Raw genomic sequence first — 54111 nt, 5'->3', positions numbered from 1 at the left:
CCGTTTGTCCTGGATGGCGCGGTTGAACTCAATCTTCCCACCTTTCCCGGTGAGGGCCATGAAGTCTACACTACCACCGTACTGGTCAGCACCCCAAGCCAGGTCCAACAGGAAGGTTTCCAGGAACTCGTAGGTGAGGAAGGAATAGGGACGGATGTTGGAGGCTGAAATCTGTTGACGGAGGCCAGCACCCTGGCTCACATAACGGCCATTGGCCCCCTGCACAGTCTCCACACCCGAAGCTGCACCACCGTCTTTGGAGTGGGTGGCATACATCAACAGGCGCTCCTTCTCACGCTCCCAGGCCACCATGTGGGCCCATTCGGCCACCTTGGTCCAGTACTTGGAAGATTCCCCGTTGGGAGCCTTCACCTCAATCACCATGACATCGGTGGCGACACTACGGGTAAAGCCGTAGGTCTGACGAAGGATGGTGAGCTGGTTGACCATCTGCATCCCGGCCTCGAAAGCCGTGGTACCCCCGCGCATGGAGCCTTCTTCCTGGGTGTTGTAGTCCTTGTTGAACTGGGCCCCCAGGGAAATCTGGGAAGGGGCAATGAAGCGGATGGTGGGGTCTACAATCTGGCAGACCAGGACCGTGGCAATCCCGTCCTTGTAGGGCTGCTCCTGTACACGGATTTGGGTACCGTTGTCCGAGTTCAGGACATCCCCCTGCACGAAGTAGGAGTCATTCACGTACACCCGGAAGGTGCTGTGGTTCAGGCCCGGCTGGTTGGAGTTGGCGGTGGCATCCGGAGAGGTCAGGACCACATCCGAGATACGCTCCCGCATACCCATCAGGTCCCACTTCCATTCCCGGTTTTCAATCTCGCGGGTGTTGGACATACCCCCCAGCATGGAGAGGATGGACTTGCTCTGTTTTTGCAGGGCAAAGGTGACCATCTTAGAGGTCTCGTCCGGCTGGGTCAGGTAAGCATTTGACAGGTGTTGGCTGTCGGTAAGCTGTTCCATCCGCAGGTCACGGAGTTTACGGACAACCAAGGGGCTGTCAACTACATTATTCATAGGGTATAGGGATAATTTGGAATAGGGATAAGGGGATAGACTGACCCCTGAATAACCCAGGGGAATAATGGTATAATCCTAATGTTTAGTTGGTTGGAGTGGGCTTGGCTCAGGGCATTCCTTCTTGGGGAATTGGGTCAGGGGAATGGGAAAGAATGGACCTGACCATGTCCACTTCCGGTAGGGTGTTGAGGTATCCCTGTTTGTACTTCAGGAATTTCTCCCGTTGACCCTCTAAGATTTCAGTGACTTCCCTCAGATAATCCAAGGTGTAGTCCAGTAAGTATTCCTCACCGGAAAGGGCGTTGGGGTCATAGGACCTGTTAGCCTGGTATTCCCTCAATTTCTCAAGCCTGTTTCCCAGGTAGGAGCACTCGGGAATGGGACGGATGTAGTGTTCCATCCTTAGTTACCCCAGGGCATTCCCTTGGTGGGAATCTTGTTGGTGTTGGCGGTGGTGACGGTATTCACGGTCTGTCCACCCCCTGTCCGGTCTCCCTTGTTGAAGGCCTTGAGGGAAGCCTGTAATTTGTTGGCCTTGGTGGTCTCCCCTTTCTTGGCTACTACCTCAGTAGGGTCCAGTCCCAGGAAGTCCAGCAATACCCCACTCAGGGCCTTGGTCTTGTCCTTCTGATTGAGCTGGTACTGGGTTTCCCCTTTGGGACCCACAGGCTTGGTCAGGTGGGCAAACAACCCTTTCTTGAGCTGAGGGGTGAGGGGAATCCCGGCCAGGACCTCGGTGCTGTCAATGTCCTTCTGGAGGGTGGTGAGGTAATTCTTGGACTGTTCCTTGGCTTCCTCTTCCTGTTTCAGGACTTGGGCCTTGAAGTCCTCCACCGTCTTGGCTTCCTTGGCCAGCAGGAATTCCTGGGCATCCTTGGCTTCCTCTTCCAGGGCACCGTTGGCTTCCAGTCGGGTAAGTTTCTTGGTAATCTGGGCCTCGGTAAACCCCTGGGCCTGGTATTGACGGGTGAGGAGTTCCTTCTGGGTGTCCTCATCTTCCAGGTCTACATTCTCGTAGGAGAAGGTGGTCTGTTGAAGCCATTCACTGTTGGTGCCCCCACCCTTGATGAAGGCAAGGTAGGCCAGGTGTTCATTGTCGGGAAGGCCGTAGGTGGCCTCAAACTGGGCTTTGATGGTGTCCTGGATTACTTCCTGGAAACCCTCGGGGGAATCCTCGTACTCCTTCTCAGGGTCGGCAACCAGGATACCATCTTCAATAAACCCTTCAGCCACCCCCAGGTAAGAGAACACTTCTGGAGTACCCTCCTTAGTAGGGTCTGGGACTTCCTCCGGTGCCTCCGGCGTTTCCACCTCTGGGTTCTCCGGTGAGCCTGTATCCCCACCTTCCACGGGTTCCGCTTCATCGTAGGGAATACTGTCTACTAGTTCCTGGTCTTTGGGGTCTGGGTCGGCCACCAAAGGCTTGCCATCAACCCCCGTATTGGGAGTCATCTCCCCGAATAAGGTATTCATGCTGTTGGGATAGGATAGAGTGTAATTCCCAACAAAGGTGGTGGTATGTGTAGGACTTAAACAAGTCTGAATGGTACTTTTAGGTGAAGGGGAAGTAGGGGCTTGCTTACCTTCCTAGAGGGCTGTGAGCCGGGGACCGGTGGGAACCGGGGTTAGCTTACGGCGGGGGAGTTTGGAGCTGTACATCATCCCTTTTCCATTGGGGGTGCTGATGCGCCCATTGGGGTAGATGTTTCGGCCATCGGGCAGCTTTCTCCCTTTAATCCCCGACCTGGTGGTGAACTCCGGGTAGTCACCCAAGCCATCCTCGTAGACCTCATCCGTAGTGTCATACCCGTAAGCCTTATCTAGAGCATCTGTCAGGTCTACCGACTGGGTGTATTTCTTGGTCACGGGAATTGTGGACTTAGTTGGGGAGGATGCCGGGGAACTTCCCTGCCGGGTTTTGGCAATGTCCCCACCGGGAAGCCCGTTCACCACTTCCTTGGAAACCTTCCGGACAATAGCCTTGGGGGTTGACTTCCCCTGGAATTGGTTAAAGGCCTTCTGGGTCTCACTTCCCCAAGCCCCATCCACCTTCAGGTTAGCCCCCATACTGTTCAACTTCCGTTGGTAGGCAGCCACCGCCTCTGTGCCCCCCTTCACCAGTTCACCCCCAGAGGAAGTAGGAGAGAGGGATGGCATCTTGTAAGATGGAGAAGGGTTTTCTGCCAACACCTGGTCCATTTCCCCATCACTGGGAATAGGAGTAGGCTTGACGGTGGGTTCAGGGGTTTCCCCTTGGTAGGCGGAGGTGGAAGTCTTCAGCTTTCGCTTGGTGGGAGGGTTGGGGTTGGGCATGACAGATTGGGTTCCCTGGGAATAGGTGGGACGTTGGCGTTTGGGGTCCTGGCCCACCCCGTACCGGACGGGGGTAACCTGGGTGGTGTTGTAGTCCGGGAGATGTTCATACCCCGGGACCGTGCTTTGGCGGGTGCTGACCCGGTGGCCCACACTGGCAGGGGGCGGGTTGGGGACCAAGGGAATAGGGGAAAGGATTTGGGGGAGGGGAACAGGGGTAGACTGCACCCCGGTTTTCCTTGGGGAAAGTTTGCCCACCCGGGGAACCGGGGAATGGAAAGTGGGCAGGGGAAGAGCCAAGGGGGAGAACCCGGCCTTGTCCCTTAGGTAGGAGTCCCCACCCAGCCGGGTGTAGTAGCCCTCACTGGTATTCCCCAAACCCCGGCGCTTCCACTTGGTGGGAAGGTCCTCCATTACTTCCCGGGAGAAGGCTTGGGTTTGAGCTTCACCAACTTGACCTGGGTTTCCCGGTCCTTGGCATTTTCCTGGGTTTGGTGGGCCAGGGTGGAGGCATGGAGCTGGAGCTGTAACTTCCTCTCCGCTTCCTTATTCCGGTTGTCCTGGGCCAGTTTTGCCTTCTCCGTGGCCTGTTTGGTGGCCAGGTCCTTGGCTTTGAGGGCTAGTTCCTTTTCCTTGGTCTGTTTGTCTACCTTCTGGGAAGTGAGGTCCAATTTCTTGTTGTGGTCCTGCTGGTCCTGTTCCCGGGTGAACTGGGCATGTTTCAGGTTAACTTCCGCTGATTTCTGGGCCACCTTCTCCGCTTCCAGGTCCAGCTTCCGCATGGTGGCCTGGTGTTGGAGACCGGTCTTCTGGAGGTCGGCACTGGCCTTCTGGTTTTGGGCCACTAGGGAAGCATTGTGGGCACTCATCTTCAGGGCCAGCTCTGCCTGTTGGATGGGGTCAGCTATTCCATCCCCATCCACATCACTGGGACCGTCCTTGCCCTTGAGGGAAGAGATGGTGGCCACCTGAATCTTGTTCTGCCTATCCAACTCCTTCTGTTGGTTCTCATTATTCCAGGTCATCTGGAGGGTTTGTTGGCGTATCCCTTCCAATTCCTTGGCCTGGTCCGAGGCTGCTTTCTGGGAAGCCTGCTGGTTTTCCTGCATGGTCTGTTCCCCTACCTTCATGGCAGCCACCATTTGTTCCGGGGACTTGGCCTTGATGGCTTCCGCAATACTGGACATGGGGAGGAGTCCCTTCTGGGCAGCGGCCATGAAGTACTGTTTGACTTCCTGGAGTTCGGACCAGTCCTTGGAAGAGTTGGAGAGGAAGACCCCGTAGTGGGAATCAGGGAAGGTTTCCCCGTCCACGTTGAGGACATTGTACACCTCGTCCACCACCAAGGGGAGGGTAGTCCCATCCTTGTAGGCTTCTTTGGCCACTTCCACCAACATGGTGAGCACTTCCCCCTTAACCAGGTTGTGGTTATAGAACCAGGGCTCGGTGACCATGGCGGAGTTGTTTACCGCCTGGGTAACCCCGGTGGCAGACTCACTGGCCTTCACATCCCCTTCCCGTTGACGAGAGACCCCGGTCAGGGCATCAATCCGGGCCTCAATCTGGGCCAGTACACCAAGGAGGGCATTAATCCATCCCCCGTTGTTGGAGAGGTTGATTTCCTGCATCATGTTCCCCCCAGCATTCCCTAGAGGTCTACCATTGGGACCCTCGGCCATGGAATTGTAGAACTGAATGCCCACCGTTTCCCCGTAGTAGAGGAACTGGTTCATGGACATGGCATTGGGTCCCGTGGTGGGGAGCATGGCCACGTCATAGAGCATTCTAGAGCCCTTGTATTTGGCAATTTCCATCTCCAACTTCCACCAGGTAATCATGTAGGAGAACTGGTCCTCCTTCACCAGGTCCACAATGGAGGTGGCCTTACTATTCCGGTTGTTGTGGATGAAGCCCACCCAGGGCAGGTAGCCCATCTGGAATTCCAGGGGCCGTACATCCACCACGGTATCCCTTCCTATGCGGGTACCCGTCCAAATTTCTTCCTGCCATTCCCATTCCACGGTAGCCCCCGTGAGGGCCATGGATTTAGGAATAGTGAAGGAGTCATCCACGGTGGTCTTCTGCCATTCCCCGGTGGTCGGGTCAGGATAGGAGAAGAACCCTACCTTCTTCCAACTCCTCCAGCAGCAGGTCTGCACCATCACCCCGTTGTGGGGCCTCAGGGCATTCACCGTGGGGGAATAGAGGTCCACAAACAGGGCCTGGGAATTGAAGCCATTGAAGTATTGGGACAGGGAGCCATCATCCAGATTATCCAGCTCCCCATCACTGAGGAATTCTTGGTATAGGTCCATCACCTGGGTAGGGTAGAGCCACCGCTCCTCCACTCCCCACTCGGCCTTGTGGGTCCATTGTAGGTCCTCACTGTAGGGGAAGCGGAAGTTGAGGGGGTTGGTTACCCGTAGGTCAGGGTCTCCCTTTACAATACCCACATACCCATATTCCTCAGAGGTAATAAGAGCATCAGTAAACATCTGGTTAAACTTCTGGGGAAGTTGTTTGGCCTTAATGAGGTACTCCAAAATCTGATTAGCTGTCACCTCTCTGGGGTCCAGGTATTCAGATTTCATGTACTTCTCAATGGCCTTGGGAATCTTGACACCCTGTTGAGCCAACTCTTCTTCACTTCCTGTTCCCCCAGCTTGGATATTCTGGTACATGGCTGTGAAGTATTCCCCCACCAGTCTCCGCTTTTCCTCAGCCCGGGCCGTCATCACCCCACCCCCCATACCTCGCGCCATCCAGTTGAAGGGCCTCATCATTTCTTCAGCGGTTAGCCGGTCAATCTTGGGCCCAATCAGGTTCTTCATCACCAACTGAGCCGGGTTACCCCCAAACTCACCCCCTAATCCGAGGGAATCGGTGACATACTCAAACTGGGCCGGGTCAATGATGGAGTTCTTCAGGTTGTAGTTCACCTGCTTCTCCTGCTTGGAATTCCGCCCGTTGGCCATTTCCTGGTACCCCTGGGAAGTGAAGTACATCACACAGTCCTTTTTCCACTGCTCGGTCTTCTGGGCACTGGTCAGCTTCTGCCGGGGGCGGGTGAACCCGTTGGTGGTGGAGGTAGAAGGGAAGGGACTAGCGGCCATTGGGAGGTAGGAAGGTGTGCTGGGGCTTCCTCATCTGGGGAGATGGGGAACGGGGAGAATACCCGGAAGTGTGGTTGGTGAAGAACTTCCTCCCGGCAAATACACTGGGGGCCTGTTCTTTCTGGGGAGTGAGTTCTACTGTTTCCAGTTGGACTGACTGGGTAACGGCACAGCAAAAGGCGATTACCCGGTCAAAGTTACCATCATCGTTGTAGGCTATCAGCTCCTTGAGCAGGCCCTCACTGTAGATGTACTGAAGTTGTAGCTTACCCTGCCCATTGACCTGTTTCCTGAGGAAGTCATCCCCGTGTTGGAGGAGTTCATTCTTGACCTTCTTGTTCCCCACGTACACCCCGTAGGAAGAGTTGGAGTCCTTAACCCGGTTACTGATAACCCCCGGGGTGAAGGCTAGAAGGTGGAGCTTGTGCCTATTCTCCAGGAATCCCTTGAACTGGTTGACGTTGGACTCATACAAGCACTCATGGGAGTTGTAGTACTCAATCAGGTTCATGCAGTTGGTGTAGAACTCCGTGGTTCCACTGTCCGGCCTACCTGTGTACTCAGCCACAATCCGGTCATACCCTCCATTCTCCAGACACCCCCGCTCGATGACAAACAGGGAACCAATGGAGATGGAGTTCAGGGCCTCTTCCTTCTCATAGGGGTCTAGTCCGGAGGCATAGTGGCCATAGCTCAGGCCCGGCTTGGGGTGTTCCCAAATGTGGGTAGCTCCCTCGGTTTCCACATCCCGGGACTTCTGGTTGTCATTGTCCCCCCTTCGGATGGGGTACCCCGGCATCCGGAGTTCACCGGTAAGGTCTGGTTTGAAGGTCAGTTTCCCCTCCCCATCTCGGACAATCCACCCCAGTTTTCCCTTCACATGGGACTCGGTGGAAGTCTGGACCAACCCCAGTTGTTCCTTGAGCTGGGCAATAGGGAATTTATTGGAGTTGGTGATGAGGAATACCTCAGAAGGAACCAGGGGACGGTTTTCCAATTCCTTGGAATAGGCTGTGGTATCCTTGCCATTCTTCAGCCTTTCCCTTTCCCGTAAACACTTGGCAATGGACTTGGCCTCATCAATCAGGCCGGTTTCCTTGTCCAGGAACTCGTTGTCAGCCTTGTAGAAGGGAAGGAAAAAGCCCTGGGATTTGGGGGAATTCTCGTACTCATCCTGGAAGACCACACAGTTGTACTGCTCGGGGTCATAGAACACGGCCTGGACCTGTTCCGTGGCCCCACCAGTCATGTCCCCACCCGTACCCATCATGTAGATGGTACCAATGAGGACCCCGGACTCGGACATACAGTCCTTTAGGGCCCCCAGACTTTCCAATAGGTTACCAAAGAAGCCCACTTCCTCCAGGAAAGCCCTGCCTGGACGGGAGCCGTTACCTGCTAGAGGGTTGTCATTGAAGGACCGGTGGAGAATCTGGCTACCAGACCCTTTCCACTCTGTCATCCCGGCCTTTTTGGACTTATACCGGGAGATGGCTGCTTCCCCGGGTTCAAAACTCCCGGTGTACTTCTTGGAAAAAGGAGGTGGAGTTACCCTTCCCTCACTGCTCTCGTACTTCCCGGGTAGGTATTTAAGCCCTTCCTGGACCTTGTTGAGCAGGGCCTTGGAGTAGAAGGTGTCAATGGCTCCCACCAAGGTCTCCGAGGCCTGGATTTCCCCATTCCGCTGGTCCTGAAAGTAGGCATCATAGTCTGTGTACCCATCAAATAACCAGTTGTGGGCTATCAGGCAGGAAGCACGGTAAGACTTCCCGGTACCCCGGCTCTGAAGGTCTACAAAGTTGAGGTTGGTGTTGAGGTACAGGGGTTTTCCCAGCCCCTTGTCCCGGGTCATTCTCAAGTACTTCCTAGCAGGGATGTACTTCTTCAGGGACCCGTCTTTCCGGGTGCAGGAAGGCCTGATGACCTCATGGAGGGTATCCCCGTCCTTGAAGTCCCTTACCGCCCGGTGGCAGGTGTATTCCTCGTCTTCCTCAAACCCCGAAAACCCAATGGCCTCGGTGTAGTGGTACATCATTTCCCATTCCACCACCCGGAAGAAGGGCTTGAGAATCTTCTTGGCCTTGGAGTACACGCTCACGGCCACCTTGATGTGCCAGAAGTTGAGGTAGAAGTAGAGTTGGGGAGGGCACCAGACCCCATTTACCCAAACCCCTTCAATACACTTCCGCTTTTCCGTCTTCCAGAAGTCGATGTAGCCCTTACTTCCCGGGCGGAGGGAGGGTATGGTAGAGAGTACCCAGTCTTTACGTTGGAGTGTGTGCATAAAAGCCCACCCGGGGAATAGTCCCAGGTGGGGTGTAGTGTGTGTCCCAGTCTAGTGGGTGGTTAGATGTCTCCCCGTTCGGTGGCAGACTCTTCCTGGTCACCCCAGGTAGTACCTCCTTCACTTTCCTGACTGAGCTTGGTCAGCAGGGTCTTGTAGGTGGTGTTAATGCTGGCTGTTCCCGCCAAGGCCTTGTCTAGTTTGTCCCAGTTGGTGACATCGTAGGGGGTATCCCGCAGGAATCCTTCCCGCTCATTGAGTTTGGCCTCAAACATGGCCAGTTGCCTTTCCATGGGGGTCAGGCAGATGTCCTGGAACCGGGGAATAAGGGTATCCAATACCTTCCCCTGTTTCTTAACAAACCCGGAATCCTCCATGTAGTCCTCACTGACAATGGAATAGGACCCGTCTTTCCCATCCTTGGGGAGTTTGGACAGGGAAGAGGTGGGATGGTAGCACAGGGCCACAAACCACATCACCTTACTGGATTCCTCCTTCTTCCCCTTGTCCTTAGTGTACAGGGATTTGAATGGTTCCACGGCTTTAAACTCCGGGTACAGGGACCAGAAGTTCTGCTCAATGTCCAGGGAATTGATGTCAATCCTCATACCCACCAGCTCTGTTCATTCAACTTCACGGTATAGTCCTCAGACTTCACCACGTAGGACATGGGGGACTTCCCACCGTATCTTCCCCAGCTTTCCCAACCGTCATTAATTTCCCCACAGGAGAAGTTGTCCAGCACTGAGGTATGGATTAGTGGACCCAGGGAATAGTGACGGAGGTACCACTTCCCACCCCGGAGTTTACGGTAGAGCTGGAGGGAAGCCAGGAAGGTGTTGTCGAGGTTAGGGAAGGTCATTGGTAGGTAGGTCAGGGATGGGTTGATAGTGGGTGAGTTTATGCTTTCTGAGGTCTAAGGGGTACTCTGAGTGCTCGAAGTACCACTTCCCCTCACCCTCATCAAAGGCAGCCACCACAGCCCGGTTATAGCCCTTAATGGCCACCAGGTACCAGTCATCTTCCGGTGGGTGTTTGGGGTCCCACTTAATCCAGTTGTCCATTCCCTTGGAGTTTGGCAGCCATGAACTTGGTGGGCTTGATGGGGGGTAGGGTTATTCCCATCTTCTGGGCCCTCATGGGTTTCACCCGCCATACCCCCACATGGGGCCACCGAAAGGCTTGGTATTCCCCGGCTTCCATCAGGGTAGCCACGTAGGAAGACAGGGAGCGGGTGACCTTTTCCACCTGGGAAGTAGAGAACCCAAGGGCTTGGGCAGTGGAATGGATGAGGGTTTCCTGGGTAGTCACTAGTTGAGGTGTAGGTCAGGGAATTGGGTGGGCTGGGAGTCTTCCCCTTGGAGGTATTTATTCCCTGCGCTCACCAGTTGGAAGATGGATAGGGCTTCCCCTTCCACCTTAATCAGGGGTTTCCCGTCCACTTGGAAGAAAAGGGTATGGATTTCCCCTTCTTGGGAATGGTCCAGGGTGATGGTGAAGTCTTCCACTAGCGTTTGAGGAGTAAGACTACTTCCACTCCCATGGTCAGGATGAGGGTGGTGTGGGGTTTGGTATAGGGCAGGGAATCATACACTATTCCGTTGAAGGCCTTGTTGTAGACTTCCCCGAGGGTGATGTGGTATTCGTCTGGGTCCAAGGGAATGATGAGAGTGGGAACAGAGAGGTCCAGCTGGTCATATCCCCAAGTAAAGGCTTCCGCTTGGTCTTCTATTTCCCGGAATGTCATGGACTATTGTTGGTGAAAGGTGACCTTGAATTCCTTCTCGGGAAGTAGTTGGGGAGCCAGGGCCTCATAGCCGGGGTGTTGGACCAGTATCTGGGACTTCCTCAGGTCGGTGAGTAGGTTGGTGAACTGGGCAGAGGACATCTTGAGCCTTTCCCGGTAACCTTTCCGCTCCTTCACACTCCACAGGACTTCCCAGAGGGTGGCTTCATCCAGGACCTTCTCCTTTAGCTCCAGGTACCGGACAATGACTTCCACCACCAGCTCCTTGGACCTGTCTCCAATTCCCAACACCCCTTGGAAGAGGGTCAGCCATTTAGAGGCCAGCTCTTTGGGTGAGGAATAGGGTAAGGTGAAGGTCATATACTTACACCAGTGGCACTTTCACTGGCCAAACTCTGCTGGAAGGTGTTATGACCTGGGGTCAAGGTTATTCGACGTTGGGGGTATTGGTCTAGAATACTGGGCTGTTGGATAGCACTCCTGATTCCCGACATGGGTACTGTAGGGGTTGTCACTTCCTTCAAGGTCTTCTTTAGGAATTCTACCTGGGTACTGTCCAAGGTCTCTTTACCTTCCAGGTAACCCTTCAGGAATGGGATGAGGTCTGTGGTAGTCATTGGGTTAGGATTGTTGGGTGACCTCAATGGTCATGGTGTGAGGGGCAGGGTTTGAGCCTCCGAAGTAGGGTTTGAGGGAATAGGAGGGACCTTCAACCTCAGGGAATAGGAGGGATTGGGAAGTGAGGTATCCACCACCTTCCAGACACAGTCCTACTTCCATGTGACCTTCCTCAATGGCTAGTTCCAGCTCATAGGTCATGTCCAGATACAGCTCCTCTGGGGTTCCATTGGGTTGAAGGAGGGTTTCCACTGTTCTTACCCCTTGGGAATAGGTGTAGAGGCACAGCTCAATCCTTGGTTCTTCCTTGGTTCCCGAGGCCCGCCACCCCACCCGTACAGAGTTCTTGTGGTGGGCAGGTTCCCAGGAGGAAGGCTTGTACCAGGGTTTGCCGGGAACCTTCCAGGGGAGCCAGCCTATGGACCACCCACAGAGCTTATTCCAGTCCTTTTCTACATTCCACCCCTCACTTGGCTCATACCAGGCGCTCTGGCTAAAGTTCACAGTGTAGGTCCTTGAGGCTGGGGATGCCTTACCGAACCCGGGCAGGTGGAGTCCCTTTGGGGAAAAGGACCCTTTGTTGATGGTGTATTTCATGGTGTAAGGAAGGCTGGGGTCGAACCAGCACCCCAAGGGTGATAAGACCTTGGTACACATTTCCCATCTGGAATTATCAGGCCCCAGTGGTGTGTGTCGAGGGGGAACACCCCTCCGCTCTCCCGGTGAGCTTTATCCTCAGGTATTTACAGGCCACTCAGGACCAACAGGATTCCTTCCACCATCCACATCCGGGAATACCAGAAGGACCAGAGGGAAGTCAGGAAGGGTACCATTACTTCCGAAGGGCTTTCCGCTCCTTGTTGAAGTAGGTACCCCCTACATTAAAGGCTTGGACCACCAGGCACACCCCAGCAGTGGCCAGGTATTGGTCCCGGTCTTCCGTGGTGAAGGCCAGAATCAGGCTGAGTACCAGGCCCAGATTAAGGAGCCAGAACAGGACTTTGTTGGCGGTGTCCCCTTGGAGCTGGGACCAGAAGGTTTGGTTGGTATTAGACATGGTTGGGAAGTTGAATGAGGAGGTGGTAGTACTGTTTGGCCAGTTTCTTCTTGACCTTGTTTTTGGCCCCTATTCCCTCCGAGAAGCTGGTGAGGTAGTCCAGACTGTCCAGAGCTTCCTTGGTGGCTTGGATGGCCCGGAGGAGTTCTTCTGGGGTCATAGGGAAAGCAGGAAGGTGTGATAATGGGTCTTGAGGTCAGTGAATTCCTTGTGGGTCCAGAAGGGGTGGGTGGTGTTGAGGGTGTCCCCGTCAAAGGGTTGGGGAATTTCCAGGGCCAGGTGCAGGAGTCGGGCCTTGGTTTCCTTCCCTTCCCATTCAGCCTTGGTGGACATACAGTAGACCTCTACTAACTCCAGGTCAGTGGGCTCATTCTCTTCCAGTTCCTCTTCCTTAACATGGTCAGGGGTAGCCTTTTTAGGCTCTGTGGTGGACGCAAACCCCAGGGGAATGTCAGGTATTGGGTTGGTCTGTGAGGATTCCATAGAGGTGAAGTCTTCGGTAGGGGATGCCTTCCCTTTCGTCAATGGTTAGGGTCTGGATGAGGGGCAGGATGGGTTCCAGTAGGGTGTATTCCTGGGAATAGAGGTAGGTGGGGTAACCCCGGAAGAAGAAGTGGACCTCTTCCCCTACATCCTCGAAGGCCTGGGTCAGGAATTCCTTCTCAGCAGTGGGAAGTTTCCACCCCTGTTCTTCTTCCCAGTAGGGTTCAGGAAGGATGACATGAGGACCTTGAACCAGGACTTCCTCCGTTTCCGTGTCCCCCGTGAAGGAATAGTTGAGGGTATCCCGGTAGTTGATGGCCCCGTAGTCTCTCACCACCCAGTTCTGTTGACGCAGGAGGGAAGGGAAGTAGAGGGAAGACTTGAACCCGTAGAGGGCTGGACCTTGGAAGGTGGGAAGTTGGTCAGTTGGACTCATTTGATGGGACTGGGAGTAGGGTGGGCAACCATGTGGTCAAACCAGACCTTTGTCTCCTTAATCCGGTCCATCAGGACTTCCACCGTGGGGTACACGTCAGTGGTAGCATCCCTTAGTTTTCCATTACTGTCTTTGAGTTGGGCCCGCCAACCATCGGAATAGCAGGTGAGGACAATAGTCATGACTACTAATCCAGGATTACCCAGTCTGTGGCCAATAGGTCACTCTGGTAAGGTTGAGCTGGGGCTACTCCACCATCTTTCAGGTAGGCCATAATAACCGTAAAGTCTTGGGCCTTACCTTCAGGGAAGCTGACTGAGCAAGCATCCATTCTCCAGTACCCACCCCAAATTTGTCGGGTTACTTTCTTCCCTGTCTTCAGGGCAGCCAGTGCATGTCCAAAGTCAATACCTTGGGAAGTGAATCCAGTTATCATGTGGTTGGTGGGTTAGCTCTTACTTGGAGTTTGAAGGATTGGTGTTGGGTGGCTTGTTCTAATTGGGCACACCGGATAAGGTGTTTGTCCAGCTTGGTTTGGGAAGGCTTGAACTTATTCCCGTGGAAGGTGATAATGAGCTTGTCCATTACTTCCAGTTGTGGAATTCAGCCTTGGTCAACTTTTTGTGGAGACCAAACTTGTTGAAGTACTGGACTAGGGCTCCATGTTCTGGGCCATCTTCCAGGGTGTAGGAACTGTGTTCTTCAGCCTTCTTAAGGAGCTTCCGAATGGTGACTACTAGGTCGTCCTTGAAGAGGGTATTGTACTCTTCCCAGGTGATGTCTTTCATGGGACTAGGAAGGGTTGGTAGATATGGCTTCCAATTCCTCGGGTTCCATGTTGATGACCCCGGTGATGAAGCCCATGGTGAGGAAGAACAGGAGTTGGCGGTAGGCAAATACCCGGGCCTCGGTCAGTCCTTTGGTGGGAAGTACCTCAATGGTCTGTTGCCAGAGCTTCTTGTACCCCAACTTCACAGGTTCCCCGTTCAAGACCTTGTCATCTCGGTAATGAGCACCGGGAAGGTCAGGGTAGGTGGTCATCACGGACAGGGTCAGGACATCTGAGGGTTTCTTGCCACCTGCCACCAGTTTCTGGTTGTGTTGGACCTCATCCACCCCAAAGTCCCACTCATACCCGTAGACCTTCTGGTATTCCTCACTGACCCTCTTGCAGACCAGCTTGAGTTCTTCCTGAAGGAGGTTGGCGGTGTGTTTATCCTTCATGGGTTAGTGCTGCCAGGTATAACACCCACCCAACTCTAGGAAGGTGAGTCGGACTTTGGCCCAGTAGGTGGTACCAGTGAGGTCCTTATGTTGGGAAGCACAATAGTCTTGGGCCTGCTTCCACTTCCAGGAATAACCTTTGGTGTTCAAGCCCCGACTGTAAATCCATTTAAGGAATTGGTCAAAGGTTTGAGCCACTTTCATGGAAAAGGGAAGGGTTCCTTGGTACGATTTGATGGGTGACATGGGACTAGTTGTTGATTTGGAAGGCCAGGCACCGGGTGTGGTGAATCACGGCATAGACTACTCCCTTGGTCACGGGAATGGGAAGAGGGAGTAGGGTCCAGGGGGCTACCGCTTGGATACCTTCCTGACGGGTGGCACCCTTGACCATGTCCACTTGAGGAAGTAGTCCCATCCCTGTCTTCACTTCCCCAATGTTGGGGTTGGCCTTGACAATGGGGATGTACTTCTCCGCCACCTTGGCCTTCTGGGAATTGATGGTGGTCTGGTCCAGGGTAATTCCGCTGGTGGTCTTCTCTTCCGTCACAGGAAGCAGGACAATGTGGTAGTCGGAGGCTGGGATAATGGTCTCCAGGTTCTCAATCTCGGCCTGGATAATTTCGGGGGTGATGGTTACCATCTGTTGTCGGGTAGGTGGGAAGGTTAGTAGTTGGACTTCTGGTTGACTTGGGCCTTCTCTTTCATCTGGGCCCCATTGAAGTAGTGACCTGTGCCAATGCTTCCCCGTAGGACTTCCTCAATAATGGTAACCTGTTCATTCAGGGTACTGAGATGGTTATTGATGGTGTAAATACTGTCCACCAACCCGTTGGAATTTACCAGGTCTGAGTAGGCATCTGCAATAGTGGGTGGGACTGGGGCTGGACCTACCAAGTTTTGGAGGTTTTGGAAGATGTTACTTAGGTTGAGCTGGATGGTGTTCACCTTCTGACCAATGTATTCCAACCCTTGGAGGGCTGGTGGCATGGGGGATTCTACGGGGCTGAGGTTATTCATGGGTTGTTGGGGAATAGGGAAGGTTAGTAGCCTAGGTTAAGGTCTTGGGCTTGTTTGGCTAGGAAGTCCAGTGGGTTCTCGGGAAGAGGTTTCTGGAAGTGGTGTTGGAGGAGGAGTTCTACCTCATTCTTCAGGTAGGGGACCTCATACTCGGTGGCAATGGGGTCTACCTCTGTCTCTGAGAGGGGTTTGTGGTGTTCCAGGGTTAGGGTCCTACAGGTCTTCCCGGTCAACTTCTCTACCAGGTATGCATAGATGGACAACTGGAGGGCATAATGCCAGTAGTTGGAATCCATCAGGTGATTCACGGGGAAGAACATCATCTTGTACTCCCGGATGGGGTCCCCAATGCCCATATTGGAGAGGGCTGTGGGAATTTCCCGGCAGTAAGACTGGAGCTTCATCTCCGCATTGGTCTTCAGGTCCCGGATGTCAAACCAATCCTCATCCAACCACACCTTGTCAATCTGTCCAGCTATTCCCCAGTAGGGGTCATACACCAGGAGTTCGGTGAGCCACAACCCCGTGGGAAGAAGAGAATAGTCCTGGGAGTAGTTGTAGCCTTCCCGGTTGGAAGTGGTCTGTCCGGTCTGGGCTAGTACCTCCAGCTCTTTCTTCAGGTGGAAGGCACTCCCCCTAGTACAGGCCCGTTGGGTGTTGGCTTCCCACTTGTCAATCCAGTACTGGGGTTTAATCCATTCCGGGGACCAGTTGGGGTCCGTGACCATCTTGGACATCTTCCGGGCATAAGCCGTGGCCACCTTCTTGGCATTGAAGTGTTCGTGGTACTTCCCAATCAGGGTAGTGACGGACAGGTACCGGTGGCCATCTTGGGAAGTGTAGGAGTGGTCCTCTTCCCGGAAGGTGACAGTGGGTTGTTGGGTCACGGGCTCTTGGAATAGTCCACAAAGTTAACCCCAAGAATCCAATTATTGTTACATTCCCTATTGGAATAATCCTAGTTGAGGGGAGGGGATTCAAACCCCTGGTAAGGTTGCCCCTACACCACCTTTCCAAGATGGCCCGATAAGTCTCTCTGGCACCCCTCAAAGTACTTCCCCTGTTGGCGCAAGGGAAGTGGTTGCTGTTTCCTCCCCATCCCAGTATGATTGAAGTCCCTGGGTATTCCTCACATTCCCGGTCAAAAACAACCCCTAGGTGGGGCGAGGGTTACCGGGAAGGAGTATGGGAAGGCTTCTCTGACCCACAGCCGGGGGACAGGTTCGCAGGACACCCCTCTATAAACTGTGTAGTCTTTCCCACTGTCTACCAAACCAATTCTGTGAGCGGGAGATGGGGCTCGAACCCACAAACATCCACCTTGGAAGGGTGGCATTCTACCAGTTGAATTACTCCCGCCAATGGGGAAGGTGTCCAGGCTTATGAGCGTACTTCCCTGGGTGAGCAGGGTTTGGGTGTTTCGGGGTCCCTCTACGTCTGGAAGTACTACAGACCCTTATTCCTTGGGCACCTTCCTTGAAATGTTCCCCTGGTGCCCTGGTCTATGGGAAGGGTGGGGAAGAATGGGTCAAAGGTACAGGGGAATATTGGAATAATCCAAGTGGTTACCGGGAAAAGTTTGGGAAGTGGGAGTGGGGAAGGGCTGGAATGGGGTCCAGTGGCCACTACTGTTCATGGCTTACCCTACCATTTCCTTCCATCTGGTGGCCAACAACTGGGAATATCGGACTGGGTCCATTCCATAGGTCCCAAGAGCCCAGAAGTCATTACACTCCACAATCAGAGTCTCTCCCGACCTGGTTACCCCCCACATCCAGGGAATAACATACAGGGGAAGTGGTGTAGGACTCCATCATCCATTCCACTATTTCCTTGTCAGGTAACAGGAAGGGGTCCCCGAGGTAGTGTCTCATGGTCTCAATTCCCTTCCTGCGGCTCACAAACACCCGGTACTCACTTTGGAAGTCCACCACTGGGGAAATCAGGATGGGAGTCTCTGGGGGACAGTCAAAGAGGAAGAGTTTGGAGGACTGGGAAGTGATAACTCCCCCGGTGAATAGTTTGCAAGTGTCCCTGGGTTTGAGGAAGATAGGAAGTCTGGTGTCCTGTTGGAATTCCCCAAGAGTGGACTCCTCAATGGTCCTTCCTGCAAACCACTCCAATTCCTTGGGAATGTTGAGGGGAGGTGGGACTGACTTCCCGTGGAGGGTGAAGATGTCCTGGAGGGCTTGGACAGAGCTAACTATGGGCCAGTTAGGGTGTAGGACTATTCCCTCATATTCCCCTGTTTGGAAGAAGTGGATGTCATAGTCCTGAGACAGTCACTGGTAGCCCATCCAAGCTGCCTGACAGTGTTCCCAGGGGAATAGACCCCCTTCCTGTTGGATGTAAACCTTGTGTTTCATGGTGTAAAGGTACCCATAATTTTAGGATTTTTTGGGGAAAGTTGCCTACCAAATTTTATAATTTTCTGAGGGTCTGTGAGTTAACAGCACCCGTACTCTCGACCCCCGTCCTTGACCTTGGCCTGACCCACCCCACCCCTCAACCCTGAGGGACGATTACCCTACTCTCCCCTCCCTGACTTTCCCTTGCCTGTTTGGTGAAGCACCACCAACCCATTCATTCCCAACCATTTCCCAACAACCCAACCCTCATTCCCATGAAGACCTTTGTTAAAGTATCCAACCGCAGTGAAGTGAAGACCAGTGCCAATGTCCTGAACAAGGATGGTCAGCCTGCTAAGTACGTAACCCTCACCCTCCAGAAGGACACTGTCCGGATTGAGAAGCACCCCTTGACGGGTGGTGACCTGATTGTGTATGGCCTGCCTACCCAGGTTACGGAGAACCAGTGGTTGGAGCCCTGTGTGACCTCCAATGGGACGGAACTCCGCCGTGGGTTGATTGCCGATGCCCTCCCCAACATGCATGTGGAAGGTGACATCCTCCGTCTGGGTGCTGCTGATGGCATTGACCCTTACACCGGTAGTGTGGGCTCCCAGTATGAGTCCAAGACCTACACCACCACAAACCAGCTTTTCCTGGGTGACCTGGACCAGGACTCCAACGAGTTCCAGGAGCGGGTGGACAAGGCCGTGGCCCGGTTTAATGCCCAGATGGTGGCCCAAGGACGGGTTGCTGTCCAAGTAGAGGCCTAGTCCTCGCCCCAAGCCTGTTCCCCGAGTACAGGCCCCTAGTTGCCCATTGCTCCCTTCCTTCCCCTGGTGCTTCAGGTGGTTGGGGGGGAGTGGTGGTTTAGTGCAGTCCCATTTCCCTCACTTCCAACAACTTCAGCCATGTATACCCAACCCCGTTCCAGTGCTCCCAAGTCCCTGTATGAGGCCCCTAAACACACCGTGAAGACCCAGGCCAAGACCCTGTTCACCTTCATCAACGGGTTACTCACCCCCATCAAGGAGGTGCCTTCCTACGACTTCCGCTAGGAATAGTCCTACCTTTCCCACTTCACCAATCACTTCCCCTGTCATGTCTGACCGTCAACTCCAAGTCCAAGCCCTGAATGCCACAGACCCGGTTATCTACAACTGGGAGTTCCTGGCCTGTCTGGACACCGATACCATCCATGATATGTGGGTGATTGCCTGTAAGTAGCCCCCAAGCCCCTTCCATCACGGGAGGGGCACACGGGAAGTTGACCTTGTGACTCAACCCAGATTCCTACAAGTGTGGGAATGATTCAACCAACCCATTGGAATAGTTCACATGGTTATAGGAATAGTCCTACTCCTGTTGTATCTTTAGGGTATGGAACAGTTTAAAAGAGTTAAGAGTGTGTTCACCAACACCATAGACCGTGAGACAGGGGAATTACTGGACAGTGACGAGGTCCACATTGATGTCCCCATAAAGACCCGGGAGGAGTTCTTTGTGACCTATGCCAAACACTTCCAGGCCATTCTCAACCTGGAGGGAACCCAGATGAAGGTCCTGTTGTGGTGCTCCATGAATGCCCGGTTGGACACCAATGAGATAGTCATCAACCGGGCCATCAAACAGCGGATAGTGGACTTCACCGGCCTCAAGGAGAAGTCGGTGTCCAATGCTCTGACCGAGCTAGTGAAGGCCCAGTACATGAAGAGGACTTCCCTGGGGGTGTATGCCATCAACCCCGAGGCCACATGGAAGGGAACCCTGTCCAACCGCCCCAAACAAGTGAAGGTATTCCTGACCTACAATGTGCAGGAAGACTAGGATTATTCCCCTGTATTGGGGCATTCGTTCCCCCTAAAAGGAATAGTGTTCCCCGTGGGTTTAGGTTAAAGTCCTGACCCACTGAACACTTCTCCAAAATCCCTCTATCTATCCTAGGACTATATCCAGGGTAGGGGAACCAACAACTCACCTTTATTCCCTTGGAAGAGTACCAACCCACTTGGAATTGTCCAATAGTGGGGTACATTTGGGCCAACCTACCTAGGAATGGGTTAAGTGGGGGAGTAGGAGGGTGTGGCTATCCCCTAAGCCTGCCTACTGACCTTTGTCTAACAGAGCACTTTCCCAATCTTCCCTAAACATAGCTAACCATGGAAACCTTGACCATACCCAACCCAGACAAAGGGACCTTTGGTGGGCCCTGTAACCGGACACCCTGTGACCATCCCACGGCCACCTGGTATAACCACTCCACCCGGAAGTATTACTGCCAGGGGTGTGCGGAACTCATCAACTGGCCCGGGGGAAGGAGTGATGCCCTAAGACTGTTTGGACACCTAACCTGTACAGTGGGACAACCCACCAACCTCTAACCTTCCACACCCAACCAACCCATACCATGGCCTTAATCCTCACCACCAACCACGGAACCATCCAGTTCAATCTTCCCTTCACCCTGACCAACAGCAAAGACTTTGGGAATGCTGTCAAGGAACTCATTAGTGTACAAGCTGATGGACAGGAGCTGGAATACATCAAACAGGCCTTCACTAACCTTCCCATGCGGGTGGGCAGTCCCCAAACCCCCGGTGGACTGGTGGTGACCTGGTACGGGGAATTGGCTAAGTTCATCGTGTCCAACCTCTAACCCATCACTTCCCAACCCATGACCAACAACCAACGTCACCAACTAAGTGGGGAATATGCCACTGAGAGAAGCACCAAAGGAACAGGACATGAGGCGGGGAGTGGAGCCTACAGGTCTTACCACAACAACTCCTACATTTCCTGGGAAGCTGGGTGGGATACCCTACAAGACCTCATCACCGACCACCTCAAATCCCTTCCCCTGGACCAGATGAGTGGGAAGCAGGTAGAGGAGAGCCTGTGGAATGAATTCCTACACATCCAATAACCCACTTCCCATGCACACTATAAGCCCCATTGAGGCCAACCTCTTATTAGCTCAGGAATTCTCCACCCAGTGTGTTTCCCGGTTGAATACAGCCAACACCCAAAATGAGTCCTGGGATGAACCCCTACTCCGTTACCAGCTCAAGCCCATCATGGAGAAGGCTCAGGAGTTGAAGGACCTTATCTACAAGTACCGAGAAAAGTATGGAGATGCTTTGGAAGACTACTACAAACCTCAACCCACTTCCCATGACCTCACAACAGCTTACAGACCTGGCCCACGCTAACCTCAAGGAATTCAACGACGAGAACTTCACCACCCGAGGGACAGGGTATGACACAATACACATGCTGGCCTTCCACAAACAGGGAATACGGGAAGGGATTGAGATGGTACTTAAGTTTACTCAACATGGGTGGGATATGGAGAAGTATGGACCTCTTAACAGACCCCTGTTTGAAGAATTTGGTCACCTTCTACCACAACCGACTTCCCTGTAGTCCAACCAACCCCTAAACCCCAATACCATGTCCCAGACCAACCCTGAAATTGTTAAGGCCATTCACCAAGTAGTGGACCTTGGGAAGACATTGGAACACATCCACCTAATGGGACTCCAGGCCCACGACTACTCCAACTTGGAAGTATTGGTAGGAGAGTTGACTTCTATACTAGACAATGTGGGCTTGGCCAAGTACTGGGTAGAATTCCACAACAATGTCGGACAGTTCACTCCTATTCCCGAAGACCCTCAACCAACACTTCAGGAATAGTCCAATAAGTCGTTGGAATAGTACAGGTTATGCCCTATCTTTGGGTATGGCTTACTACTTCCCTGAACCCGCCTTCAGCCCCTGTTTGGGGGACTTTACCCACCTCACTATTCCCGAGCTGGGGGACTACCTACAGGATGCCCTGAAAACACGTCAGGCCCCCTTAGTGGAGGCCCTACAGCGGGAAGTGAAGAAGAGAGGGGTGAGTATTCCTAAGAAGGTGATACCCCGGAAGAGTGGAAGGGACTATAGGAATAATACCATAAGAGTCTCATACTTAGTGTGATAACTATTCCCTGTTAAACCATATTCTAGGACAAGGGACCTAACTAAGACATTGAGGGTGGTAGTTATGGGGGAGGATTGGTAATCAAGGAGTTAGCCCGAGTCTCCGTTAGTGCTACCCGCCGGTCGCACCAAGGAGGGACACACTAAGGGCTTACTAACCTCATCCCCGGTCCGCGCTACCGTAAAGGTAAGCATTGGAGTAATACCATCCAAACCATTCATCGAATAGTACCACAAATACTTCCACAGGTGGGCTGGGAATAGTTCTACAAACCCCATTGGTTTTAGGATTATTTGTGGACTACCTTTACCAGACAGTTGCTTAACCCTTCAAATAGTACCATGAATAAGCCCCGAACCAACCAGGAGAGGTTTGCCCAAATACTGCTGGCCACAGCTTCAGAACCAGACTCAGATGTAGTACTTCCTCCAACTAAGTGGTGGGGTACTGAAATCAAAGCTCTGGACCCAGTAACGGGAGAACTAAAGACCTATTGTGGGCCCAATGTACCGGGGTTCTTCCGCCAAATGGCCGAGCAGTATTGTCAAAAGAATGGACTGGGGTACTGTAAGGTATTGGATGAATTGGTGGCTGAAATTCCCTGTAAACCTAATTCCTATACTCCTGACTTTGACAACATGGTGGATTACGAAGAACCAACCCTCAATTAATGGAACATACCCTATTTACACTTCCCCATCTGTTAATCCTGTTGTGGGGTGTTGTCTATGGTCTGGGATGGGCCCGACTGTTTAACAAGAAACCCTACTAACCCAACAACACATGGACAACTTCATCTTAATACCCACGGGTAAACCTGCCATGGAAGGAGATATACTACTCAACTATGATGGGAAGCTGGAACTAGCTCCCTACAAACAGTTGGTGGTACACTCATCTTCCTTGGCCCAACACCTGTACCACCTAGCAGATTACCAAGCCAATACTGGAGAATGGTACTATGCTTTTGGGGTGATTACCAAGAATGTATGGCACGGTTCCATAGGTTTGAAGGTACTCCAATCCACCAACCCAGACCTCAATCTTCCCCTCATTCCCAAGGAAGTGGTGGATGAATTCATCAAGTCCTACAACCAAGTCCCAGCCTAAACCCATGCCCAAGACATTCACCGAGGACCAATTCCGGGCTGTTATCCAACACACCTGGAATGTATGGAATGGTTCATACCTAGCCCCAGGGGAACTGGATAGGTTCATTGACCAACAGGTAAAGGATTTCCACACCCCACCCCAGACAAAGGAATACTGGCTGGAACAGGCCCACCACCGGTTCGAGGCTGCCAACTACCACAGTGAATTCCACATGGTAAAGGAAGCAGTGGAGTACATGAGTGAGGAGAAGGCCATTGAGTACCTGAAACAAGTCCAAACCCCATGAACAGGAACCTAGAAAAGTTGGAGGACTTGCTGACCAAGACAGCCACCACCATTGAAAACCTCAAAAAAGATAACCGAGCAGGGGAAGACATTAACTGGAAGAAAGTGCAAGAGCTGGATACCAAGCTGTACTACCTGCGGGTAGCCCTAGGGTTTGTCATTCTGAACCAACCTACACCCACCACCTAACCCAAGATGTGCCACTATTCCCAATAAGCGGTACTCCTTACACCCATTTCCATGTCCCATTTAACCACACATTCCCACTTTGTCAATGCCCGGGACTTTGCTCTTCAGGAACACAAGAAAATAGGTCAGAAGTATGGGGGTAAACCTTATTCCTTCCACTTGGAAATGGTCCACCACTATGCCCTCCAATTCCAACGGTGTATTGAGGAGACCTGGGATTGGGACCCTGACAACCTATTCCTTGTCAAAGCCGGGGCCTATGTCCACGACCTGTTGGAAGATACCGGTATCACCTACAATGACCTCAAACAGACCACCAATGAGGAAATAGCAGAGGTGGCTTACCTGCTCCAAACCCCCAAGGGAAGGAACCGGAAAGAGAGACACTGTGATGCCTACTACCAGGAGATGGCCACCAACCGGGAAGCTGTGTATGTGAAGGTGGCTGACCGGATTGCCAACACCCAGTATTCCCTGGACCAGGGTTCTTCCATGTTCACCAAGTACCAACAGGAATACCCTCATTTCCAAACCTTCCTTCGTCTAGCCTGGCCCGAGCTGGAGCCCATGTGGCAACACCTGGACCACCTCTATTCCTACAAGCCTTACCCAACCCCTGTATGAGTGAAGACCCTGAAGACTTAGCCTTTCAAGCCCAATACCCTTTCTTGGTGGCCCACGAGAGCAGTGACGGGTATTGGACACTTACTTCCCACTCCACCATGAAAGAGGCCCTTCTGGAGCCCAAACGTCCCCACTGTACTCACACCACAGTCTTTGGAAGTTGGAAAGATTACTACACCTGGAAAGCCCTTAGAACCCAATCCCATGTCTGACCTTACTCTGTTAATACTGGCCATCGTGTTCCTGTCTGTGTTTGCCCTTATTGTGGGCAGTTACCTGGATAATGGACACCTGATTCCTCCCCCAGTTAGAAACCTGTTCAAGAAGAAGGTAACCATCAAGGACTTCAACCATGACCCAGAGGTGTTTGCTCGTTACCTATACCTTCAGGAAAGGATTGAGCTTGGTAGGGATTCCCCTATGTGGTCCGAACTTTCCCCCGAACACCAGGAATTCCTCATTTGTAAAGCTGCCATACTAGGCAAGTAGTCCAAGTTATCCATTACCCTATTCCCGTACATTACCTACTTCCAACTACCTTTTTCCAACACACCTTATGCCCACTCTTTCCACAAAAACCCGCTTACTCTTCTTATATTCCCAGGGCCTGATTGGGGGTTTATTAGTGGCCTAACCTCCACTTTTACACCCCCAACCCACCCGTTGCCCCATGAAAACCGGTAGACCCTCTACCCTTACCCCGCTCCACACCCAACTGGTTACCCTCAGTGGCCGGAGCCTCATCACCATTAGGCAGGCCCTGAAACTACCCAAGGGAAGAGGGAAACGGGTCAAGTCCTTAGCCCACACCCTGATTACCCAAGACCCTACCACCTACTTCCTCTCTGATAAGGAGAGGCTTACCTAACCCCATGACCAAGAGAATTCAATTCCAGAAGGTGTACAGGGGTGTACCCAAGCTCTACATGAGTAGGAAGGACCTCAAGGCTTTCTTCCATGCCTGTGAAAACCCACCCAAACCAACACCCAAAATGGTGGAAATGATGGCTGAGGTCATCAAATGGTTTGACTAACCTTCCCTTCCTTCCCCATCACCCAGGCCTCACCTAACAAGTGGGGCTTTTTCATGTCCTTAGGAATGTCCAATAACCTGCCAACCAAGTAGGATATTCCCAATACACGGGCTACCTTTGGATGGGAATAGTACCAAGGTGTACCCTTTAAACCCAACTCTCAACATGGTGTTAGTAGTAATTACCTTCTTCCTTCTTGGGGTAGCAATCCTCCTGTTTTCAGGGTTCTGTTTTAGTCAGGCTTACCAGTACCCACATGTCAGGAAACAGCAACTCCTTAATGGGTCTTCCTCCTTCCTAAGTGGGTGCTCCATCCTCATTAGTTGTCACACTCTTTACCAAACTCTATGACCCAGACATTCAAAGCCCTTCGGTTTAAGGAAGACCAGGAATGGCCTTTGGCTTGGGCCCAAGTAGAGGACTGGTATGTGGAGGAAGACCCACTGGGGGACTATTTCATGCTATTCCCTTACAAGGCCCCCAACCTACTTCCCGAGTCCTATACCCTGGAGGAAGCCATCAAAAGGGTAACCCACAAGATGAGTAAGGCCCATACCATGCTTCGGGAAACTGTTCAAAAGATGGAGGAAGAAATCATGGCTAAGTGTGAGCTGGCGGAAGTAACCCTCACCATTCCCTAGTACCCAATCTACCAGGCCCCATGATGTAAGGAATAACATTCTCCTCCCCTAAAGGAGCCATTCTGGTTTGAATCCAGATGGGGTCACTAACACTCACCACTTCCCCAACACCATGAAGAGAATCCACTTCCGGAAGGTCAATAGACCCATCAACCTTCACCGAGCTATGGCTGAAGCCTTCCCTTCCACTTCCCCGTGGCCCTGGACCAAGTCTGACCACCTGTTGGTAGGGGGCTGGGTCCAACTCACCCCAGAGGAAGTGGAAGCCAACCGCAGGACTGCCTACAACTACATCTTCTAAGCCCATGAAAGACAGACCTAACCTCCTATTCCTTGATGTGGATGGAGTCCTGAATTGTCAGGTATTCTACGAGAAACGGGGTTGGCCCACAGAGGAAGTATCCCATGCTGTAGCCAACCTGTGTCCTGACCGGATTAAGTGGATTAACGACCTGTGTAAGGACACCAACACCAAGGTAGTGGTATCCTCCACCTGGAGACTTGGGAAGCATGTGGATGAGCTACAGGACATGTTTGATGGGGTAGGGGGAACCTTCGAGGTAGTAGGTATTACACCTTCCATCCATGCCCAACCTCCGGGCCCCAATCCTTACAACACTGCCAGCATTCCCCGAGGGGTGGAAATCAAGTACTGGTTGGACCACACCCCCTTCAAGTACTCCAACTATGCCATAGTGGATGATGACGGGGACATGCTCTTGGAACAGGGTCCTCACTTCTTCCAAACAGACCCCTATGCGGGGCTTACCCCCTTCACCTGTCAACGGATTAAAGACTTCCTAACCCCATGAAAGTACCCAAACGGATTACCGGGAACATCACCACCATCATTAGCCAGGCCCAGACCAAACCATGAACCAGTGTAAGACATACTTCCAATTATTAGGTGAGAGCCTACACCACCTGATACCTACCAATATTCCCTTGGCATTGTCAGTATTCCTGATGGTTGGTGGAATGGTGGGATGGGGAGCTTTTGTGGTCACCCGTTTGAAACCCAACTTCTGGGGAGTGGTGGCTCTATTCAGTGGGATAGGGGTGATTGGCCTATTGGGTCACACAGCCTGTATCTACTTCATCCAAATTCCCTGCTAACCATGAACCAAGTACCAGAAATCAAGGAAGGGTTGCAGTTTACCCACAGGGCAGAGGACCCACCCATCATCTACACCTTTGGGAAGCTGGAAAGTGAGAATGGGGGTTGGAAAGTCCACTTCAAGGACACCAAGGGGAAGAAGAATAGTAGCCACTGGTTAACAGAGAGTGCGGAGTATGCCTTTAGGGAAGGGGTCTGGAAGATTTGGACACCCATTCCACTCTCTACCCTCTTCTCTTCCCAATCCCACAACGTGGTGATGACAGCCCTGGAGGAGTGTGCTAAGGACCATGCCCGGGTTACCGAATGGAATAGTGCCTTGGGACCTGAGCCCTATGTGTACAACTACCTATCAGAAACCTCTCAGACTTCCTTGGTCACCGAGCTAGTAGACAAAATACATCAACTAGGTTTCACCATTATTCCCAAGTAGTTATGGCCTTACTGTATTACAACCCCACACACCCCGGACATTACCCACCGGAAACCCTCACAGAGAAGGCCTACTGGACTTTCAGGGCTTGGGAAGACATGGCCTTGGAAGAGGAGGAATATGCCCGTCAACAGGCCATGGAAGAGGAAGCAGCCCACATGGAATACCACAGCTCTCAGCTTGAGTGGTTTGAGTACCAACACCTAGCCTAATTCCCTAACCCATGAAACAATCATTTGACAACTCCGTGGCCATCCTTGTGAAGGCATACCTCAATGACACCCTCTGGAAAGGGAACTGCTATGGGTGTGCTGTAGGCAACCTAGTGGCAGCTTCCTGTGGGTATAGCCTCAACAAAGTAGACCTTGACTGGGGTGTTCATGCCCAACGGTGGGCAGATGTATTTGTCACCACCCGTCACCAGGGTCAGGAACTTAGTCCTGAGAGGTATAAAGGTCCAGCCAAGGAGCAGATTGACTCCACAGGGTACACATGGAAGGAGTTGGCCCAGGTAGAACTAGCCTTTGAGACAGCCTACCCTGGTGGGTATTATGACAAGCCAGACCATGAGCAGGGAATGTACCAAGGCTTGATGGCGGTGGTAGAAGTCCTGGCCACAATCCACAATATTCCCTTGGAACAGGCTCTGGAAGCCAAGTCCCTGTTTGTAAAAGCCTAACCCTATTCCTAATGGACCTGATACAGTTTAACCAAGAGGAAATGGAGGAGGAGATGTCAATTAGACCTGAATTATGGGGCAGAGTGTTTCCAGAAAATCCATACTTCATCAACAAAGATGGGGTTATTCTTAAAGTGGAGAATGGAAAGTATAGGATAATCCATACTTTTCTCAGAATGGGTGACCCTTGCTGTAAATTAGTTGTCAATGGCTCTCGACTGGGTTTTAAAGTTGCTTGGTTGTTGGCCACAGCATTTATTCCTAATCCTTTACACTTAGGTTATGTGCGACACTTAAATGGTGTAAAAACAGACAACCAACTGGAAAACCTACAGTGGATTACAAAAAACCAACCTCTCTTGACACCCGAACAAAGGTTTTGGGGAATGGTAAGGAAGAAGGAAGGCTGTTGGGAGTGGACAGGATACAAAAACCCTAAAGGTTATGGTTATCTAATGGTAAAAGCCGGAAAACCAACAGGTGCCCACCGCTTTTCCTATGAACTTCATAAAGGCCCCATACCCAAAGGGTTATTTGTCTGTCATACTTGTGATAATCCTGTTTGCTCCAATCCCGACCACCTCTTTTTAGGCACAGTAAAGGATAATACTCAGGACATGGTCAAGAAAGGCCGAAGTCATGGTCAAAGACTAACTCATTGTAAAAGAGGACATGAACTCTCTTATGAAAATACATACCACAACGCCAACAGTAGGGGTATCAGAGTATGCAGGAAATGTCAAAGGATTAGACGGTTGGGAGGAATTGAATTGTCCACCTAACAGTGTAAGCCCAATGAAGTGTCTCCCTTCCCTGTATTCCTATGACCTGACCCAAGTGAACAAGGTCCTCTTTTCCACCATTAGTTCTAATTAACCCCATGGAAGACCTTATTGAACAGTCATTGGTAGAACTGGGTGTTGACCACTGTCTAGGTACAACACATGATGAGTTCCCTGTGACAACCCGGGTTAATGTATATCTACAAGAAAACCCCCAGAGAGTATGGATGAGGGCACTGGCCCAGAAACTCACCGAGAAAGGTGTCCAACTTCCCACCAAACCATAACCCACCCATGAATGACAGTAGTCCTATTTAATACCTGGGCCATCACATTCCTCCTATTGGGTACCCTGTACGCCGTGGAAGGATGGAAGGACCGGGAACACTGGGAGTGGAACATCTTCCTACCCAGTATGGCCTTTTCCCTAACTCCCGGGGTGGCCCAGTACTTCCTAATCAAGTCCCTGTGGCAATACGGGAAGTGCTATACCCTCAGAGTTTACCATTACCTAGTTAAGAGACCATGACCAAAGAACCCACCCCCTTAGAGAAGTTGCTGTTGAAGTTGGAAGGGAAGGTCCCCGATGACCTGTTGGAGGAAGTGAGTGATTTTTTGTATGAACAGGAGGAAGAGTTGAAGTCCCGAGACCACAAGATTGACGAACTGGAGGAAGAGAAGGTTGACTTGGAAGGAGAACTGGCCACTGCTGAAGCCAAGTCAGAGGAAACCCCTTATGTTTATGACATCTGTGCCTGGGTGGAGGACATGGCAGACTATGACCAAGAGAGGGTGGCCAAAGCCCTGGACATTCCCCTCATCCTGCTCAATTCCACTTCTGACATAATGCTGGACATCTACGCCCAGAAGTTGGAGGAATATATCAACCAACATGGTGTGGAATCCACCCTTGATGTACTGACCCAGGACCATTCCCAGGAAGTGGAAGAACTCCGGGATACAGTCCAGGACCTGAAGGAAGACAACTACCACCTGACTTCCCTACTGGAGGAAGCCAAAGAAGACCTTGAGAAGTATGCCCAGTTCTAATTATACCCTCCACAGTGGGGGTGCAGCCGGAGCAGACGTCCAATGGGCTAAGTTGGGTAAGGAGTCTGGACTTCTCTTGGAGGTTAGACACTGGACCACACAGGACCTGCTCCATCTTCCCACTGACCTCCCCCACCAGATAGACCAGGCTGTTAACCTGGCGGCCCAAGTCCTGGGTAGACCTTTCAAGTTCCAAGGCATTAACCTGGTGAAAAGGAACTGGTTCCAAGCCTACCACTGCCAAGCCCTGTATGCCATCTCCACCATCATTCCTGTGGGTGGGTTGGACAAGGGTTTCCGGAATACCTCGGGAAAGGAAGTGGTAGCGGGGGGAACAGGGTGGACTGTGGAAATGGCCATCCAGATGGGAAAACGTGTGTATGTATTTGACCAGGCCCAAGGGAAGTGGTTCTTCTGGGAATACCTAGATGGGAAGTTTGTCCCCCATGAGGAATTGGCCCAGAAAGGGTTTACGGATACCCCAATCCTCACCCAGTCCTTTGCCGGGATTGGGAGTAGAAATCTACTACCCTGTGGTGTGAAGGCTATTAAGGAGGTGTACACTAAAACCCTAGCCCAACATGAGACAGTTAACCCCTGAGGAAGAAGAGAAGTGGGAAGTGTGCATCTTCTGTGAGGGTAGTGGGGAAACCTATTACCTGGGCAGTAAACCTGCTGTTCCCTGTGTCCACTGTGAGGATGGGTTAGTCCCCAAAGACTTCCATGGTGTAACCGTTAACTACCCCCAAGACTCTCCCGATGGACCTTAACCCAACCCCTGAATGGATTCCCTGTAATGGGGAGAATGACTGGCAGGGAGAATGCCGGTGGTGTAAACTTCTATTCCCGGATGGGAGCGAGGGTGAGGGAAGTTATGAGGAGGACCCTGACTTTGTGGTAGACAAACATTGGTTGGATTCCTGGCTGGAGTCCTTCAAGTGGAGGTGGTCAGAGCTGGATGAAGACGGAAGGCTAATTTCTTGGATTACCCATGACCCACAACCCACCCACTTCCAATTATTCCCTGAAGAGTAGGTGTCATGTGTCAGTTCCTGTGTCAGACTTCCCCAAACATTCCCTAGTTTTGGGACCAGTCAGGACCCTTGGGATAGGGGCCGCCGAGTGCGGGCCAACAAATAACGCAAAAAGGCCGGAAGCTCACGCCTCCGGCCTTTTCAATCAGTCACAAAATCCGTGGAATCCGAAAAATCCGAGCGAATCCGTGGTCCTTATTTGCCGTCTACTTCTTCGTAGTCCACGTCGGTCACGTGGTCGCCAGCGGGCTGGCCTTGGCCGTTGCCGCCTTGCGGCTGGCCGTCGGCACCAGGCTGTCCACCTTCGGCGCCACCGGCGGCGTACATCTCCTGCGAGGCAGCCTGCCAGGCAGCATTGATGGCCTCCATGGCGGTGTCGATGCGGGCGAGGTCTTTGGCTTCGTGGGCCGATTTGAGGTCGGCCAGGGCGCCTTCGATGGCGGTTTTGTTGCCACCGCTCAGCTTCTCACCGTACTCTTTCAACTGCTTCTCGGTCTGGAAAATCATCGAATCAGCGGCGTTCATTTTGCCGATGCGCTCGGTTTCGGCTTTGTCGGCGTCGGCGTTGGCGGCAGCTTCGTCGCGCATGCGCTTGATGTCGTCCTCGCTCAGGCCGCTGCTGGCTTCGATGCGGATTTTCTGCTCTTTGCCGGTGCCCTTGTCCTTGGCGGTTACGTTCAGGATGCCGTTGGCGTCGATGTCGAAGATTACCTCAATTTGCGGCACGCCACGGGGTGCGGGCGGGATGCTGTCGAGGTGGAATTTGCCGATGGTGCGGTTCTGGCTGGCCAGCGGGCGCTCGCCTTGCAGCACGTGGATTTCCACCGAAGGCTGGTTGTCCGAAGCCGTCGAGAAAGTCTCCGATTTCTTGGTCGGAATGGTCGTGTTCGACTCGATGAGCTTGGTCATCACGCCGCCCATCGTCTCAATGCCCAGCGAGAGCGGGGTCACGTCGAGCAGCAGCACGTCCTTCACTTCGCCAGTCAGCACACCGCCCTGGATGGCGGCACCGATGGCCACCACTTCGTCGGGGTTCACGCCTTTCGAAGGCTTCTTGCCGAAGAACTTCTCTACTTCCTCCTGGATGCGTGGAATGCGGGTCGAGCCACCCACGAGGATAACCTCATCGATGTCCGACGTGCTCAGGCCAGCGTCCTGCAGGGCTTTTTTCACCGGGTCCATCGAGCGGCGCACGAGGTCGTCGGCGAGCTGCTCGAACTTGGCGCGGCTCAGTTTCACCACCAGGTGCTTGGGGCCGGAGGCCGTGGCGGTGATGTAGGGCAGGTTGATTTCGGTTTCGGTCGAGCTGGAGAGCTCTACTTTGGCTTTCTCAGCGGCTTCTTTCAGGCGCTGCAGGGCCATGGGGTCCTTGCGCAGGTCGAGGCCTTCGTTCTCGCTGCTGAACTGGTCGGCGAGGAAGTTGATGATAACCTGGTCGAAGTCGTCGCCGCCGAGGTGGGTGTCGCCGTTGGTACTCAGTACTTCAAACACGCCGTCGCCAAGCTCCAGAATGGAAATGTCGAACGTACCACCGCCGAGGTCATACACAGCGATTTTCTGGTCTTTGTGCTTTTTGTCCAGGCCGTAAGCCAGGGCGGCCGCGGTGGGCTCGTTGATGATGCGCTTCACGTCGAGGCCGGCGATGGCACCGGCTTCTTTGGTGGCCTGGCGCTGGGCGTCGTTGAAGTAAGCGGGCACCGTGATAACGGCTTCGGTCACGGTCGTGCCGAGGTAATCCTCAGCGGTTTGCTTCATTTTCTGGAGCACCATGGCCGAGATTTCCTGCGGCGTGTAGTTGCGGTCACCAATCTTCACGGCTACCGTGTTGTTGGGGCCGGCTACGACGTCGTAGGAAACGTGCTTCTGCTCGGCGGTCACTTCGTTGAAGTGGCGGCCCATGAAGCGCTTGATGCTGGAAATCGTATTCTTGGGATTGGTCACGGCCTGGCGTTTAGCCGGGTCGCCCACTTTGCGCTCGCCTTTGCCCCCGTCGAGGAAAGCGACGATGCTGGGGGTGGTGCGGCGGCCTTCGCTGTTGGGAATTACAACGGGTTCGTTGCCTTCCATTACGGCTACGCACGAGTTGGTGGTGCCGAGGTCAATGCCGATTATTTTGCCCATGAGGGGTGTGTTGGTTAAGATTGAGAGTGGAATGTGTCAGGTTGAAAGCAGCGTTGCCGCCGCTACCGGGGGATTACAAGCAACGTACCAGCGTCGTTTTGGTGACAGATTGTCACCGATTCGGCCCGGCGCGGAAGATTATCCGACGCGGTGGCGGGATTTGTTTCAAAGGGCCAAAATTTTCCTGCCAAGGGGGCGGAAACGAGCCTTGGATTACCTTGCTACTCGCTATGGAAAGTAAAATCCTGCTGATTCTGGACCTTGATGAAACGCTTATTCACGCTACTGCTACCAAGCTGGGTGATGATTATGCATTTCAGATTTACCACTACTATGTGTACAAGCGCCCCGGGCTGGATGATTTTCTGCGGGCCTGTGCAGAGATGTTCGACCTAGCCGTATGGTCATCGGCCAGCGACGATTACGTGAGTCAAGTGGTAGCTAAGATATTTCCAGCGGAAATAAAGCCGGTGTTTGTATGGGGGCGCTCACGCTGCACGCCACTGGCCTTGTCCCGGATTGATGAGTATGGATACTATGGCTTGGAAGGAGCCAGCCATTACGAATACGCCAAGCTGCTCAAGAAAGTACGGCGGCTGGGCTACGATGCAAAACGGATTCTGATTGTGGACGATACGCCAGAGAAAGTGCGCAATTGCTACGGAAACGCCATTTATCCCACGCCGTTTCTGGGCGACCCAAGCGATAATGAATTAATAATTCTCACCAATTATCTGCATTCATTGCATGAGGAAGCCAATGTCAGAAGTATCGAAAAGCGGCAGTGGCAACTGAAGTTTCCTCCTAAACAATGAACCCGCTGACAAGAAGCAGAGGGAAGATTAATTGAATTAGCGGCTCAGAAACGCCCGCGTCTGCTGCTCCCAGTCGGCGGGGTAGCGGTGCCAGTAGGGCTCGTGGCCCACGCCGGGGAAGTCGTGGCGGGCTTTGGGGCCGGCGAGGTGGGCGAAGATGGCATCGGTTTCGGCGCGGGTCACGCGCGGGTCGGCGGTGCCCCAGAGCAGGAGGGTGGGCGTGTGGATTTGGCTGGCGTAGTGCTCGGCATTGAGGCCGAAGGCCCAGAAGCCGTTTTGCACGCCGCCCCAGAACACCAGCAAATCGGCCATCGGGAAGCCGGGCACATGCATGGAGGCGAAGCGGTTGTAGGCCGTCTGGCGCATGTTGCCGTAGGGGCATTCGAGGATGTTGGCGGTGGGACGAATGCCTAGCTCGGCCTCGGCACGGAGGACGGCTACGGCGCCCATGCTGACGCCGTATAAAATAACCTCACCCCCGGCCCCTCTCCCCAAGAGAGGGGAGCCTGACGACTTTGCGGAGTCTTGAAGCCAGTGGAAGATGGCTGCTACGTCGTCCGCCTCGCGGTAGCCGACGGTGGTGCGGAAACCGGCGGAGTTGCCGTTACCGGCCTGGTCCGCGAGCAGTACGTTGTAGCCCAGGCGGCGGAAGTAGCCGGCCTCGTGGGTGAGGTGCGACTTGCTGCTGGTGTAGCCGTGAAACAGGGCCACAGTGCCGCGTGCCTGGCTGCTGTCGGGCGTGGCGTACCACGCTTCGAGCGGGCCGTTGGGGCTGTTGATGGTGACGGTTTCGACCGGGAAGCCGGGCTTGGGGCCGTTCTGCGGCTTGGGGTTGCGGATGCCGGTGAGCAGCAGACAGAGCTTCTGGCCGGAGCTGAGTTGCTCGGGGTTGGGCGAGCGCTGGCCAGGCTCGTTGGCGAAATGAGTGAAGCGCCAGGCATGGAAGAAGGCCACGGCGTTCATCGCGGCGAAGCCGACCAGAAAGAATATTAGAAGTCGGCGGCGGTAACGTTTTTTCATTTGTGACCTAGAAACGCCGCAGAGTACCGCTTATTTTCCGCAGCGAATTCACTTCCTCAGGCGTGAGGTCGCGCCACTGGCCGGGCTGCAGTTCACCCAGTCCCAAGGGCCCGATGGCCGCGCGCACTAGCCGCAAACACGGCAGCCCCACGGCGGCGCACATCTTGCGGACCTGCCGGTTCATGCCCTGCGAAATCTGGATTTCCAGCCAAATGGTAGGGATACTGGCGCGGTAGCGGATTGGCGGCGTGCGCGACCAGAGGTGGGCCGGCTCGGGCAGTTCGGTGGCTTCGCCGGGAGCAGTGAGGCCTTCTTTTATCTGTACGCCGCGCCGCAAATTCTGCAAAGCTGCTTCGGAAATCGTGCCTTCTACCTGAGCCCAGTAAGTTTTTGGGACTTTGAACTTGGGGTCGCTGAGGCGGTGCTGGAGCTGCTTGTCGTCGGTGAGCAGGAGCAGGCCTTCGCTGTCGAAGTCGAGTCGGCCGACGGGGTACACGTTGGGCACCGGCACAAAATCCTTGAGCGTGGCACGGCCGTGCTCGTCGGTGAACTGGGTGAGGACTTCGTAAGGCTTATTCAGCAGGATGTAACGCATAATAGCACTGTAGCGCGAACATTTGTAGTTCGCGTCCCCGCGCCATTAGAATGGTCCTAACGGCGCGGGGACGCGAACTACAAAGTTCGCGCTACTTCTCCCACCAGCGCGACTGCGGCAGCTCAGTGCCCAAAGTTACCGGCTCGCCCAAATGCGGCGTCGTTATCACTTGGCCCAGCCGTGCGGCCTCGGCAGTGGCGCGGGTTACGGGCTCGTTCCAAGCGTGGAGCGATTCGGTGAAGGCACCCCAGTGCACGGGCAGCATCACGGCGGCGCGCACGTCGCGGGCGGCCTGCACGCTCTGCTCGGGCTTCATGTGGATGTCGGCCCAGCTGTCGTTGTACTGCCCACATTCTACCAGCGCCAAATCGAAGGGGCCATACTGCTGGCCGATGGCGGCGAAGTGCGGGCCATAGCCACCATCGCCGGTGTAAAACACGCGTTTGGCCGGTGCCTGCATCACCCACGAGCACCAGAGCGTGGAGTTGCGGTTGCCCAGGCCCCGGCCCGAAAAGTGGCGGCTGGGCGTGCAGCGCAGCATGAGGCCATTGGCGAGGCGGGTGCTGTCGCCCCAGTTCATTTCCACGATTTTCGCATTCGGCACGCCCCAGCGGCGCAGGTGCGGACCGATGCCCAGCGGCACATAGAAATGGCCCACCTTGTCCTTGATTTTGCGAATGGTGGCGTAGTCGAGGTGGTCGTAGTGGTCGTGCGAGATGAGGACGGCGGCAATGGGCGGCAGCTTTTCCGGGCTGATGGCGAGGGTGCGGTTGTAGCGGTTGGGTGTGGCCCAGCTCACGGGGCCCATTTCGATGCTCAGCATGGGGTCGAGCAGGATGTTCTGGCCCGCGATTTCAACCAGGCTGGCCGAGTGGCCGAACCACGTCACGCGCACCATTTCGGGCGTCTTGCGGGTGATGGCCAACGAATCGAGCGGCTGCTGCGGCAGCGGGCCGGGCGGCGCGGCCTGGGGCGATTTATGGAACAGAAACTTCCACATCACCGACGGCATGCTGCCGCCGGTCATTTCCCGGGTCGGAATCAGGTTCACAAACTCGCCTTCTTTCGCATTGTAGTGGCCCGATTTCACGTAGGCCGCGCGCTCGGTTTTGGTGGCTTTGCCGCCCAGCTGCGGGCTGAGGCTGACGAAGGCCGCCGTGGCTATCATTGCCGCGCCCAGTAGGCTGCTGCTTGCCATAAAAAAGACTTTTAGGGATTTACGCATGGGTTGGGCAGTAGCGCGAACTTTCAGTTCGCGTCCCCGCGTCGGTAAAGCCGTGCGGGGATTGAGTAAACAGCGTGTGGAGACGCGAACTGTACGTTCGCGCTACGGACGAGGCGCCGCCTTGCCGTGGGCCAGCGCCACAATGTCACGCACTTCGAGCACGGGTTTAGAGTAGCCAAAATCGGCGGCGTTTATCATGGCCCGGCCCACTTCCTGCATCGTACTCACGAAATTCGGCGCCAGCCGCCGGGCCAGCGGGTAGAGCCAGGCAATGGCGCCGTACCATCTCAGGATGTTGCGCTGGCCTTCGGTGGCTTTCATGAAGCCCGGGCGGAACATGTAGGCGGCGTGGAAGGGCAGGGCCAGCAGTGCGTTTTCGGTGCGGCCCTTTACGCGGGCCCAGTGCTGGCCGCTTTTTTCGGCGCTGTCGGTGCCCGCGCCCGACACGTAGATGAACGTCAGGTCCGGGTTGAGGCGGGCCAGGGTTTCGCCCACGGCCAGCGTCATATCGTGGGTGATACGTTCGTATTCTTCCTTCGAGATGCCCACCGACGAGATGCCGGCGCAGAAAAAACAGGCGTTGTATCCCGTCAGTTGGCTTTCCACGGCACTCAGGTTGGCCAGGTCGGGCACTAGCAGCTCGGTCATTTTAACGTGAGTGCGGCCCGTGGGCTTGCGCGTGAGCACCAGGACGCGCTCCACGTTGGGATTTTGCAGGCATTCGAGCAACACGCCCTCGCCCACCATGCCGGTGGCCCCGGTTAAAATGACTCGTAGTTTCATATCGGTGCGGTAAAGTAGGAGGGAGGACGCAGCGGCGGCGGTTTTGCTTTACCGAACATCGTAAGAACGTCATGCCGAGCGTAGCGAAGCATCTTTACCGCAGCAGTAAATTAATTGCGCTGCGCGGTAAAGATGCTTCGCTACGCTCGGCATGACGTTCTGGATTCGTCGTTTCTACACGCTGCCCGAGTATTTCCGCACGGCCCATTCCACCGTTAGAAAGGCCAGAATTACGAAGAAAAGCCACTTCAGATTTATCAGGTCCTTCAGGTCTTCCTCGGCCGTAATCACCGGCTTGTAATTGGCCTTGATGATGTCCTGCGCCAGCCTGTCCATTTGCGCCGGATAGTAGAGCCGCGAGCCGCTGCGGCGCGAGAGCTGCGCCAATAAGTTGTGGTCCGCCTTCGATTCCAGGGCTTCTAGTGGCTGCTCCTGCACCAGCAACTCGCCGGCATCCTGCTGGGCTTGGCCGCCCAGGGTGGCGCGCGCCTGGTACTTATACAGCCCCGCCGGCAGCGGGCCCAGGTGCAGCGGCGAGCCGTCCTCGGCGTTGGCGAAACTGAAGCGGCGGGCCTGCTGCTTCTCATCCGTCAAAACCAAGTCGATTTTCTGGTTATAAAGGCGCTCAAATACGGCGTTGTAGGTTTCGGCGCCCAGCGTTACGTCGTCCTGGGTGCCGAAGGCGTCCTGCGTGGGGTACACGTCGAGCCGCTTTTTGTTGGCGTTTTGGGTGAGGAGTTGGAGCGTGCGGATGATGAGGCGGTCGTAGGCTTCGGGCTTGTCGTCGTGGGCAACGGCTTCGCTCAGGCGCCACTGCCAGCTGCCGTCGGTGAGCAGGGTGGCGCGGCGGGCATCGGCGGGGCCGCCGAATACCAGCAGCGGCTTCTGGGTGGCCACCCGGCCCACCTGTTGCCAGAGCGCGGCTTCAGCGCCGGCCCTCAGCCGGTAGTCGCCGAAGGGCACCGGCGCGGGCGGGTATTGCGCAAAGCGCCGGGCCGACTCCTCATCCGTGGCAAAGCGGGCGAAGCCGGGGTTGGGCACCGGTGTCACCTCATCGGTCTGGCTGCCGCGCGGCTGAATGGTGAGGCCCGCGCCCAACTGGTTGTAAGCCGCCAAATCGGACTGTGCGCCCAGAATGTAAAACGCAGGCGTTTTGCGAGCCTTCACCTGGGCCAGAATGTCGTTGCCGAGCCCGCCCTGGGCTGGCAGCTGGTGCAGGATGGCCACGTCGAAATCGGCCCCGGCTTTCAGCGGCTCCAGGCCGGGCAGGGCCAGCGTCAGGTCGAAGTTATCGTTGGCCAGAATGGCGGCGCGCAGGGCCTTCAAGTCGGGGTGGGGCGCGGCGCCGGCCAGCAACACGCGCAGCTTGCCCTTCACAATTTCGATGAAGGCCGTGCGCTGGTTGTTTAGCGTCGTAAACTCGCCCGGCTGGGGCACAATGCGCACATCGTAGCGGCGCTTGCCGGGCGCGGGCGCTGTGATTTGGAAGGTCGTTCGCACCCGGCGCCGGCCGGCCGGCAGGGCCACGCGGCGCGTATCGAGCACGCGGCTGCCCTCGCGCAGCTCCACGGTGGCCGCGCCGCCCGCGTAGCCCTCAAAACCCAGTTCAGCCTCAATCGGGAATTTATTGCCGCTGAAAGCCACCCGGTTGTAGGTGAGGCCACTGAGGCGCAGGTCCTTTTTAGGGATAGTGTCGCCCATCGCCACGCTGTAAATCGGGAAACTGAACTCGGAATAGGCCGGGCTGCGCCCTTGGTTCACAAGGCCATCGGAGAGCAGGACCACGCCGGCCAGGTTGCGGCCATCGTAGGTTTCGCGGGTGCCGGAGAGCAGCCGGTCGAGGTCGGTGGTAGTGGCGCCGAAACGCAATGAATCGAGCGACGCCGGGCGGGCCGTGGCCGACGTCAGCGTCCGGGTTTCGACAACGAAACCCTTGCCGCGCAGCGTTTGGGCCAGCTTGCCCAAGCCAGTAGTGGCTTGGTTGAGCACGTTTTTGGGCGTGAAAAGCTCTACCGACTGCGAGTTATCGACGGCCAGCACCAAGGTGGGTTGCTCGGTGCGCGTGGTGGTGCTCTTGATGAACGGCCCAAGCAGCAGGTAGCACAGAAAGCTGACCACGGCAAAGCGCAAGGCCGCCAGCGCGTAGTTCAATTGCTTGCTCCAGGGCGTTTTGGCCGAGTATTGCAGGGCGGCGTAGCCCGCGCCCACGGCCAGGCAGAGCAGGATAAACCAGGAAGAATATTGAGTGGTCAGCAAACGAAAATTGGATTGAATCAGCCCTAAAGGTCGGCCCGCACGGCTAAAGTTGCAGCCTGCCGCTGCATCAACGGTTGAGCACGGTAACCAGTTCGGGACTGTTAAAGATGCTGACCGGCGAAATCACCGTTTCATTCAGCGGCAAACTGTCGCCGTAGCGCTCCTTCAATTTGGCCTGCACGGCCGTGTGGCTCAGGTCGAAATCGCGCAGGTGCTGGAGCTGCCCCAGCCGCCGGCACAGCCCGCGCTCATACACTTTCCAGATGAGCTCGGAGCAATAAATCCGGTCGTCGGACCAGCCAAAGGTACCGTCGTAGTCGCGGCCGACCATGGCCTGGCCCACGGCTTTCATCCGTTGCAGGGCGGTGGGGGTGAGGGCGGTTTCGGCGTCGCGCAGCCGTTTCACCACGTAATGGTCGCCGCGGCCCCGGCCGGTCCACTCCATCAGCGGCGTCACCTTCACCGGCTGCATGGCTTCCAGCACCAGCCACTGCCCGTCCTGCTGGTAGAGCAGGCCGCAGTGGCTGTAAGGCGAGTGCGTAGCCAGCTGAATGGCCTGGCTTTGCTCCGACCGGCTGGTATGAAAAACCAGGTCACCGTCGCGGAAAAGCTTACGGTCGGCGGCCGCCTGCCCAAAGCGGTGGCTGTAGGCGCGGCGCACGGGCCGGAGGGCAAAGACGGAAATGAGCAGCGCCAGCGCCAGGAGCAGGAGGGAAGTTTTTTTCATGTCTCAAGGTCGAGCTAAGAGCATTCCAAGAGGTGCGGATAATCGTCACTACTCAGTTTCTTCTGTGTCTTCGGTATCGTCCTCCTCTATTTCATGTTCTTCGGTTTGCCACTTTTCCCCAACCGCTTCCCGCTGTGCGTGCCAACCATAATTCAGTTGGAACAACTCGTTAAGGGTTGGGTCGCGTTTCACGATTTCCTCCAGCGCGACAACTTTCAAATCGGCCACGTCATAAGTGGTGTCGCAGAGAAACTGCCAGTCACCATCAGATTCGTGGACTACCCGCAGAATTGGCAAGCCATCCAAAACCTGCCTTGTGGTAAACACGGCAACGTTTCGCTCCTCCCGAAACTTGAAATCATGGTCCCGGTCAAGCAGCGGCTGGGCAGCTTTCCAATCTGGATTGAAGCCCTCATCCCAGGGATATAGCGCCTGCTTATCGGGCCACACAATTTGTAACGCTGGAAAGTCCCAGTTTTTGTAAAACCACCCAGCGTAACCGAAATAATCAGGATAACGGTCTTCGTCGACGGTTACGAAACGAACATGAAAGCCTTCCAAGAAATCTGGATACCCCACGTTGCGGTCAGGCTCAGGCTGCTTATCTAGCAACCTTTTGCCCTCCCAAAGCACTGAATGCAACAACTCAAGGCTGAATCCAAAGCAGATGAGCTCTGGGTAGCCATAAGTTTTATATAGCCCGATGGTATGGGCGAAGCTGGGAGAATAACCGTCGCCATTATACAAGGCAATATGAAACCCGTGCTCCTCAATGTCGCTGAGAATCCGAGCTTCGGACTCCGCATTATGCGCAGCGTGTTCTTCCGGCGTGGCCATTTGCTGCCTTACGTCAGCATCCCGCCGTCTACCTGCAGCACCTGCCCGGTGATGTAGGCCGAATCGTCCGACGCCAGAAACGCCGTCGCTTTCGCCACGTCCTCCGGCTGGCCGCCGCGCTTGAGCGGGATGGCCTTGCGCCACTCGTCCACCTGCTTGGGGTCGAGAGCGTCGGTCATCTCGGTTTCGATGAAGCCGGGCGCCACCGCGTTGCAGCGGATGTTGCGCGAGCCCAGCTCCAGGGCCACCGATTTGGTGAAGCCGATGATGCCGGCCTTGCTGGCGGCGTAGTTGGCCTGCCCGGCGTTACCCTTGAGGCCCACCACGCTGGTCATGTTGATGATGGAGCCGGCCTTGGCGCGCATCATGGGCTTGGTGGCAGCCTTGGTGAGATTGAACACGGATTTGAGGTTCACGCGCAGTACGTTGTCCCACTGCTCCTCGCTCATGCGCATAAGCAGGCCGTCCTGCGTGATGCCGGCGTTGTTGACGAGGATGTCGAGCTTGCCGAAATCGGCCACCACGTTGGTGATGAGCTGTTCGGCTTGGGCGTAGTCGGAGGCGTCGGAGCGGTAGCCTTTTACCTTGGTGCCGTTGGCCGACAGCTCGGTTTCGAGGGCTTTGCCTTTTTCAACCGAGGACAGATAGGTGAAGGCGACATCGGCGCCGAGCTGGGCAAAATGCGCCGCGATGGCGCGGCCAATTCCTTTGGAAGCGCCCGTCACGAGGGCCACTTTTCCGGTGAGTGTGTTGGTCATGGGGCGAAGTTAAGTAGCGCGGACTTTCAGTCCGCGAGTGAGTGGTTTTGATTCGCGGACTAAAAGTCCGCGCTACAGCGGGCTAACTTCGCCCTAGATTATGCCCCATCACGACATCTGCATTCTGGGCGCGGGCCCCGGCGGGGCCACTGCCGCCCTGCACCTCGCCAACGCCGGCCAGCGCTGCCTGCTGCTGGACCGCGCCGCCTTCCCGCGCGACAAAACCTGCGGCGACGCCCTCAGCGGCAAGGTCATCAACGAGTTGAAGCGCATCGAGCCCGGCCTGCACGCCAAGTTGGCCGCCTCGCCCATCCAGATTCCGAGCTGGGGCATCGACTTCATCGCGCCCAACGGCCGCAAGCTCAGCATCCCCTTCAAGCCAAAGTTTGATAAAGCCCAAGATGCCACCGCCGGCCACGTGGCCAAGCGCATCGACTTCGATAATTTCCTGGTCGAAGAAGTGCGCCAGCGCCCCGAAATCGACTTCCGCGAAAACGTGGACGTGGCCCGCACCGAGCGCACGCCCGACGGCTGGCAATTATTTGACAAGGCGGGCACTGAAATTGCTGCCTGCCGCCTGCTGCTGGTGGCCAACGGCGCGCAATCGGAATTTGCCCGCAAAGTGGCCGGCCACGCCCTGGAGCCCGACCACCACTGCGCCGGCTTGCGCACTTATTATGATGGCGTGAGCGGCCTCAGCCCCGATAATTTCATCGAGTTGCACTTCATCAAGGACTTTCTGCCCGGCTACCTCTGGGTTTTCCCGCTACCCAACGGCCAGGCCAACGTGGGCGTGGGGATGCTTTCGAAAACAGTAGCCGATAAAAAGGTGAACCTGCGCCAGCGCCTCGACGAGATACTCACGACGCACCCGGCCCTGGCCCCACGCTTCGCCGGGGCCACGCGGCTGGGTTCGGTGAAAGGGTTCGGCCTGCCACTGGGCTCGAAGCGCCGGGCGCTGTCGGGCGCCAACTATTTCCTGCTCGGCGATGCCGGCTCGCTCATCGACCCATTTTCGGGCGAGGGCATTTCGCACGCCATGGTGAGCGGGCGCCACGCCGCCACTTGGGCCATCGAGGCCGTGAAAAAAGCTGATTTCAGTCCCGATTTCCTCAAAAGCTACGACAAGGCCGTTTACAACCGCCTCGGCAAGGAGCTGCGCCTGAGCCGCGTGATGCAGCGGCTGCTCAACTTCCCCAGTCTGTTCAACATCGTGGCCAACCGCGCCGTGAGCAACCCCACGCTGGCCGCCACGCTCTCCATGATGTTCATGGATTTGGATTTGCGCGAGCAGCTCCGCAAGCCCAGCTTTTACTTCAAGCTGGTTTTTGGGGGGAAGTAGGGTGGGGCAAACAGAGCGTCATTTTTAGCATCATGCATTCGTTCAGTAAAAATTCCTGCGTCTGTCATCCTGAGCGCAGCGAAGGACTTCAGCGCGTTCAAACCTCAGTTGTTCACACGTGAGAAGGTCCTTCGCTACGCTCAGGATGACAGACGATGTAAACGGAAAAAAGGCGCGAAACCTACGTTTCGCGCCTTTCTAATTATTGAACCGGAGTGGTGGTAGCTGGCTTCTTGTAGCCCGGGCGCGGGTGGTAGCCGGTGCCGGGCTTCGCTACAGGCGCGGCCTTGATGGGCTCGTGGCCGTCGTTGCCCACGTAGCGCTTCAGGCTTTTTTCGGCTTCGGGGTTGAGCTTGGCGGCGCGCTCCAGGTCGCGGCGCGCTTCCGATAGTTTATCGAACGAGGAGTAGCTGATGCCGCGATATTCCCAGGCATCGGCATAGGCCGAGTCGAGCTGAATGGCCCGGGTAAAATCGGTCACGGCGGGCTTGTACTGGTACATCTGCATCTTGGCCACGCCGCGGCCGAAGAACGATTCCTTATCATCGGGCCGGTACTTGAGGGCACCCGAGAAATCGGTGGCGGCCGCCTTGTACTGCTTCATCATCAGGCGGTTCACGCCGCGGTTGTAGTACGCGTCGGGGTTATTGCGCTGGTATTTGATGGCGGCTGTGTAGTCCGGGATGGCCTCTTTGTATTGCTTGAGGTAACTTTTGGCCTTGGCCCGCTGCAGCAGCGCGGCGGGGTCGCGGGGGCTGGTTTTCAGGCGCGAGTCGGCCGATTCCAGCATGATGCGGTAGTCGGCGGCCGTCATCTTTTTCTCCTTGGCGCGCGTGGCCGACGCCACTTCGGCGCTGGGCGTGTTCGGGGCAGCCGTGGCTGGGGCGCCCGCCATTTCGGCCGGCAGGTCGGTAGCGGCGGTGGTAGCAGCCGGCTCAGCGGCGGGAGTGGCCACGCGCGCATCGGTGGCGGTAGCGGCGGCGCCGGTCGAGTCGGGGCGGGTGGCGCCGGTGGCCACGGGTGCGGCCATGGGCTGGCTGGCCACCGAAGGCTTTTCTTTTTCAGTAACGGTGGTGGCGCAGTTCGAGAGGAAACCCAGCAGCCCGAGGGCGGCCAATGGGAAGCGAAGACGTGATTTCATAAGGTCAGAAAAAGTGAGGTGCGGAGCAGCAAATCCGCAACCGGGGGCTTATACGGAAGACGGCCAAGATTGGCTGCTAGCACGCATCGAGCCAAAATAGTGCAGGCAATATAACGAGGCGCCGCCGGGATAGCGGCGCGGTGGGGGTGGGCGGCTATCTTTGCCCCGCTAAATGGGTGGGTCCCCCAGCCGGACCCGGTGTACTTTTTTCTTTCCGAGCATTTTATGGCATTGCAATTTGATTTGGTCGTGGTCGGCAGCGGCCCCGGGGGGTACGTGGCCGCCATTCGGGCGTCGCAGTTAGGGTTGAAAGTGGGTGTGATTGAGCGCGAGTCGCTGGGCGGCATCTGCCTCAACTGGGGCTGTATTCCGACCAAAGCGCTGCTCAAAAGCGCGCAGGTGTTCGAATACCTCAACCATGCCGCCGATTACGGCCTGAAGGCCGAAGGGGTTGGCTACGATTTTGGGGCCGTGATTTCGCGCAGCCGCGGCGTGGCCGACGGCATGAGCAAGGGCATCAACTTCCTGTTCAAAAAGAACAAGATTGAAACCGTGATGGGCACCGGCAAAGTGGTAGCCCCCGGCAAGGTGGAGGTAACCAAGGCCGACGGCAGCAAAGAGATGGTGGAGGCAAAATCCATCATCCTGGCCACCGGCGCCCGCTCGCGCGAGCTGCCGACGATGCCCGTCGACAACAAAAAAATCATCGGCTACCGCAAGGCCATGGCCATGGAGCAACTGCCCAAGCGCCTCGTGGTGGTGGGCTCGGGCGCCATCGGCGTCGAGTTTGCCTATTTCTACCGCACCATGGGCTCGGAAGTGACGGTGGTGGAATTCCTGCCCCGCATCGTGCCCGTGGAGGACGAGGAAGTGTCGCGCCAGATGGAAAAGTCGTTCCGCAAAATCGGCGTGAACGTGCTCACCAGCGCCGAAGTAACCAAGGTGGACACCAGCGGCGAAGGCTGCAAAGTGACCATCAAAACCGCCAAAGGCGAGCAGGTAATTGACTGCGATGTGGTGCTGAGCGCCGTGGGCGTGACCACCAACCTGGAGAACATCGGCATCGAAGAACTGGGCATCAAAGTGGAGCGCGGCCGCGTGATTGTGGACGACTTCTACCAGACCAACGTGCCCGGCATCTACGCCATCGGCGACATCGTGCCCGGCCCCGCGCTGGCCCACGTGGCCTCGGCCGAAGGCATCATCTGCGTCGAGAAAATTGCCGGTCATCACCCCGAACCGCTCAACTACCAGAACATCCCCGGCTGCACCTACGCCTCGCCCGAAATCGCCAGCGTGGGCTACACCGAAGCCGAAGCCAAAGCCAAAGGCTACGACGTGCTGGTGGGCAAGTTCCCCTTCTCGGCCTCGGGTAAAGCCAGTGCCGCCGGCGCCAAAGACGGCTTCGTGAAAGTCATTTTTGACAAGAAATACGGCGAGTGGCTCGGCGCCCACATGATTGGCATGAACGTGACCGAAATGATTGCCGAAGTCGTGGTGGCCCGCAAGCTGGAAACCACGGGCATGGAAATCATCAAGGCCGTGCACCCGCACCCCACCATGAGCGAAGCCATTATGGAGGCGGCTGCTGCGGCCTATGGTGAGGTGATTCACTTGTAGCCAAGGTCAGTATATATTTACCTCCGCAGTAAAGGCAGAAGTCCCGGCAGCATTCCTGCCGGGACTTTTTTAATGTTATTTCATTTTGTAGGTATGAAACAGATTTACACGTGGGGGGTGATGGCGGCAATCGGGTTGTTGGCGGGGTGTGCTTCGCCGAGCGAAAAGCAGGGTTTGGAAGCGGTGGCTCAGTTTTACGGCGGCAGCGTAAGCTTTACCAAGGGCGCCAACGTGACGACTACCAAGGCCGACGCGCAAGGCAAATACCTGGAAATTTCCCTTCATTCCGCCGGGCTCACCAAGCGTTATAGTGACATGCGAATGCCGGCTTCAAACTGTGCTTATATGGTATACGATAAGCTTGCTCCGGCCGAGCAACAGGCTTATGACTATCTGAAAGTGAGTCTGAATGATTCAGCCGATGCCCATAGCTACACCTTCCGAAAAGCGGAGCTGGTAATGGTGGAAAAGGCCGCCGTCGACTTGAATGCCTTTCTCATTGATTTGCAAACGGAAGACCACGCCAAGGTCCAGAACGCCTTCAACCTGGACATACTTGATGCTGCCGCGCAAAAGAAATTGCCGGATGAGCTGGCCAAAATTGAAAAAGCCCTGGCCCCAATTACCGATTATCGGGTGGAGGGCTACGCGCCGGTCACTGTCGAAGTAGGCAACCAGAAAGTCCAGTTGGTGCGCTTTTACATAACCTTGGTGCACGCAGGCAAAACCAGTCGCATGGCCCTGGTAATCAACCCGGAAATGCATCTAGACCAACCTTTCTTATACGGAATACAGGCATAAGCTGAGGATGAAGTCGGCTATTCCTCAGCCACCTGCACTTCTTTTGCGGGCGCCGCTTTCGGTTTCTGGCTCACCAGCCACACGCCCAGGAAAATGAGCGCCGCTTGGCCGGCCTTACCCCAGGTGAGGTGGTCTTTGCCCAGGCTCACGGCGATGAGCACGGCCAGCACCGGCTGCAGGTAGATATACACACCCAGCAGGGCCGGGGAGGCGTATTTCAGGGCCCAGTTGTTGAGCAGATAGGCCAGGATGGTGAGAAACACCACCATGTAACCAATTTCCAGCCAGATTTTGAGGGGGAAACTGGCGTAGTTGGCCGTCAGGGCATCGCGCCAGCCGAAGGGCACGGCGATGATGGCTCCCACCAAAAACACCCGCGCCAGCACCGTGAAAGCGTGATACTTGCGCATCAGCGGCTGCACCAGTACCAGGTAGAGGCCAAACACCGTGGCATTGGCCAGAATGAACAGGTTGCCCAGCGTGGCGTGCGGGTAGATGGCGGCCTGCGCGTTGCGGCTGAGAATGAGCGAAGCCGCACCAGCTGCCCCCACGGCAATACCCAGCACCCGCGGCAGCGTAATTCTTTCACTCAGCAGAACGGCCGAGGCAATGACCACCACGATGGGCGCGATGGTTTGCAGCAGCGAGGCGCTGATGGGCGAAGTCAGGTTCAGGCCCGAAAAAAACAGCAACTGATTGACCCCAATCCCGCAAATGCCGCAAATGATGGACCGCCGGTTGTCGGCCCAGCCCATGATTTTGTCCTGCGGAGCCACGAAATATTTGATGAGGGCAAAAAAGCTCGATGCGCCCAGCACCCGCAGCGTAACGATGCCAAACGGCGTCATGTACACTGGCATCACATCTTTGGAGAGCGAGTAGTTGGCCGCGTAAATGAGGGTGACCAGGAAAAGGGCCGCGTGGACGCGGAGTTGATTGGACATGGTAGCGCGAACTTTGTAGTTCGCGTCCTCAGCCGAGTCGTTGCTACTGCGCGGGGACGCTAACCACAAAGTTCGCGCTACTTCGCTCCCCATGGCCTCTTTATTTCCCGACGACGAACCCGCCGCCTTCACCCCGCCGCCCGGGCCCGGGCCCGATGCGCCCCTGGCCGAGCGCCAGCGCCCCCGCCGCCTAGCCGACTACGCCGGCCAGCAGCACTTGGTGGGCGAAACCGGCGTGCTGCGCCGTTATTTAAATTCCGGCCGCTTGCCCAGCCTCATTCTGTGGGGGCCGCCCGGCGTGGGCAAAACCACCCTGGCCCACCTACTGGCGTCGGAGCTGAAGCAGCCGTTTTCGGCTCTCTCCGCCATCAATGCGGGGGTAAAGGACGTGCGCGACGTGATTGAGAAAGCCAAGCGGCAGCGCGGCACGGTGCTGTTTATTGACGAAATCCACCGCTTCAGCAAGGCGCAGCAAGATGCGCTGCTAGGCGCGGTGGAGCACGGCACGGTCACGCTGATTGGCGCTACCACCGAGAATCCGTCGTTTGAGGTCATTCCGGCCTTGCTCTCGCGCTGCCAGGTGTATGTGCTGGAGGCATTAAGCGCGGAAACCCTGCGCGGGCTGGTGCAAAAAGCGCTGACGGAGGATGCCGCGCTCAAGCAGAAGAAGGTGAAGCTCAAGGAGGACCACGCCCTGCTGGCCCTGAGCGGCGGCGACGCCCGCAAGCTGCTCAACCTGTTGGAAATTGTGGTGCAAAGCACGCCGCCCGATAAAAAGGGCGTCATCGAAATCACCGATGCCGTGGTGCAGCAGGTGGCCCAGCGGCCCCTGGCGCGCTACGACAAGGGCGGCGAAATGCACTACGACGTGATTTCGGCCTTCATCAAAAGCATGCGCGGCTCCGACCCCAATGCCGCGCTCTATTACCTGGCCGTGATGCTGGAAGGCGGCGAGGACGTGAAATTCATTGCCCGCCGCATGCTCATTCTGGCCTCTGAGGACATCGGAAACGCCAACCCCAATGCCCTGATGCTGGCCACGAGCTGCTTCCAGGCCTGCACCGTTATCGGCCTGCCCGAGTCAGATTTGATACTGGCCCAGACTGTCATCTACCTCGCCACGTCGCCCAAAAGCAACGCGGCTTACATGGCCATTCGGGCGGCCCAGGCGGAAGTGAAGGCCAACGGCGTGTACCCCGTGCCGGTGCCCCTGCGCAACGCCCCCACGCGCCTCATGAAACAACTGGGCTACGGCAAGGAATACGCGTACTCGCACAACGGCGAGGGCAATTTTGAAGAGCAGGAGTTTCTGCCCGACGCGCTCAGCGGCCGGCGCTTCTACGAGCCGGGCTTGAACGCCAGCGAGGCCAAGATTCAGGAGCGGCTGCGCAACTGGTGGGGAGAGAAGTATGGCTATTGACCGCAGATTTAAGCGATTTTAACGGATTGGGACGGATTATTTGTGGTTCCGATTATGGCGTTGAATGGTGTCAGTGTAGGCAGAAAGTAGTTGCTTTGAAGAATAATCCTTCCAACCTCCTTTTCTACATGCAGGCAAGAACTTTACTGGCCCTTGGCGCGCTGGCGCTGGCGTCTACTTCCACGCTCCACGCCCAAACCACTGATGTGCAATTCGGAGCCAAAGCCGGCATGAGCCTAGCGGTCCTCGACGGGTCGCTGAACACCAGTCCTCAGTTTAAGCCGGGGCTGGCGGTAGGGGGCTTCCTGCGCTGGCGGCCCTCCGCGCGCGTGGCCATTCAGCCGGAACTGGTGTTTAGCCAGCAGGGCGCCACCAACACGGGCGTTGCGACGGGCCATTCGTACGAAAACAAAGTCAAGCTGAACTACCTGAACGTGCCGGTGTTGCTGAAGGTGTACCTGGGCGATGTGGTGAACGTGCAGCTCGGCCCGCAGTTTGGCCTGCTACTGAGCGGGCAGCACACGGGCCAGGTGGGCTATATCAGTTCCACCACCGGCAACAACGGGTACGTGCTGGTTGATAACGATGTGAAAAAGGACTTCGGCAACGACGTTGCCCTGTGCGGCGGCGTGGGCGTGGATTTGAAGAATGGCCTGCTCTTCTCGGCCCGCCTGAATTATGGCGTGACTGACATCAACAACAACGACGCCGACAAGGCCCTGCGGCAGCGCTTGAACATTGGCGGCATACACAACCGTAGCTTTGAGTTCGCCCTGGGCTATGCCTTCGGCGGAAAATAATACGGGCCGGACGGCCCGATACCTTTACCTATTTGGTTCTTAACGAGAAATCATGCGTCAATTTTTGAAGTTTGTGCTGGCCACCATTGTGGGGCTGGCGGCTTTCAGTTTCATCGGTTTTCTGATTCTGGCGGCCATTATCGGCGTGGCGGCCAGCGCCGGCGACAAAAAGGAGATTGCCTCCAACTCGGTGCTGGAGCTCAAGCTCAACGAGCCGCTGACCGAGCGGGGCCGCGACGACCGGTTCAGCTTCGGCGGTAACAACTCCTCGACAGGCCTCGTCAATCTGAAAGCGGCCATCCGCCGCGCCAAGGGCGACTCCGACATCAAGGGCATCCTGTTGAACCTGGGCATTGTGCAGGGCGGCATGGCTTCGCTGGAGGAAGTGCGCGACGCGCTGCTTGACTTCAAGAAGAGCGGCAAATTTGTGGTGGCCTACCACGAAATTGCCTCCGAGAAAAGCTTCTACCTAGCCTCGGTGGCCAACGAAATCTACCTCAACCCCCAGGGCACGCTCGAATTCAACGGCCTGAGCTCGGAGGTGATGTTTTACAAGCGGCTGTTCGACAAAGCCGGCATTCAGCCCTACATTTTCCGCGTGGGCTCGTTCAAAAGCGCCGTGGAGCCGTTTTTCCGGGAGAATTTTTCGGACTCAGCCCGCTACCAGACCGTGTCGTTCCTGAATTCCATCAACGGCTACATGGTGGGGCAGGTGGCCAAATCGCGCGGCATCGACCCGGCCCGCCTCAAGGTGATTTCCGACTCGATGCTGGTCCACAACGCCCCCGACGCCCTGCGTCTGAAGCTGGTGACCAAGCTCGGCTACTTCGATGAGGCCCAGGACTACATGCGCGGCAAGCTGGACCTGGCTAAGGACAAAAACCCCAACCTGGTGAGCCTGAGCGACTACACCGAAGAAAAGGACGCCGACGAGCGCGAGGGCAAAACCAGCGGCAACCGCATTGCCGTGATTTACGCCGAGGGCGACATCGTAACCGGCCGTGGCTCCGACGACAACATCGGCAGCACCAAGTTTGCCGAAGCTATTCGCAAGGCCCGCCTCGATGAGAAGGTGAAGGCCGTGGTGCTGCGCATCAACTCGCCCGGCGGCTCGTCGCTGGCCTCGGATATCATTTACCGCGAGGTGCTGCTGACCAAAAAAGTGAAGCCCATCATCGCCAGCATGAGCGACGTAGCGGCCTCGGGCGGCTACTACATTGCCATGGCCTGCGACACCATCGTGGCCCATCCGAACAGCATCACGGGCTCCATTGGCGTGTTTATGGTGCTGCCCAACATCCAGCCGCTGCTGGCCGATAAGCTCGGCATCACCGTGGACCGCGTGACCACCGGTAAATTTTCGGACCTGCCCACCATCACCCGCCCGCTGTCCGATTTTGAGCGCAGGACCATTCAGCACGAAGTCGATAATACCTACGCCGACTTCACCAGTAAGGCCGCCCTGGGCCGCCACATGCCCGTGGAGCGCCTGCGCCGCCTGGCCTCGGGCCGCGTCTGGAGCGGCCTCGAAGCCAAAAGCAACGGCCTCGTGGACGTGCTCGGCGACTACCAGGATGCCCTCAACATCGCCGCCGCCCGCGCCCACCTCGCGGCCGACGACTACCGCGTGCAGCGCCTGCCCCGCCAGAAATCGAGCCTCGAAAGCCTGCTCGCCCGCTTCGGCGCCGGCGATGATGACGAAGCAAAGGTGCGCGCCCTCAAAACCGAACTAGGCCCGCTGTACCCGGCTTACGCCCAATACCAGCAACTGATGCAGATGCGCGGCGTGCAGGCCCGCCTGCCCTACACGCTGGATATTCAATAGTTTTTGTCGTCTGAATCACCTGTCATCCTGAGCGGAGCGAAGGACCTTATCACGCTAGAGCAATTTTTGTTCGACGGTGATAAGGTCCTTCGCTCCGCTCAGGATGACAGCTTTTTAACACTTTGTCATAATTCCAACCCCATGCTCTCCCAACTCCACGAAGCCGCCGCTTACATCCAAGCTAACTCCCAGGCCTTTCAGCCCGAAACGGGCATCATCCTCGGCACCGGGCTGGGCGCGCTGGCGAAGGAAGTCGACGTCGAATACGAAATCAATTACGCCGACATTCCGCACTTTCCGCTCAGCACCGTGGAGAGCCACGCCGGGCGCCTGCTGCTGGGCCGCATGGGCGGCCGGAAAGTAGCCGTGCTGCAAGGCCGCTTCCACTACTACGAGGGCTATACCATGCCGCAAGTGGCCATGCCGGTGCGGGTGCTCAAGCTGCTGGGCATCAGCCAGCTGCTAGTGAGCAATGCGGCTGGCGGGCTAAACCCTGATTTCAATATTGCGGACTTGATGCTCATTGACGACCACATCAACCTACAGCCCACCAACCCCCTCATCGGTCCGAACCTGGATGAGTTGGGCCCGCGCTTCCCCGACATGTTTGCGCCCTACGACGCCGACCTGCTCCGCCGGGCCGAAGCCGCCGCCGCCGCATTGGGCCAGGCCGGCACCACCCGCCGCGGCGTGTACGTGAGCGTGCCCGGCCCCATGCTCGAAACCCCTGCCGAGTACCGCTACCTGCGCCTCATCGGAGCCGATGCCGTGGGCATGAGCACGGTGCCCGAAGTTATTGCTGCCCGCCAGCTTAATCTGCCGGTGCTGGCCGTGTCGGTCATCACCGATTTGTGCGCGCCCGGCCACCTCAAGCCCGTGGTGCTGGCCGATATCTTCGCCGCCGCTGCCGCCGCCGAGCCCCGTCTGACCGCGCTGATAAAGGCCGTGGTAGCGGGGCTGTAGGAGCTCAAACAATAAGCAGAACGTCATGCTGAGCGCAGTCGAAGCATCTCTGCCGCAACAGTAATCTGATTACTTCCACGGTAGAGATGCTTCGACTGCGCTCAGCATGACGTTTTTTTAAGTTAACTCAGCGCACCACCTTCGTCATTTGGGTGCCGCTCAGCACCGCGAAAATGCCCACGCCGCCCTGCACGTTGCTGTAGATGGCCGAAGGCTGGGCGAAGGGGTTACCGTTGGCGTTGCGGGCGTCGCGCGTCGACTGCCGGAAGCGGTAGAACGCGCGCTCGATGTGGTAGAGCGTGGCCGTCACGGTGTCGCCACGGTTGAAGCGGTAGCTGGTGCCGAGCACGAACTGCTGCCCATTGAGCAGCCGGTCTTCCACCGACATATCCGTTTCCGGGCTTTTGCGCAGGGCGCCTTTGGCGGGGTCGCCCTTGTGTAGCTGCAGCCGGTAGCAGTCGTCGAGGCTGATGGGGTCGCGGAAATTGGTCAGGAAATAGGCCTTGCGCTCGGAGCCGGTTTTGTCGTTGAACTTGTAATTGAGCGAGTCAATCGGAATGGGCGCCAGCATGGTGGTAGTGCCCGTTACGTGCCGGCCCTTGGTGTCGACCACGTCAATTTTGAACACGTCGCCGGGCCGGGCCACCAGTGGCGTGCGCCCCATGTGCGAGTGGAATTTCACGCCCGAAGTGGTGTCGACCAGCGCCTGGTAGTTGGGCTGGAAGGGCAGGGGCACCTGTGCGCCGTTGGGCATGGTGAGCGTGACCGTGACATCAGTGGGAATCTGGGGAATGACCGCGCCCAGGTAAGGCACCGAAGTTGAGACGGCTAGGCTGGGCACCTTACCGGGCTCCAGGTAGCACTCCACCACCAACTCGGCCGAGTACACGGGCAGCGGCACGTTGATGTCGTTTTGCAGCTTGCCGCAGCCAGCCAGCGCGAGCAGGAGGAGAGGAAGGAGGGCGGCGGGTTTGAGCGAGAAGGACATTGGATTGTTTATTGAACCGGCACGGTGGCCAAAAAGACCGTCATGCTCATCTGGCGTTCATCAAAACCGGAAATTGTACGTCAGCGAAGGAATGACTGGGAACAAGGACACCTGCTTGGCCGCAAAGCCGGTGGTACGGCCGGTGGCCTTGTCCCTCACCGTGTCGAAAAACACGAAGTAGGCATTGCGGCGGTTGTAGGCATTGTAAATGCTCAGCGTGAGGTCTTGGTTGAGGCGGGCGCCGATTTTGTAGACTACGCCCAGGTCGAGGCGGTGGTAGGGAATGAGACGGTAGGAATTGCGGTCCGGGTAGAGAGGCACCGGGCGCGGGTCGATGCCCACGCTGGAGCCGGGAATGTCCTGCACCCCAAAGCGGCCCAGCGGCAGCGTAGTCAGGTTGCCAGACGTGTAGATGAAGCTGGCCGTGAGGTTGATGCGCGCATTAAGCTGGTGCAACACCACCACAGTCAGGTTGTGGCGCCGGTCGTAGTT

Annotated in this window: 66 protein-coding genes and 2 tRNA genes (2 of these 68 only partly in view); 29 read left to right on the top strand and 39 right to left on the bottom strand. The window is 55.9% G+C overall.

The window, feature by feature from the left end:
* The 26 genes from Q5H92_RS14715 to Q5H92_RS26660 all read right to left on the bottom strand — a co-directional run.
* Window positions 1–972, bottom strand: the 5' portion of a protein-coding gene (locus Q5H92_RS14715; RefSeq protein ID WP_305012297.1) for a hypothetical protein. 450 nt of this gene lie to the left of the window's left edge; 972 of the gene's 1422 nt are visible here — the first part of the coding sequence; its start codon is at window positions 970–972; its stop codon lies off the left edge, out of view.
* A gap of 163 nt (window positions 973–1135) precedes the next feature.
* Window positions 1136–1429 carry a hypothetical protein gene (locus Q5H92_RS14710; RefSeq protein WP_305012296.1) on the bottom strand — a complete coding sequence of 98 codons (294 nt, stop codon included), beginning with the start codon at window positions 1427–1429 and terminating at the stop codon, window positions 1136–1138.
* 2 nt (window positions 1430–1431) lie between these two features.
* Window positions 1432–2280: a hypothetical protein gene (locus Q5H92_RS14705; RefSeq protein ID WP_305012295.1), complete on the bottom strand. Its 849-nt coding sequence runs from the start codon at window positions 2278–2280 to the stop codon at window positions 1432–1434.
* 336 nt (window positions 2281–2616) lie between these two features.
* A complete protein-coding gene (locus tag Q5H92_RS14700) occupies window positions 2617–3342 on the bottom strand; it encodes a peptidoglycan-binding domain-containing protein (protein ID WP_305012294.1) in 726 nt (241 codons plus the stop codon).
* Between the two features lie 413 nt (window positions 3343–3755).
* Entirely contained in the window at window positions 3756–6455 is a 2700-nt protein-coding gene (locus tag Q5H92_RS14695; RefSeq protein WP_305012293.1) for a coiled-coil domain-containing protein, read from the bottom strand.
* On the bottom strand, window positions 6445–8739 hold the full coding sequence (locus Q5H92_RS14690; RefSeq protein WP_305012292.1) for a hypothetical protein: 2295 nt from the start codon (window positions 8737–8739) through the stop codon (window positions 6445–6447). The genes Q5H92_RS14695 and Q5H92_RS14690 overlap by 11 nt, the downstream gene beginning before the upstream one ends.
* 62 nt (window positions 8740–8801) lie before the next feature.
* Window positions 8802–9347 (bottom strand): hypothetical protein, encoded by a 546-nt coding sequence (locus Q5H92_RS14685; protein ID WP_305012291.1) that lies wholly within the window; start codon window positions 9345–9347, stop codon window positions 8802–8804.
* Window positions 9348–9587: 240 nt separating this feature from the next.
* Window positions 9588–9803: a hypothetical protein gene (locus tag Q5H92_RS14680; RefSeq protein WP_305012290.1), complete on the bottom strand. Its 216-nt coding sequence runs from the start codon at window positions 9801–9803 to the stop codon at window positions 9588–9590.
* Window positions 9804–10049: 246 nt separating this feature from the next.
* Entirely contained in the window at window positions 10050–10181 is a 132-nt protein-coding gene (locus Q5H92_RS14675) for a hypothetical protein (RefSeq protein WP_305012289.1), read from the bottom strand.
* 65 nt (window positions 10182–10246) lie between these two features.
* Window positions 10247–10396: a hypothetical protein gene (locus Q5H92_RS14670; protein ID WP_305012288.1), complete on the bottom strand. Its 150-nt coding sequence runs from the start codon at window positions 10394–10396 to the stop codon at window positions 10247–10249.
* A gap of 93 nt (window positions 10397–10489) precedes the next feature.
* The gene (locus Q5H92_RS14665; RefSeq protein ID WP_305012287.1) at window positions 10490–10846 is read right to left on the bottom strand and encodes a hypothetical protein; all 357 of its coding nucleotides are present in this window, start codon (window positions 10844–10846) and stop codon (window positions 10490–10492) included.
* A 261-nt stretch (window positions 10847–11107) separates the two neighbouring features.
* Complete coding sequence (locus Q5H92_RS14660; protein ID WP_305012286.1) at window positions 11108–11701, bottom strand: hypothetical protein; 594 nt, start codon at window positions 11699–11701, stop codon at window positions 11108–11110.
* A 235-nt stretch (window positions 11702–11936) separates the two neighbouring features.
* The gene (locus Q5H92_RS14655; RefSeq protein ID WP_305012285.1) at window positions 11937–12161 is read right to left on the bottom strand and encodes a hypothetical protein; all 225 of its coding nucleotides are present in this window, start codon (window positions 12159–12161) and stop codon (window positions 11937–11939) included.
* Window positions 12154–12321 carry a hypothetical protein gene (locus Q5H92_RS14650; RefSeq protein ID WP_305012284.1) on the bottom strand — a complete coding sequence of 56 codons (168 nt, stop codon included), beginning with the start codon at window positions 12319–12321 and terminating at the stop codon, window positions 12154–12156. The genes Q5H92_RS14655 and Q5H92_RS14650 overlap by 8 nt, the downstream gene beginning before the upstream one ends.
* Complete coding sequence (locus Q5H92_RS14645) at window positions 12318–12494, bottom strand: hypothetical protein (protein WP_305012283.1); 177 nt, start codon at window positions 12492–12494, stop codon at window positions 12318–12320. The genes Q5H92_RS14650 and Q5H92_RS14645 overlap by 4 nt, the downstream gene beginning before the upstream one ends.
* Before the next feature lie 118 nt (window positions 12495–12612).
* The gene (locus tag Q5H92_RS14640) at window positions 12613–13080 is read right to left on the bottom strand and encodes a hypothetical protein (RefSeq protein WP_305012282.1); all 468 of its coding nucleotides are present in this window, start codon (window positions 13078–13080) and stop codon (window positions 12613–12615) included.
* A 187-nt stretch (window positions 13081–13267) separates the two neighbouring features.
* Window positions 13268–13516 (bottom strand): Thoeris anti-defense Tad2 family protein, encoded by a 249-nt coding sequence (locus Q5H92_RS14635; RefSeq protein ID WP_305012281.1) that lies wholly within the window; start codon window positions 13514–13516, stop codon window positions 13268–13270.
* A 148-nt stretch (window positions 13517–13664) separates the two neighbouring features.
* Window positions 13665–13868: a hypothetical protein gene (locus tag Q5H92_RS14630; protein ID WP_305012280.1), complete on the bottom strand. Its 204-nt coding sequence runs from the start codon at window positions 13866–13868 to the stop codon at window positions 13665–13667.
* Window positions 13869–13872: 4 nt separating this feature from the next.
* Complete coding sequence (locus Q5H92_RS14625) at window positions 13873–14304, bottom strand: hypothetical protein (protein ID WP_305012279.1); 432 nt, start codon at window positions 14302–14304, stop codon at window positions 13873–13875.
* A 250-nt stretch (window positions 14305–14554) separates the two neighbouring features.
* Window positions 14555–14947 (bottom strand): hypothetical protein, encoded by a 393-nt coding sequence (locus tag Q5H92_RS14620; protein WP_305012278.1) that lies wholly within the window; start codon window positions 14945–14947, stop codon window positions 14555–14557.
* 23 nt (window positions 14948–14970) lie between these two features.
* Window positions 14971–15324 (bottom strand): hypothetical protein, encoded by a 354-nt coding sequence (locus tag Q5H92_RS14615; protein ID WP_305012277.1) that lies wholly within the window; start codon window positions 15322–15324, stop codon window positions 14971–14973.
* 23 nt (window positions 15325–15347) lie between these two features.
* Window positions 15348–16211 carry a hypothetical protein gene (locus Q5H92_RS14610; RefSeq protein WP_305012276.1) on the bottom strand — a complete coding sequence of 288 codons (864 nt, stop codon included), beginning with the start codon at window positions 16209–16211 and terminating at the stop codon, window positions 15348–15350.
* Between the two features lie 75 nt (window positions 16212–16286).
* Window positions 16287–16373 (bottom strand) — tRNA-Ser (locus Q5H92_RS14605).
* A 236-nt stretch (window positions 16374–16609) separates the two neighbouring features.
* Window positions 16610–16683 (bottom strand) — tRNA-Gly (locus Q5H92_RS14600).
* A 280-nt stretch (window positions 16684–16963) separates the two neighbouring features.
* Window positions 16964–17098 (bottom strand): ATP-grasp domain-containing protein, encoded by a 135-nt coding sequence (locus Q5H92_RS26665; RefSeq protein WP_369811148.1) that lies wholly within the window; start codon window positions 17096–17098, stop codon window positions 16964–16966.
* A complete protein-coding gene (locus tag Q5H92_RS26660) occupies window positions 17052–17501 on the bottom strand; it encodes an ATP-grasp domain-containing protein (RefSeq protein ID WP_440137021.1) in 450 nt (149 codons plus the stop codon). Before Q5H92_RS26660 ends, Q5H92_RS26665 begins: the two co-directional genes overlap by 47 nt.
* A 446-nt stretch (window positions 17502–17947) precedes the next feature.
* Here Q5H92_RS26660 and Q5H92_RS14595 point away from each other — a divergent pair, with 446 nt between their 5' ends.
* The 21 genes from Q5H92_RS14595 to Q5H92_RS14495 all read left to right on the top strand — a co-directional run bounded on the left by Q5H92_RS14595 (window position 17948) and on the right by Q5H92_RS14495 (window position 30205).
* A complete protein-coding gene (locus Q5H92_RS14595) occupies window positions 17948–18445 on the top strand; it encodes a hypothetical protein (protein ID WP_305012275.1) in 498 nt (165 codons plus the stop codon).
* Window positions 18446–18583: 138 nt separating this feature from the next.
* Window positions 18584–18730, top strand: a complete 147-nt coding sequence (locus Q5H92_RS14590; RefSeq protein ID WP_305012274.1) for a hypothetical protein — start codon at window positions 18584–18586, stop codon at window positions 18728–18730.
* Window positions 18731–18773: 43 nt separating this feature from the next.
* Entirely contained in the window at window positions 18774–18899 is a 126-nt protein-coding gene (locus Q5H92_RS14585; RefSeq protein ID WP_305012273.1) for a hypothetical protein, read from the top strand.
* 153 nt (window positions 18900–19052) lie between these two features.
* Window positions 19053–19499 carry a replication/maintenance protein RepL gene (locus Q5H92_RS14580; protein WP_305012272.1) on the top strand — a complete coding sequence of 149 codons (447 nt, stop codon included), beginning with the start codon at window positions 19053–19055 and terminating at the stop codon, window positions 19497–19499.
* A gap of 580 nt (window positions 19500–20079) precedes the next feature.
* Window positions 20080–20328: a hypothetical protein gene (locus Q5H92_RS14575; protein WP_305012271.1), complete on the top strand. Its 249-nt coding sequence runs from the start codon at window positions 20080–20082 to the stop codon at window positions 20326–20328.
* Between the two features lie 794 nt (window positions 20329–21122).
* Window positions 21123–21368 (top strand): hypothetical protein, encoded by a 246-nt coding sequence (locus Q5H92_RS14570; protein WP_305012270.1) that lies wholly within the window; start codon window positions 21123–21125, stop codon window positions 21366–21368.
* 630 nt (window positions 21369–21998) lie between these two features.
* Window positions 21999–22328, top strand: coding sequence for a hypothetical protein (locus Q5H92_RS14565; protein WP_305012269.1), 330 nt, complete (start codon window positions 21999–22001; stop codon window positions 22326–22328).
* A 112-nt stretch (window positions 22329–22440) separates the two neighbouring features.
* Window positions 22441–22767 carry a hypothetical protein gene (locus Q5H92_RS14560; protein WP_305012268.1) on the top strand — a complete coding sequence of 109 codons (327 nt, stop codon included), beginning with the start codon at window positions 22441–22443 and terminating at the stop codon, window positions 22765–22767.
* A 4-nt stretch (window positions 22768–22771) separates the two neighbouring features.
* Window positions 22772–23056 (top strand): hypothetical protein, encoded by a 285-nt coding sequence (locus Q5H92_RS14555; protein ID WP_305012267.1) that lies wholly within the window; start codon window positions 22772–22774, stop codon window positions 23054–23056.
* Window positions 23053–23244 carry a hypothetical protein gene (locus tag Q5H92_RS14550; protein WP_305012266.1) on the top strand — a complete coding sequence of 64 codons (192 nt, stop codon included), beginning with the start codon at window positions 23053–23055 and terminating at the stop codon, window positions 23242–23244. Before Q5H92_RS14555 ends, Q5H92_RS14550 begins: the two co-directional genes overlap by 4 nt.
* Window positions 23245–23517: 273 nt before the next feature.
* On the top strand, window positions 23518–23868 hold the full coding sequence (locus Q5H92_RS14545) for a hypothetical protein (RefSeq protein ID WP_305012265.1): 351 nt from the start codon (window positions 23518–23520) through the stop codon (window positions 23866–23868).
* 204 nt (window positions 23869–24072) lie between these two features.
* On the top strand, window positions 24073–24357 hold the full coding sequence (locus Q5H92_RS14540) for a hypothetical protein (RefSeq protein ID WP_305012264.1): 285 nt from the start codon (window positions 24073–24075) through the stop codon (window positions 24355–24357).
* Between the two features lie 892 nt (window positions 24358–25249).
* Entirely contained in the window at window positions 25250–25543 is a 294-nt protein-coding gene (locus Q5H92_RS14535; RefSeq protein ID WP_305012263.1) for a hypothetical protein, read from the top strand.
* A 166-nt stretch (window positions 25544–25709) separates the two neighbouring features.
* On the top strand, window positions 25710–25844 hold the full coding sequence (locus Q5H92_RS14530; RefSeq protein WP_305012262.1) for a hypothetical protein: 135 nt from the start codon (window positions 25710–25712) through the stop codon (window positions 25842–25844).
* 4 nt (window positions 25845–25848) lie between these two features.
* Window positions 25849–26355, top strand: coding sequence for an HAD domain-containing protein (locus Q5H92_RS14525; protein WP_305012261.1), 507 nt, complete (start codon window positions 25849–25851; stop codon window positions 26353–26355).
* A 306-nt stretch (window positions 26356–26661) separates the two neighbouring features.
* Window positions 26662–27093: a hypothetical protein gene (locus Q5H92_RS14520; protein ID WP_305012260.1), complete on the top strand. Its 432-nt coding sequence runs from the start codon at window positions 26662–26664 to the stop codon at window positions 27091–27093.
* Window positions 27094–27095: 2 nt separating this feature from the next.
* The gene (locus Q5H92_RS14515; RefSeq protein WP_305012259.1) at window positions 27096–27305 is read left to right on the top strand and encodes a hypothetical protein; all 210 of its coding nucleotides are present in this window, start codon (window positions 27096–27098) and stop codon (window positions 27303–27305) included.
* Between the two features lie 11 nt (window positions 27306–27316).
* The gene (locus tag Q5H92_RS14510; protein WP_305012258.1) at window positions 27317–27772 is read left to right on the top strand and encodes a hypothetical protein; all 456 of its coding nucleotides are present in this window, start codon (window positions 27317–27319) and stop codon (window positions 27770–27772) included.
* An 11-nt stretch (window positions 27773–27783) separates the two neighbouring features.
* Window positions 27784–28554 (top strand): HNH endonuclease signature motif containing protein, encoded by a 771-nt coding sequence (locus Q5H92_RS14505; protein WP_305012257.1) that lies wholly within the window; start codon window positions 27784–27786, stop codon window positions 28552–28554.
* Between the two features lie 525 nt (window positions 28555–29079).
* Window positions 29080–29604, top strand: a complete 525-nt coding sequence (locus Q5H92_RS14500; RefSeq protein WP_305012256.1) for a hypothetical protein — start codon at window positions 29080–29082, stop codon at window positions 29602–29604.
* A complete protein-coding gene (locus Q5H92_RS14495; protein WP_305012255.1) occupies window positions 29591–30205 on the top strand; it encodes a hypothetical protein in 615 nt (204 codons plus the stop codon). Before Q5H92_RS14500 ends, Q5H92_RS14495 begins: the two co-directional genes overlap by 14 nt.
* Before the next feature lie 628 nt (window positions 30206–30833).
* Here Q5H92_RS14495 and dnaK read toward each other — a convergent pair.
* The gene (gene dnaK / locus Q5H92_RS14490; protein WP_305012254.1) at window positions 30834–32759 is read right to left on the bottom strand and encodes a molecular chaperone DnaK; all 1926 of its coding nucleotides are present in this window, start codon (window positions 32757–32759) and stop codon (window positions 30834–30836) included.
* Between the two features lie 230 nt (window positions 32760–32989).
* Between dnaK and Q5H92_RS14485 the strand changes: the two genes are divergently transcribed.
* The gene (locus tag Q5H92_RS14485; protein ID WP_305012253.1) at window positions 32990–33574 is read left to right on the top strand and encodes an HAD family hydrolase; all 585 of its coding nucleotides are present in this window, start codon (window positions 32990–32992) and stop codon (window positions 33572–33574) included.
* Between the two features lie 36 nt (window positions 33575–33610).
* Here Q5H92_RS14485 and Q5H92_RS14480 read toward each other — a convergent pair whose 3' ends face one another.
* From Q5H92_RS14480 to fabG, 8 genes are all read right to left on the bottom strand, one after another.
* Window positions 33611–34594 carry an alpha/beta hydrolase gene (locus tag Q5H92_RS14480; RefSeq protein WP_305012252.1) on the bottom strand — a complete coding sequence of 328 codons (984 nt, stop codon included), beginning with the start codon at window positions 34592–34594 and terminating at the stop codon, window positions 33611–33613.
* Window positions 34595–34601: 7 nt separating this feature from the next.
* A complete protein-coding gene (locus tag Q5H92_RS14475; RefSeq protein WP_305012251.1) occupies window positions 34602–35189 on the bottom strand; it encodes a pseudouridine synthase in 588 nt (195 codons plus the stop codon).
* A gap of 91 nt (window positions 35190–35280) precedes the next feature.
* Window positions 35281–36414 (bottom strand): MBL fold metallo-hydrolase, encoded by a 1134-nt coding sequence (locus tag Q5H92_RS14470; RefSeq protein ID WP_305012250.1) that lies wholly within the window; start codon window positions 36412–36414, stop codon window positions 35281–35283.
* Window positions 36415–36516: 102 nt separating this feature from the next.
* Window positions 36517–37197, bottom strand: a complete 681-nt coding sequence (locus tag Q5H92_RS14465; protein WP_305012249.1) for an NAD-dependent epimerase/dehydratase family protein — start codon at window positions 37195–37197, stop codon at window positions 36517–36519.
* A 174-nt stretch (window positions 37198–37371) separates the two neighbouring features.
* The gene (locus Q5H92_RS14460; protein ID WP_305012248.1) at window positions 37372–39453 is read right to left on the bottom strand and encodes a VWA domain-containing protein; all 2082 of its coding nucleotides are present in this window, start codon (window positions 39451–39453) and stop codon (window positions 37372–37374) included.
* A gap of 67 nt (window positions 39454–39520) precedes the next feature.
* The gene (locus Q5H92_RS14455; RefSeq protein WP_305012247.1) at window positions 39521–40180 is read right to left on the bottom strand and encodes a YiiX family permuted papain-like enzyme; all 660 of its coding nucleotides are present in this window, start codon (window positions 40178–40180) and stop codon (window positions 39521–39523) included.
* Between the two features lie 48 nt (window positions 40181–40228).
* Window positions 40229–41017: a DUF4262 domain-containing protein gene (locus Q5H92_RS14450; protein ID WP_305012246.1), complete on the bottom strand. Its 789-nt coding sequence runs from the start codon at window positions 41015–41017 to the stop codon at window positions 40229–40231.
* Between the two features lie 8 nt (window positions 41018–41025).
* Entirely contained in the window at window positions 41026–41775 is a 750-nt protein-coding gene (gene fabG / locus Q5H92_RS14445) for a 3-oxoacyl-[acyl-carrier-protein] reductase (protein ID WP_305012245.1), read from the bottom strand.
* A 100-nt stretch (window positions 41776–41875) separates the two neighbouring features.
* On the opposite strand from fabG, the gene Q5H92_RS14440 reads away from it, so the two are divergent.
* On the top strand, window positions 41876–43117 hold the full coding sequence (locus Q5H92_RS14440) for an NAD(P)/FAD-dependent oxidoreductase (protein ID WP_305012244.1): 1242 nt from the start codon (window positions 41876–41878) through the stop codon (window positions 43115–43117).
* 202 nt (window positions 43118–43319) lie between these two features.
* Here the strand turns inward: Q5H92_RS14440 and Q5H92_RS14435 are convergent, their stop codons facing one another.
* On the bottom strand, window positions 43320–44258 hold the full coding sequence (locus Q5H92_RS14435; RefSeq protein ID WP_305012243.1) for a tetratricopeptide repeat protein: 939 nt from the start codon (window positions 44256–44258) through the stop codon (window positions 43320–43322).
* 225 nt (window positions 44259–44483) lie between these two features.
* Between Q5H92_RS14435 and lpdA the strand changes: the two genes are divergently transcribed.
* Together lpdA and Q5H92_RS14425 are read left to right on the top strand one after the other, a co-directional pair.
* Complete coding sequence (lpdA, locus tag Q5H92_RS14430; RefSeq protein WP_305012242.1) at window positions 44484–45878, top strand: dihydrolipoyl dehydrogenase; 1395 nt, start codon at window positions 44484–44486, stop codon at window positions 45876–45878.
* Between the two features lie 93 nt (window positions 45879–45971).
* Complete coding sequence (locus Q5H92_RS14425) at window positions 45972–46679, top strand: hypothetical protein (protein WP_305012241.1); 708 nt, start codon at window positions 45972–45974, stop codon at window positions 46677–46679.
* A 17-nt stretch (window positions 46680–46696) separates the two neighbouring features.
* On the opposite strand, the gene Q5H92_RS14420 is transcribed toward Q5H92_RS14425, so the two are convergent.
* Window positions 46697–47623 carry a DMT family transporter gene (locus Q5H92_RS14420; RefSeq protein WP_305012240.1) on the bottom strand — a complete coding sequence of 309 codons (927 nt, stop codon included), beginning with the start codon at window positions 47621–47623 and terminating at the stop codon, window positions 46697–46699.
* A gap of 91 nt (window positions 47624–47714) precedes the next feature.
* Between Q5H92_RS14420 and Q5H92_RS14415 the strand changes: the two genes are divergently transcribed.
* The 4 genes from Q5H92_RS14415 (at window position 47715) to Q5H92_RS14400 (ending at window position 52631) form a co-directional block, all read left to right on the top strand.
* On the top strand, window positions 47715–49043 hold the full coding sequence (locus Q5H92_RS14415; protein WP_305012239.1) for a replication-associated recombination protein A: 1329 nt from the start codon (window positions 47715–47717) through the stop codon (window positions 49041–49043).
* A gap of 128 nt (window positions 49044–49171) precedes the next feature.
* Entirely contained in the window at window positions 49172–49843 is a 672-nt protein-coding gene (locus Q5H92_RS14410; protein WP_305012238.1) for a porin family protein, read from the top strand.
* Window positions 49844–49895: 52 nt separating this feature from the next.
* On the top strand, window positions 49896–51668 hold the full coding sequence (gene sppA / locus Q5H92_RS14405; protein WP_305012237.1) for a signal peptide peptidase SppA: 1773 nt from the start codon (window positions 49896–49898) through the stop codon (window positions 51666–51668).
* A 141-nt stretch (window positions 51669–51809) separates the two neighbouring features.
* A complete protein-coding gene (locus Q5H92_RS14400) occupies window positions 51810–52631 on the top strand; it encodes a purine-nucleoside phosphorylase (protein ID WP_305012236.1) in 822 nt (273 codons plus the stop codon).
* Between the two features lie 127 nt (window positions 52632–52758).
* Here Q5H92_RS14400 and Q5H92_RS14395 read toward each other — a convergent pair whose 3' ends face one another.
* Window positions 52759–53619, bottom strand: a complete 861-nt coding sequence (locus Q5H92_RS14395) for a DUF4249 domain-containing protein (protein ID WP_305012235.1) — start codon at window positions 53617–53619, stop codon at window positions 52759–52761.
* 60 nt (window positions 53620–53679) lie between these two features.
* Window positions 53680–54111 carry the end of a TonB-dependent receptor gene (locus tag Q5H92_RS14390; RefSeq protein ID WP_305012234.1) on the bottom strand. Its footprint extends 1884 nt past the window's final position, so the window shows 432 of its 2316 coding nt (coding positions 1885–2316); its start codon lies off the right edge, out of view; the stop codon is at window positions 53680–53682.

This window comes from Hymenobacter mellowenesis (assembly GCF_030581005.1).
In the GTDB taxonomy this organism is placed as follows: Bacteria; Bacteroidota; Bacteroidia; order Cytophagales; family Hymenobacteraceae; genus Hymenobacter; species Hymenobacter mellowenesis.
This window is presented reverse-complemented; position numbering and strand designations above follow the sequence as displayed.

Bases quoted from the DNA above. Each gene is read 5' to 3' on its own strand.
- Q5H92_RS14710 (WP_305012296.1), bottom strand. From the start codon at position 1,429: ATGGAACACTACATCCGTCCCATTCCCGAGTGCTCCTACCTGGGAAAC.
- Q5H92_RS14700 (WP_305012294.1), bottom strand. From the start codon at position 3,342: ATGCCCAACCCCAACCCTCCCACCAAGCGAAAGCTGAAGACTTCCACC.
- Q5H92_RS14695 (WP_305012293.1), bottom strand. From the start codon at position 6,455: ATGGCCGCTAGTCCCTTCCCTTCTACCTCCACCACCAACGGGTTCACC.
- Q5H92_RS14690 (WP_305012292.1), bottom strand. From the start codon at position 8,739: ATGCACACACTCCAACGTAAAGACTGGGTACTCTCTACCATACCCTCC.
- Q5H92_RS14685 (WP_305012291.1), bottom strand. From the start codon at position 9,347: ATGAGGATTGACATCAATTCCCTGGACATTGAGCAGAACTTCTGGTCC.
- Q5H92_RS14680 (WP_305012290.1), bottom strand. From the start codon at position 9,803: ATGGACAACTGGATTAAGTGGGACCCCAAACACCCACCGGAAGATGAC.
- Q5H92_RS14665 (WP_305012287.1), bottom strand. From the start codon at position 10,846: ATGACCTTCACCTTACCCTATTCCTCACCCAAAGAGCTGGCCTCTAAA.
- Q5H92_RS14660 (WP_305012286.1), bottom strand. From the start codon at position 11,701: ATGAAATACACCATCAACAAAGGGTCCTTTTCCCCAAAGGGACTCCAC.
- Q5H92_RS14655 (WP_305012285.1), bottom strand. From the start codon at position 12,161: ATGTCTAATACCAACCAAACCTTCTGGTCCCAGCTCCAAGGGGACACC.
- Q5H92_RS14650 (WP_305012284.1), bottom strand. From the start codon at position 12,321: ATGACCCCAGAAGAACTCCTCCGGGCCATCCAAGCCACCAAGGAAGCT.
- Q5H92_RS14645 (WP_305012283.1), bottom strand. From the start codon at position 12,494: ATGTCCACCAAGGCTGAATGGGAAGGGAAGGAAACCAAGGCCCGACTC.
- Q5H92_RS14640 (WP_305012282.1), bottom strand. From the start codon at position 13,080: ATGAGTCCAACTGACCAACTTCCCACCTTCCAAGGTCCAGCCCTCTAC.
- Q5H92_RS14635 (WP_305012281.1), bottom strand. From the start codon at position 13,516: ATGATAACTGGATTCACTTCCCAAGGTATTGACTTTGGACATGCACTG.
- Q5H92_RS14630 (WP_305012280.1), bottom strand. From the start codon at position 13,868: ATGAAAGACATCACCTGGGAAGAGTACAATACCCTCTTCAAGGACGAC.
- Q5H92_RS14625 (WP_305012279.1), bottom strand. From the start codon at position 14,304: ATGAAGGATAAACACACCGCCAACCTCCTTCAGGAAGAACTCAAGCTG.
- Q5H92_RS14620 (WP_305012278.1), bottom strand. From the start codon at position 14,947: ATGGTAACCATCACCCCCGAAATTATCCAGGCCGAGATTGAGAACCTG.
- Q5H92_RS14615 (WP_305012277.1), bottom strand. From the start codon at position 15,324: ATGAATAACCTCAGCCCCGTAGAATCCCCCATGCCACCAGCCCTCCAA.
- Q5H92_RS26665 (WP_369811148.1), bottom strand. From the start codon at position 17,098: ATGTGGGGGGTAACCAGGTCGGGAGAGACTCTGATTGTGGAGTGTAAT.
- Q5H92_RS14595 (WP_305012275.1), top strand. From the start codon at position 17,948: ATGAAGACCTTTGTTAAAGTATCCAACCGCAGTGAAGTGAAGACCAGT.
- Q5H92_RS14590 (WP_305012274.1), top strand. From the start codon at position 18,584: ATGTATACCCAACCCCGTTCCAGTGCTCCCAAGTCCCTGTATGAGGCC.
- Q5H92_RS14585 (WP_305012273.1), top strand. From the start codon at position 18,774: ATGTCTGACCGTCAACTCCAAGTCCAAGCCCTGAATGCCACAGACCCG.
- Q5H92_RS14580 (WP_305012272.1), top strand. From the start codon at position 19,053: ATGGAACAGTTTAAAAGAGTTAAGAGTGTGTTCACCAACACCATAGAC.
- Q5H92_RS14575 (WP_305012271.1), top strand. From the start codon at position 20,080: ATGGCCTTAATCCTCACCACCAACCACGGAACCATCCAGTTCAATCTT.
- Q5H92_RS14570 (WP_305012270.1), top strand. From the start codon at position 21,123: ATGTCCCAGACCAACCCTGAAATTGTTAAGGCCATTCACCAAGTAGTG.
- Q5H92_RS14565 (WP_305012269.1), top strand. From the start codon at position 21,999: ATGAATAAGCCCCGAACCAACCAGGAGAGGTTTGCCCAAATACTGCTG.
- Q5H92_RS14560 (WP_305012268.1), top strand. From the start codon at position 22,441: ATGGACAACTTCATCTTAATACCCACGGGTAAACCTGCCATGGAAGGA.
- Q5H92_RS14555 (WP_305012267.1), top strand. From the start codon at position 22,772: ATGCCCAAGACATTCACCGAGGACCAATTCCGGGCTGTTATCCAACAC.
- Q5H92_RS14550 (WP_305012266.1), top strand. From the start codon at position 23,053: ATGAACAGGAACCTAGAAAAGTTGGAGGACTTGCTGACCAAGACAGCC.
- Q5H92_RS14540 (WP_305012264.1), top strand. From the start codon at position 24,073: ATGTCTGACCTTACTCTGTTAATACTGGCCATCGTGTTCCTGTCTGTG.
- Q5H92_RS14535 (WP_305012263.1), top strand. From the start codon at position 25,250: ATGACCCAGACATTCAAAGCCCTTCGGTTTAAGGAAGACCAGGAATGG.
- Q5H92_RS14530 (WP_305012262.1), top strand. From the start codon at position 25,710: ATGGCTGAAGCCTTCCCTTCCACTTCCCCGTGGCCCTGGACCAAGTCT.
- Q5H92_RS14525 (WP_305012261.1), top strand. From the start codon at position 25,849: ATGAAAGACAGACCTAACCTCCTATTCCTTGATGTGGATGGAGTCCTG.
- Q5H92_RS14520 (WP_305012260.1), top strand. From the start codon at position 26,662: ATGAACCAAGTACCAGAAATCAAGGAAGGGTTGCAGTTTACCCACAGG.
- Q5H92_RS14515 (WP_305012259.1), top strand. From the start codon at position 27,096: ATGGCCTTACTGTATTACAACCCCACACACCCCGGACATTACCCACCG.
- Q5H92_RS14510 (WP_305012258.1), top strand. From the start codon at position 27,317: ATGAAACAATCATTTGACAACTCCGTGGCCATCCTTGTGAAGGCATAC.
- Q5H92_RS14505 (WP_305012257.1), top strand. From the start codon at position 27,784: ATGGACCTGATACAGTTTAACCAAGAGGAAATGGAGGAGGAGATGTCA.
- Q5H92_RS14500 (WP_305012256.1), top strand. From the start codon at position 29,080: ATGACCAAAGAACCCACCCCCTTAGAGAAGTTGCTGTTGAAGTTGGAA.
- Q5H92_RS14495 (WP_305012255.1), top strand. From the start codon at position 29,591: ATGCCCAGTTCTAATTATACCCTCCACAGTGGGGGTGCAGCCGGAGCA.
- dnaK (WP_305012254.1), bottom strand. From the start codon at position 32,759: ATGGGCAAAATAATCGGCATTGACCTCGGCACCACCAACTCGTGCGTA.
- Q5H92_RS14485 (WP_305012253.1), top strand. From the start codon at position 32,990: ATGGAAAGTAAAATCCTGCTGATTCTGGACCTTGATGAAACGCTTATT.
- Q5H92_RS14480 (WP_305012252.1), bottom strand. From the start codon at position 34,594: ATGAAAAAACGTTACCGCCGCCGACTTCTAATATTCTTTCTGGTCGGC.
- Q5H92_RS14475 (WP_305012251.1), bottom strand. From the start codon at position 35,189: ATGCGTTACATCCTGCTGAATAAGCCTTACGAAGTCCTCACCCAGTTC.
- Q5H92_RS14470 (WP_305012250.1), bottom strand. From the start codon at position 36,414: ATGCGTAAATCCCTAAAAGTCTTTTTTATGGCAAGCAGCAGCCTACTG.
- Q5H92_RS14465 (WP_305012249.1), bottom strand. From the start codon at position 37,197: ATGAAACTACGAGTCATTTTAACCGGGGCCACCGGCATGGTGGGCGAG.
- Q5H92_RS14455 (WP_305012247.1), bottom strand. From the start codon at position 40,180: ATGAAAAAAACTTCCCTCCTGCTCCTGGCGCTGGCGCTGCTCATTTCC.
- Q5H92_RS14450 (WP_305012246.1), bottom strand. From the start codon at position 41,017: ATGGCCACGCCGGAAGAACACGCTGCGCATAATGCGGAGTCCGAAGCT.
- fabG (WP_305012245.1), bottom strand. From the start codon at position 41,775: ATGACCAACACACTCACCGGAAAAGTGGCCCTCGTGACGGGCGCTTCC.
- Q5H92_RS14440 (WP_305012244.1), top strand. From the start codon at position 41,876: ATGCCCCATCACGACATCTGCATTCTGGGCGCGGGCCCCGGCGGGGCC.
- Q5H92_RS14435 (WP_305012243.1), bottom strand. From the start codon at position 44,258: ATGAAATCACGTCTTCGCTTCCCATTGGCCGCCCTCGGGCTGCTGGGT.
- lpdA (WP_305012242.1), top strand. From the start codon at position 44,484: ATGGCATTGCAATTTGATTTGGTCGTGGTCGGCAGCGGCCCCGGGGGG.
- Q5H92_RS14425 (WP_305012241.1), top strand. From the start codon at position 45,972: ATGAAACAGATTTACACGTGGGGGGTGATGGCGGCAATCGGGTTGTTG.
- Q5H92_RS14420 (WP_305012240.1), bottom strand. From the start codon at position 47,623: ATGTCCAATCAACTCCGCGTCCACGCGGCCCTTTTCCTGGTCACCCTC.
- Q5H92_RS14415 (WP_305012239.1), top strand. From the start codon at position 47,715: ATGGCCTCTTTATTTCCCGACGACGAACCCGCCGCCTTCACCCCGCCG.
- Q5H92_RS14410 (WP_305012238.1), top strand. From the start codon at position 49,172: ATGCAGGCAAGAACTTTACTGGCCCTTGGCGCGCTGGCGCTGGCGTCT.
- sppA (WP_305012237.1), top strand. From the start codon at position 49,896: ATGCGTCAATTTTTGAAGTTTGTGCTGGCCACCATTGTGGGGCTGGCG.
- Q5H92_RS14400 (WP_305012236.1), top strand. From the start codon at position 51,810: ATGCTCTCCCAACTCCACGAAGCCGCCGCTTACATCCAAGCTAACTCC.
- Q5H92_RS14395 (WP_305012235.1), bottom strand. From the start codon at position 53,619: ATGTCCTTCTCGCTCAAACCCGCCGCCCTCCTTCCTCTCCTCCTGCTC.